This is a genomic window from Streptomyces sp. ISL-94, from assembly GCF_018614075.1.
Lineage (GTDB): Bacteria > Actinomycetota > Actinomycetes > Streptomycetales > Streptomycetaceae > Streptomyces.
In genome coordinates, this window is sequence record NZ_JAGGOZ010000064.1 from 56930 (window position 1) to 112484 (window position 55555).

The 55555-nt window shown below is 71.7% G+C and carries 49 protein-coding genes, 2 tRNA genes, 1 pseudogene and 1 riboswitch (2 of these 53 cut by a window edge); of the genes and pseudogenes, 26 read left to right on the forward strand and 26 right to left on the reverse strand.

What is annotated here, in order from left to right; translation table 11 throughout:
* The 7 genes and pseudogenes from J7E94_RS20405 to J7E94_RS20435 form a co-directional block, all read right to left on the reverse strand.
* Positions 1-519 carry the 5' portion of an LPXTG cell wall anchor domain-containing protein gene (locus J7E94_RS20405; RefSeq protein ID WP_215017430.1) on the reverse strand. 258 nt of this gene lie to the left of the window's left edge, so the window shows 519 of its 777 coding nt (coding positions 1-519); the start codon lies at positions 517-519; its stop codon lies off the left edge, out of view.
* A 223-nt stretch (positions 520-742) separates the two neighbouring features.
* Entirely contained in the window at positions 743-1333 is a 591-nt protein-coding gene (gene pth / locus J7E94_RS20410) for an aminoacyl-tRNA hydrolase (RefSeq protein ID WP_215017433.1), read from the reverse strand.
* 106 nt (positions 1334-1439) lie between these two features.
* Positions 1440-2021, reverse strand: a complete 582-nt coding sequence (locus J7E94_RS20415) for a 50S ribosomal protein L25/general stress protein Ctc (RefSeq protein WP_215017435.1) — start codon at positions 2019-2021, stop codon at positions 1440-1442.
* Positions 2022-2199: 178 nt separating this feature from the next.
* Positions 2200-3177, reverse strand: coding sequence for a ribose-phosphate diphosphokinase (locus J7E94_RS20420; protein ID WP_215017437.1), 978 nt, complete (start codon positions 3175-3177; stop codon positions 2200-2202).
* Positions 3178-3310: 133 nt separating this feature from the next.
* Entirely contained in the window at positions 3311-4756 is a 1446-nt protein-coding gene (glmU, locus tag J7E94_RS20425; RefSeq protein WP_215017439.1) for a bifunctional UDP-N-acetylglucosamine diphosphorylase/glucosamine-1-phosphate N-acetyltransferase GlmU, read from the reverse strand.
* Positions 4757-4865: 109 nt separating this feature from the next.
* A tRNA-Gln gene (locus J7E94_RS20430) sits at positions 4866-4937 on the reverse strand.
* Positions 4938-4966: 29 nt separating this feature from the next.
* A pseudogene (locus J7E94_RS20435) lies at positions 4967-5843 on the reverse strand (hypothetical protein).
* Positions 5844-5974: 131 nt separating this feature from the next.
* Here J7E94_RS20435 and J7E94_RS20440 point away from each other — a divergent pair.
* Positions 5975-7225 (forward strand): sensor histidine kinase, encoded by a 1251-nt coding sequence (locus J7E94_RS20440; RefSeq protein WP_215017441.1) that lies wholly within the window; start codon positions 5975-5977, stop codon positions 7223-7225.
* 53 nt (positions 7226-7278) lie between these two features.
* Here J7E94_RS20440 and J7E94_RS20445 read toward each other — a convergent pair whose 3' ends face one another.
* Positions 7279-7809, reverse strand: a complete 531-nt coding sequence (locus J7E94_RS20445; protein WP_215017443.1) for an SUKH-3 domain-containing protein — start codon at positions 7807-7809, stop codon at positions 7279-7281.
* Between the two features lie 2 nt (positions 7810-7811).
* A complete protein-coding gene (locus tag J7E94_RS20450) occupies positions 7812-8405 on the reverse strand; it encodes a YwqJ-related putative deaminase (protein ID WP_215017445.1) in 594 nt (197 codons plus the stop codon).
* A gap of 228 nt (positions 8406-8633) precedes the next feature.
* Between J7E94_RS20450 and J7E94_RS20455 the strand changes: the two genes are divergently transcribed.
* The 3 genes from J7E94_RS20455 (at position 8634) to J7E94_RS20465 (ending at position 13056) form a co-directional block, all read left to right on the forward strand.
* The gene (locus tag J7E94_RS20455; protein ID WP_215017447.1) at positions 8634-9617 is read left to right on the forward strand and encodes an SMI1/KNR4 family protein; all 984 of its coding nucleotides are present in this window, start codon (positions 8634-8636) and stop codon (positions 9615-9617) included.
* Positions 9618-9624: 7 nt separating this feature from the next.
* Entirely contained in the window at positions 9625-12066 is a 2442-nt protein-coding gene (locus tag J7E94_RS20460) for an SUKH-4 family immunity protein (protein WP_215017449.1), read from the forward strand.
* A gap of 123 nt (positions 12067-12189) precedes the next feature.
* Positions 12190-13056: a DivIVA domain-containing protein gene (locus tag J7E94_RS20465; RefSeq protein ID WP_215017451.1), complete on the forward strand. Its 867-nt coding sequence runs from the start codon at positions 12190-12192 to the stop codon at positions 13054-13056.
* 390 nt (positions 13057-13446) lie between these two features.
* On the opposite strand, the gene J7E94_RS20470 is transcribed toward J7E94_RS20465, so the two are convergent.
* Entirely contained in the window at positions 13447-14304 is an 858-nt protein-coding gene (locus J7E94_RS20470) for an alpha/beta hydrolase (protein WP_308345379.1), read from the reverse strand.
* A gap of 81 nt (positions 14305-14385) precedes the next feature.
* On the opposite strand from J7E94_RS20470, the gene J7E94_RS20475 reads away from it, so the two are divergent.
* On the forward strand, positions 14386-14940 hold the full coding sequence (locus J7E94_RS20475) for an ABATE domain-containing protein (protein ID WP_215017453.1): 555 nt from the start codon (positions 14386-14388) through the stop codon (positions 14938-14940).
* A gap of 18 nt (positions 14941-14958) precedes the next feature.
* On the opposite strand, the gene J7E94_RS20480 is transcribed toward J7E94_RS20475, so the two are convergent.
* Positions 14959-15798, reverse strand: a complete 840-nt coding sequence (locus tag J7E94_RS20480; protein ID WP_251056947.1) for a hypothetical protein — start codon at positions 15796-15798, stop codon at positions 14959-14961.
* Positions 15799-15913: 115 nt separating this feature from the next.
* Positions 15914-17371, reverse strand: a complete 1458-nt coding sequence (locus tag J7E94_RS20485; RefSeq protein WP_215017528.1) for an MFS transporter — start codon at positions 17369-17371, stop codon at positions 15914-15916.
* Between the two features lie 647 nt (positions 17372-18018).
* On the opposite strand from J7E94_RS20485, the gene J7E94_RS20490 reads away from it, so the two are divergent.
* Positions 18019-18795 carry an ABC transporter ATP-binding protein gene (locus tag J7E94_RS20490; protein WP_251056948.1) on the forward strand — a complete coding sequence of 259 codons (777 nt, stop codon included), beginning with the start codon at positions 18019-18021 and terminating at the stop codon, positions 18793-18795.
* On the forward strand, positions 18792-21386 hold the full coding sequence (locus J7E94_RS20495; protein ID WP_215017457.1) for an ABC transporter permease: 2595 nt from the start codon (positions 18792-18794) through the stop codon (positions 21384-21386). The genes J7E94_RS20490 and J7E94_RS20495 overlap by 4 nt, the downstream gene beginning before the upstream one ends.
* Positions 21387-21496: 110 nt before the next feature.
* Here the strand turns inward: J7E94_RS20495 and J7E94_RS20500 are convergent, their stop codons facing one another.
* The 3 genes from J7E94_RS20500 to J7E94_RS20510 all read right to left on the reverse strand — a co-directional run bounded on the left by J7E94_RS20500 (position 21497) and on the right by J7E94_RS20510 (position 23607).
* On the reverse strand, positions 21497-22897 hold the full coding sequence (locus J7E94_RS20500) for a DUF2079 domain-containing protein (RefSeq protein ID WP_215017530.1): 1401 nt from the start codon (positions 22895-22897) through the stop codon (positions 21497-21499).
* Positions 22898-22966: 69 nt separating this feature from the next.
* A complete protein-coding gene (locus J7E94_RS20505) occupies positions 22967-23341 on the reverse strand; it encodes a type II toxin-antitoxin system VapC family toxin (RefSeq protein ID WP_215017459.1) in 375 nt (124 codons plus the stop codon).
* Entirely contained in the window at positions 23338-23607 is a 270-nt protein-coding gene (locus tag J7E94_RS20510; protein ID WP_215017461.1) for a type II toxin-antitoxin system Phd/YefM family antitoxin, read from the reverse strand. The genes J7E94_RS20505 and J7E94_RS20510 overlap by 4 nt, the downstream gene beginning before the upstream one ends.
* A gap of 200 nt (positions 23608-23807) precedes the next feature.
* On the opposite strand from J7E94_RS20510, the gene mfd reads away from it, so the two are divergent.
* Positions 23808-27392: a transcription-repair coupling factor gene (gene mfd / locus J7E94_RS20515; RefSeq protein WP_215017463.1), complete on the forward strand. Its 3585-nt coding sequence runs from the start codon at positions 23808-23810 to the stop codon at positions 27390-27392.
* A gap of 58 nt (positions 27393-27450) precedes the next feature.
* On the opposite strand, the gene J7E94_RS20520 is transcribed toward mfd, so the two are convergent.
* On the reverse strand, positions 27451-27633 hold the full coding sequence (locus tag J7E94_RS20520; RefSeq protein ID WP_215017465.1) for an antitoxin: 183 nt from the start codon (positions 27631-27633) through the stop codon (positions 27451-27453).
* A gap of 94 nt (positions 27634-27727) precedes the next feature.
* Positions 27728-28441, reverse strand: a complete 714-nt coding sequence (locus J7E94_RS20525; RefSeq protein ID WP_215017466.1) for a hypothetical protein — start codon at positions 28439-28441, stop codon at positions 27728-27730.
* Positions 28442-28713: 272 nt separating this feature from the next.
* On the opposite strand from J7E94_RS20525, the gene J7E94_RS20530 reads away from it, so the two are divergent.
* From J7E94_RS20530 to J7E94_RS20540, 3 genes are all read left to right on the forward strand, one after another.
* A complete protein-coding gene (locus tag J7E94_RS20530) occupies positions 28714-30750 on the forward strand; it encodes an N-6 DNA methylase (protein WP_215017468.1) in 2037 nt (678 codons plus the stop codon).
* Between the two features lie 111 nt (positions 30751-30861).
* A complete protein-coding gene (locus tag J7E94_RS20535) occupies positions 30862-31506 on the forward strand; it encodes a hypothetical protein (RefSeq protein ID WP_215017470.1) in 645 nt (214 codons plus the stop codon).
* Positions 31503-33026, forward strand: coding sequence for a serine/threonine-protein kinase (locus J7E94_RS20540; RefSeq protein ID WP_215017472.1), 1524 nt, complete (start codon positions 31503-31505; stop codon positions 33024-33026). Before J7E94_RS20535 ends, J7E94_RS20540 begins: the two co-directional genes overlap by 4 nt.
* A gap of 7 nt (positions 33027-33033) precedes the next feature.
* Here the strand turns inward: J7E94_RS20540 and J7E94_RS20545 are convergent, their stop codons facing one another.
* Genes J7E94_RS20545 through J7E94_RS20555 form a run of 3 tightly spaced genes read right to left on the reverse strand, consistent with a single transcriptional unit; the run spans position 33034 to position 34028 of the window.
* Positions 33034-33441, reverse strand: coding sequence for a type II toxin-antitoxin system VapC family toxin (locus tag J7E94_RS20545; RefSeq protein ID WP_215017474.1), 408 nt, complete (start codon positions 33439-33441; stop codon positions 33034-33036).
* A complete protein-coding gene (locus tag J7E94_RS20550) occupies positions 33438-33716 on the reverse strand; it encodes a type II toxin-antitoxin system Phd/YefM family antitoxin (RefSeq protein ID WP_215017476.1) in 279 nt (92 codons plus the stop codon). The genes J7E94_RS20545 and J7E94_RS20550 overlap by 4 nt, the downstream gene beginning before the upstream one ends.
* A gap of 24 nt (positions 33717-33740) precedes the next feature.
* Positions 33741-34028, reverse strand: coding sequence for a hypothetical protein (locus J7E94_RS20555; protein WP_215017478.1), 288 nt, complete (start codon positions 34026-34028; stop codon positions 33741-33743).
* 192 nt (positions 34029-34220) lie between these two features.
* Between J7E94_RS20555 and J7E94_RS20560 the strand changes: the two genes are divergently transcribed.
* Both J7E94_RS20560 and J7E94_RS20565 read left to right on the forward strand, forming a co-directional pair.
* The gene (locus tag J7E94_RS20560; protein WP_251056949.1) at positions 34221-34844 is read left to right on the forward strand and encodes a SurA N-terminal domain-containing protein; all 624 of its coding nucleotides are present in this window, start codon (positions 34221-34223) and stop codon (positions 34842-34844) included.
* Between the two features lie 28 nt (positions 34845-34872).
* A complete protein-coding gene (locus J7E94_RS20565; protein ID WP_308345389.1) occupies positions 34873-35871 on the forward strand; it encodes a nucleoside triphosphate pyrophosphohydrolase in 999 nt (332 codons plus the stop codon).
* Between the two features lie 25 nt (positions 35872-35896).
* On the opposite strand, the gene J7E94_RS20570 is transcribed toward J7E94_RS20565, so the two are convergent.
* Complete coding sequence (locus tag J7E94_RS20570; protein ID WP_308345391.1) at positions 35897-37105, reverse strand: globin domain-containing protein; 1209 nt, start codon at positions 37103-37105, stop codon at positions 35897-35899.
* A gap of 121 nt (positions 37106-37226) precedes the next feature.
* On the opposite strand from J7E94_RS20570, the gene J7E94_RS20575 reads away from it, so the two are divergent.
* The 7 genes from J7E94_RS20575 (at position 37227) to J7E94_RS20605 (ending at position 44509) form a co-directional block, all read left to right on the forward strand.
* Positions 37227-38501, forward strand: a complete 1275-nt coding sequence (locus J7E94_RS20575; RefSeq protein ID WP_215017484.1) for a cytochrome P450 — start codon at positions 37227-37229, stop codon at positions 38499-38501.
* Between the two features lie 103 nt (positions 38502-38604).
* Positions 38605-39684 (forward strand): transglycosylase family protein, encoded by a 1080-nt coding sequence (locus J7E94_RS35465; RefSeq protein ID WP_215017486.1) that lies wholly within the window; start codon positions 38605-38607, stop codon positions 39682-39684.
* A gap of 276 nt (positions 39685-39960) precedes the next feature.
* Positions 39961-40133, forward strand: a riboswitch (cyclic di-AMP (ydaO/yuaA leader).
* A gap of 3 nt (positions 40134-40136) precedes the next feature.
* Positions 40137-40856: a transglycosylase family protein gene (locus J7E94_RS20585; RefSeq protein ID WP_215017488.1), complete on the forward strand. Its 720-nt coding sequence runs from the start codon at positions 40137-40139 to the stop codon at positions 40854-40856.
* Between the two features lie 251 nt (positions 40857-41107).
* Positions 41108-42394, forward strand: coding sequence for a phosphopyruvate hydratase (gene eno / locus J7E94_RS20590; protein WP_215017490.1), 1287 nt, complete (start codon positions 41108-41110; stop codon positions 42392-42394).
* 92 nt (positions 42395-42486) lie between these two features.
* Positions 42487-42975: a septum formation initiator family protein gene (locus tag J7E94_RS20595; protein WP_215017492.1), complete on the forward strand. Its 489-nt coding sequence runs from the start codon at positions 42487-42489 to the stop codon at positions 42973-42975.
* A gap of 56 nt (positions 42976-43031) precedes the next feature.
* Positions 43032-43571: a DUF501 domain-containing protein gene (locus tag J7E94_RS20600; protein WP_215017493.1), complete on the forward strand. Its 540-nt coding sequence runs from the start codon at positions 43032-43034 to the stop codon at positions 43569-43571.
* Positions 43568-44509, forward strand: a complete 942-nt coding sequence (locus J7E94_RS20605) for a Ppx/GppA phosphatase family protein (RefSeq protein WP_215017495.1) — start codon at positions 43568-43570, stop codon at positions 44507-44509. Before J7E94_RS20600 ends, J7E94_RS20605 begins: the two co-directional genes overlap by 4 nt.
* Positions 44510-44586: 77 nt before the next feature.
* On the opposite strand, the gene J7E94_RS20610 is transcribed toward J7E94_RS20605, so the two are convergent.
* Positions 44587-45135, reverse strand: coding sequence for an ATP-binding protein (locus J7E94_RS20610; protein WP_215017497.1), 549 nt, complete (start codon positions 45133-45135; stop codon positions 44587-44589).
* Positions 45136-45374: 239 nt separating this feature from the next.
* On the opposite strand from J7E94_RS20610, the gene J7E94_RS20615 reads away from it, so the two are divergent.
* Entirely contained in the window at positions 45375-46238 is an 864-nt protein-coding gene (locus tag J7E94_RS20615) for a DUF5753 domain-containing protein (RefSeq protein ID WP_215017499.1), read from the forward strand.
* Positions 46235-46450 carry a DUF397 domain-containing protein gene (locus J7E94_RS20620; protein ID WP_215017501.1) on the forward strand — a complete coding sequence of 72 codons (216 nt, stop codon included), beginning with the start codon at positions 46235-46237 and terminating at the stop codon, positions 46448-46450. The genes J7E94_RS20615 and J7E94_RS20620 overlap by 4 nt, the downstream gene beginning before the upstream one ends.
* 62 nt (positions 46451-46512) lie before the next feature.
* On the opposite strand, the gene J7E94_RS20625 is transcribed toward J7E94_RS20620, so the two are convergent.
* The gene (locus J7E94_RS20625) at positions 46513-46866 is read right to left on the reverse strand and encodes a hypothetical protein (RefSeq protein WP_215017503.1); all 354 of its coding nucleotides are present in this window, start codon (positions 46864-46866) and stop codon (positions 46513-46515) included.
* A complete protein-coding gene (locus J7E94_RS20630; protein WP_251056950.1) occupies positions 46863-47336 on the reverse strand; it encodes a hypothetical protein in 474 nt (157 codons plus the stop codon). The genes J7E94_RS20625 and J7E94_RS20630 overlap by 4 nt, the downstream gene beginning before the upstream one ends.
* Before the next feature lie 474 nt (positions 47337-47810).
* Between J7E94_RS20630 and J7E94_RS20635 the strand changes: the two genes are divergently transcribed.
* Positions 47811-49196 (forward strand): NAD(P)/FAD-dependent oxidoreductase, encoded by a 1386-nt coding sequence (locus J7E94_RS20635; RefSeq protein ID WP_215017505.1) that lies wholly within the window; start codon positions 47811-47813, stop codon positions 49194-49196.
* Between the two features lie 145 nt (positions 49197-49341).
* On the forward strand, positions 49342-50718 hold the full coding sequence (locus tag J7E94_RS20640) for a cyclopropane-fatty-acyl-phospholipid synthase family protein (protein ID WP_215017506.1): 1377 nt from the start codon (positions 49342-49344) through the stop codon (positions 50716-50718).
* Positions 50719-50827: 109 nt separating this feature from the next.
* Here J7E94_RS20640 and J7E94_RS20645 read toward each other — a convergent pair whose 3' ends face one another.
* Both J7E94_RS20645 and J7E94_RS20650 read right to left on the reverse strand, forming a co-directional pair.
* A complete protein-coding gene (locus J7E94_RS20645; protein WP_215017508.1) occupies positions 50828-53377 on the reverse strand; it encodes an ABC transporter permease in 2550 nt (849 codons plus the stop codon).
* 69 nt (positions 53378-53446) lie between these two features.
* The gene (locus J7E94_RS20650) at positions 53447-54211 is read right to left on the reverse strand and encodes an ABC transporter ATP-binding protein (RefSeq protein WP_215017536.1); all 765 of its coding nucleotides are present in this window, start codon (positions 54209-54211) and stop codon (positions 53447-53449) included.
* A 461-nt stretch (positions 54212-54672) separates the two neighbouring features.
* On the opposite strand from J7E94_RS20650, the gene J7E94_RS20655 reads away from it, so the two are divergent.
* Positions 54673-54754, forward strand: a tRNA-Leu gene (locus tag J7E94_RS20655).
* Between the two features lie 147 nt (positions 54755-54901).
* Positions 54902-55555, forward strand: partial view of a Bax inhibitor-1/YccA family protein gene (locus J7E94_RS20660; RefSeq protein WP_215017510.1) — the 5' portion only. Its footprint extends 204 nt past the window's final position; only the first 654 of its 858 coding nucleotides appear in the window; it begins with the start codon at positions 54902-54904; its stop codon lies beyond the right edge, outside the window.

Below are 55555 nucleotides of genomic sequence, written 5' to 3' on the forward strand. Positions count from 1 at the left end.
CGAAGCGCTGGCCGTCGCCGAAGCCGACGCCGAGGCGGAGGCGGAGGTCGACTGCGACGGGGTCGGCTCCGTGGTGGCCGTGGACGGGCAGGTGTGCGACAGGTTGAACCACTCGAGCTTCTTGCCGCCGCCGGTGGTGCCCTCGACCTCGGCCACCGCCGAGACCAGCTTCGCGCCGGGCGCCGAAGCCACGTACGCGTGGTTCTCGTTCGGCGGACCGAAGGTGGTGATGACCTGCTCGCCGCCGGGCTCGAACTTCACCGTCAGCTTCACGAACGAGACCTCGTTCGGGCTGCCGGGCGCGATGAAGTGCCACCCGTCCTGCGTCGCCGGGATGGAGGCGCACGTCTCGCCGGGCTTCCCCTTGTACTGCGCCGCGAAGAGGGGGAGTTCCTTCGCCTGGTGCAGCGGAACGGTGTACGCGTCGGTGGCGAAGGCCGGAGCGGCACCGGCGAGAAGGACGAGAGAAGCTGCCGCGGGAACCACAGCGGCGGCCCAACGGGCTCGGGAAACTGGCATGGAGATACCTCTGACGCTGATGAGGGACGGTGCCGTGGGAGGTGGCGGCCCAGCATGCTGACGCGCGACCGTCAAGGTCAAGGGATACTCGGAAGTATTCGTACGGACTTGAGAACTGACATTCCGTTTGTCCCGCATAACGATCCCCGCACGACGGCGCCGTTCGCGCGCCTCCGGACACGGGGACCGCCGTACGGGCCGCGGCCGGTCAGCGGCGGCCGGGTCAGGAGTTGTACCCCGACTGGGCGCGCTCCAGGCCCTCCTGGACCAGGCACTCCACCGCGTCGGCCGCCCGGTCCACGAACCAGTCCAGCTCCTTGCGCTCCGTGGAGGAGAAGTCCTTCAGCACGAAGTCCGCGACCTGCATCCGGCCCGGCGGCCGGCCGATCCCGCAGCGGACCCGGTGGTAGTCCGGGCCCATCGACTTCGTCATCGACTTCAGACCGTTGTGGCCGTTGTCCCCGCCGCCCAGCTTCAGGCGCAGCGTCGGGTAGTCGATGTCCAGCTCGTCGTGGATCGCGACGATCCGCTCCAGCGGGACCTTGTAGAAGTCGCGCAGCGCCGTCACCGGGCCGCCCGACAGGTTCATGTACGTCATCGGCTTCGCCAGCACCACCCGGCGGTTCGCCGGCCCCGGCGGGCCCATGCGGCCCTCGACCACCTGGGCCCGGGCCTTGTGCGCCTTGAACTTGCCGCCGATCCGCCCCGCCAGCAGATCGGCCACCATGAAACCGATGTTGTGGCGGTTGCCCGCGTACTCCGGGCCCGGATTCCCGAGGCCGACGATCAGCCAGGGCGCCGCGTCGTCCGACATCAAAAGCTCCTTAGGTCCTGAGGTCCTGAACGAAGACGACCGCCGTCCCGCTCCAGTGGAGCCGGACGGCGGTCGGTCAGCAACTGCTGAGGGGAGAAGGCGAGGCTCAGGCCTCGGTGCTCTCGGCCTCGGCGGTCGGCTCCTCGGCCTGCGGGGCCACGACCTGCAGGACGGCGATGTCGCCGTCGACGGCCAGGGTGGTGCCGGCCGGGAGGACCAGGTCCTTGGCGTGGATGGTGTCGCCGGCCTGGAGGCCCGCGATCGAGACGGTGACCTCGGTCGGGATGTGGGTGGCCTCGGCCTCGACGGAGATCGTGTTCTGGAGGGTCTCCAGCATGTTGCCGCCGACGGCCAGCTCGCCCTCGGTGACGATCGCGACGTCGACGGTGACCTTCTCGCCCTTCTGGACGATCAGGAAGTCGACGTGGGAGATCGAACGCTTCAGCGGGTGCTTCTGCACGGCCTTCGGGATGACCAGCTCGGTGCCGCCGCCCGCGATGTCCAGGGAGATCAGGACGTTGGGGGTACGGAGCGCCAGCTGCAGGCCGTGGCCCTCGACGTTGACGTGCTTGGGGTCCTGGCCGTGGCCGTAGATGACGGCGGGAACCAGGGCGTCGCGACGGGCCTGGCGGGCAGAGCCCTTGCCGAAGGTGTCACGGAGCTGGGCGGAAAGCTTGACCTCGGACATGCTCACTCCTCGTGGGGTGACGGAAATGGACAACGGTCACCCGGCCGGAACGGCCTGCTACGAAGAGCGCGTCGATAACGGAGCCCCGCACACAAAAGTGCGGCCTCCCTCGCCGAGCAACTTCAGGAGTCTACCCGGCGGGAAGGCCGCACTTCAAAAGGATCTTTTGTGGCCCTTGTTACTGCTGCTCTTCGAACAGGCTGGTGACCGAGCCGTCCTCGAAGACCTCGCGCACCGCACGCGCGATCATCGGGGCGATCGACAGCACCGTGATCTTGTCGAGCTCCAGGTCGGACGGGTCCGGCAGGGTGTTCGTGAACACGAACTCGCTGACCTTGGAGTTCTTCAGGCGGTCCGCCGCCGGCCCCGACAGGATGCCGTGCGTGGCCGTCACGATGACGTCCTCCGCGCCGTGCGCGAACAGCGCGTCGGCGGCGGCGCAGATGGTGCCACCGGTGTCGATCATGTCGTCGACCAGGACGCAGACGCGGCCCTTGACCTCACCGACGACCTCGTGGACGGTCACCTGGTTGGCGACGTCCTTGTCGCGGCGCTTGTGCACGATCGCCAGCGGCGCGTCCAGACGGTCGCACCAGCGGTCGGCCACGCGCACGCGGCCGGCGTCCGGGGAGACGATCGTCAGCTTGGTGCGGTCCACCTTGGCGCCGACGTAGTCCGCGAGGACCGACAGGGCCGACAGGTGGTCCACAGGGCCGTCGAAGAAGCCCTGGATCTGGTCCGTGTGCAGGTCGACCGTGAGGATGCGGTCCGCACCCGCGGTCTTCAGCAGGTCGGCCACCAGACGGGCCGAGATCGGCTCGCGGCCCTTGTGCTTCTTGTCCTGGCGGGCGTACCCGTAGGACGGGACGATCACGGTGATGGAGCGTGCCGACGCGCGCTTCAGCGCGTCGATCATGATCAGCTGCTCCATGATCCACTTATTGATCGGAGCCGTGTGGCTCTGGATCAGGAAGCAGTCCGCGCCACGAGCCGACTCCTGGAAACGGACGTAGATCTCGCCGTTCGCGAAGTCGAAAGCCTTGGTCGGCACGAGGCCGACTCCCAACTGGTGTGCGACCTCCTCGGCCAGCTCGGGGTGGGCGCGGCCGGAGAAGAGCATCAGCTTCTTCTCGCCGGTCGTCTTGATCCCGGTCACAGCACAGTCTCCTCAGACGTGTTGAAAGCTGCTCGCCCCCATGTGCGTCCGTCCCGCACACGGTGAGCCAGCCGAATTGCGTGCACTATCACGGTACGCCGTCCCAGACGTACCCGTTTCCGGTCAGTTCACCTCAACGGCCGTCGGAGTCCACCTGGACCGCCGACTGAGCCGCCGTCGCCGACGCGCTTCCCGGACGCTTGCGGGCCACCCAGCCCTCGATATTCCGCTGCTGGCCACGGGCCACGGCCAGCGCACCGGGGGGCACGTCCTTCGTGATCACGGAGCCGGCGGCCGTGTAGGCGCCGTCCCCGATGGTGACGGGAGCCACAAACATGTTGTCCGACCCCGTCTTGCAGTGCGAGCCGACCGTGGTGTGGTGCTTGTGCTCACCGTCGTAGTTCACGAAGACGCTCGCCGCGCCGATGTTGGTGTACTCGCCGATCGTCGCGTCACCCACGTAGGACAGGTGCGGCACCTTGGTGCCCTCGCCGATCGTCGCGTTCTTCATCTCCACGTACGTGCCGGCCTTGGCCTTCGCACCGAGGTGCGTGCCGGGGCGCAGGTACGCGAACGGCCCCACGCTCGCCTCGGCGCCCACGACCGCGCCGTCCGCCACCGTGTTGTCCACCCGGGCGCCCGCGCCCACCGCGGTGTCCTTCAGCCGGGAGTTGGGCCCGACCTCGGCGCCCTCCGCGATGTGGGTGGTACCGAGGAGCTGCGTCCCCGGGTGGACCAGGGCGTCCTGCCCGAAGGTGACGGTCACGTCCACGAACGTACTGGCCGGGTCGACGACCGTCACGCCCGCGAGCATGGCCTGCTCCAGCAGACGCGCGTTCAGGAGCGCCCGGGCCTCCGCGAGCTGCACGCGGTTGTTGATCCCGAGGATCTGGCGGTGGTCGCTGCCGACCGAGGCGCCGACCCGGTGCCCGGCCTCGCGCAGGATGCCGAGGACGTCGGTGAGGTACTCCTCGCCCTGGCTGTTGTCCGTACGGACCTTGCCGAGCGCGTCGGCGAGCAGGGCGCCGTCGAAGGCGAAGACCCCGGAGTTGATCTCCCGGATGGCGCGCTGGGCGTCGGTGGCGTCCTTGTGCTCGACGATGGCGGTCACGGCGCCGCTGCCGTCCCGGATGATGCGCCCGTAGCCGGTGGAGTCCGGCACCTCGGCGGTGAGCACGGTGACGGCGTTGCCGTCGGCCTCGTGCGTCTGCGCGAGCTGCGCGAGCGTCTCCCCGGTCAGCAGCGGGGTGTCGCCGCAGACGACGATCACCGTGCCGGCCGGCCGGTCGCCGAGCTCTTCGAGGGCCATGCGGACGGCGTGGCCGGTGCCGTTCTGCTCGTACTGGACGGCCGTGCGGACGTCCCCGTCGATCTCGGCGAGGTGCGCGGTGACCTGCTCGCGGGCGTGCCCGACGACCACGACGAGGTGGGCGGGGTCCAGCTCACGGGAGGCGGCGACGACGTGACCGACGAGCGAGCGCCCGCAGATCTCGTGCAGAACCTTGGGTGTGGCCGACTTCATGCGGGTGCCTTCACCCGCTGCGAGTACGACGACGGCTGCCGGGCGGTTGGCGCTCACGGGTGTGCCCTTCGGCTTCGGGGGTGGACCCGTGAAGGATACCGGTGGGCCAAGGGGTCGAAACGAGGACGGGTCCGGACCGTGATGGTCAGGACCCGAACTTGCTTTGCTCCCCTGCCAGGACTCGAACCTGAAACAACTTATCCAAAGTAAGCCGTGTTGCCGATTACACCACAGGGGATAGCAAAGCTGGCTAAACCGGACATCCGCTTACTTGGTCAAACCAGCGGACCCCACTATGCCGCACCAAGCGCCCTCAATGCGACGGTACAGCGCGCAACTGGCGGAGACGCGGACGATCAGGCATCCCCGGTACTCCGCGCCGATGTTCTTCCGCACGGTCTTCGGGTTGTGCTTCTTGAGGGTGGTTCTCTGCAGCTGCGCTCGTTCCACCCCGACGAAGTCGGCCCAGTACTGTTCGGCGCCGTCCACATCTGCGGACTCGTGGATCATCACCCGGAACTTGAGGCGCTCGCGAGGGATCTCCATGAGTTGCAGCCATGCCAGGTAGACACGGATGACGCCCGGGTCGCTGTTGATGAAGGTGTCGGTAGGTCTTGCTCTTGGAGCCCTCTGCCCAGTAGAGGGCGACACCGGCAACGAAGAGCTCGCGGTCAGTGAGTGCGCCGATCTCCTCTCGCGCCGCCTCGATGGCTGCGTCTCGTGCTGCCTCGCGGCGTGGGCCCTCGTGGGCCCAGCGCTTGAGCGCGGCGTCCCGGCCTTGCTCTGCGGGGGACCGGTGATCGATCTTCGGGAGGTCGCGGACCCAGAGGGAGATCGAGCTCTTCGAGCAGCCCAGCTCCAGTTGGATCTGGTCGTACGTGAGGCCCTGGAGGCGGAGTTCGCGGGCTCGCGCGCGCAGGTCGTCCTTGGCTCGGGGGCGCTTCGTCCATTCCGGTGGCGGCTCGCCCTCCAGGAGGCGGTTGAGGATGTCGTTGTTGTGGACGGCCAGGCGGTCGCGGATGTCACGGCGGCTGAAGCCCTCGCGGCGGAGGGCCACCGCCTGCTCGCGGAGGGCTTCGAAGGTCGCGGTTCCGCTGCGGAGGCCGCCGGTGCCGTCGCCGGGGCGACGTTGAATTTCGGTCATGTCGCCAATGTCGTCCGGAATGTGGGATTCAGGTCTCGGTGTGCGGACCTTTCCGTCGTACGTGCGATTACCGGCGGTTCTCGGGATTTTCGTTCGACCGTGTGCTGGGGGCGCTGCGTACGCTGGGCGGCATGACCAGTACGGGGGATGTGGAAGGCCGCGCTGGGCCGCCTTTGTGGTGGGTGCGGCGGCGGGATGCCGTGGGGGATGTGGTGCTCGGCGGCGTGTCTGCCGTCGAGTGTGCGTGGGAGGGAGTGGCCTTCGCGCGGGCGGCGGGGATTCCCGTCGGGCTCGGGGTGCTGTTCGGGCTGGTGGTCGGGGCCGTGCTCGTGCTGCGGCGGCGCCGGCCGACCGCCGTGGTGCTGGTGGGGATCGCCGTGGCGCCGGCCGCGATGGGGTTCCTGCTCGGGGTGGTGGGGCTGTACTCGCTTGCCTCCTCCGAGGTGCCCCGGCGGATCACGGCCACGCTGGCTTCGATGTCGTTGGCCGCGACCCTCGTGGTGATGTACCTGCGGACCAGGGGTGACGTCGAGGCCGACCTCACGCTCGTGGTGGTGCTGTCCGGGTTCGTGGCGGTGGCGCTGACCGTGCCGCCGGTGCTGTTCGGGCTGTACATCGGGGCCCGGCGGCGGCTGATGGAGAGCCTTCAGGAGCGGGCGGATTCGCTGGAGCGGGAGTTGTCGATGCTCGCGGACCGGGCGGAGGAGCGGGCCGAGTGGGCCCGTACGGAGGAGCGGACCCGGATCGCTCGGGAGATGCACGACGTCGTGGCGCACCGGGTGTCGCTGATGGTGGTGCACGCGGCCGCGCTGGAGGCGGTGGCGGCGAAGGATCCGGCGCGGGCGGCGAAGAACGCGGCGCTGGTCGGGGACATGGGGCGGCAGGCGCTGACCGAGCTGCGGGAGATGCTGGGGGTGCTGCGGGCCGCGGAGAAGCCGGTGAGGCCGGCCGTGCCGGTGGCGGCGGTCGGGTTCGCGGAGGGATCGGACGACGGGCCCTCGCTCGATGAGCTGGAGGCGCTGGTCGGGCAGTCCCGGGCGGCCGGGATGGCCGTGGAGATGCTGGTGCAGGGCACGGGGGCCGGCTACCCGGCGGAGGTGGAGCAGACGGCGTACCGGGTGGTGCAGGAGGCGCTCACCAATTGCCACAAGCACGCTCCGGGCGCGCGGGTGACGGTACGGCTCGCGCACCGGGACGGGGAAGTGGCGATGCAGGTGGAGAACGGGCCGTGTGACGGGACGTCCGCCGAGCCGGGGCTGCCGAGCGGGGGCAACGGGCTGGTGGGCATGCGGGAGCGGGTGCTCGGACTGGGCGGGGTGTTCGTGTCCGGGCCGACGGACGCGGGCGGGTTCAAGGTGTCGGCCGTTCTGCCGGTGCGCTAGGCGCGGGTCGGGCCGGCCGGGTGTGGTGGGGCCGGGGGGCCGGTCCCGTCGGATCAGCCCGTCGTGAGGCGGGTCGGCTGGAGGCCGGTCAGGAGGAGGGTGAGGGCTTCGTCGACGCCCGCGCCGAGGTACCAGTCGCCGGTGTGGTCGATGCCGTACACGCGGCCCTCGCGGTCGATGGCGAGGTGGGATCCGCCGTCGGCCTCGACGCCGAGGGGGCAGAGCTGGGTGGACAGGGCGCGGCCCAGGTCGGCGAAGGTGCGGGCCAGGTGCAGTCCGGTGAGCGGGTCGAGCCGGATCGCGGTGGGGGCTGTCTGCCGGCCGGGGCCGGGGGCGCTGACCGTGAGACCGCCGAATTCGGCCCAGGCCTCGACGGCGGCGGGGAAGACGGTGTGCCGGTGCCCGGCGGGGGTGGTGTGGTCGCGGAGGGCGTCGGCCCAGTACTCGGCCTGCTTGATGTCCCAGCGGCCGGGCTCCCAGCCGGCGGTGCGCAGGGCGGAGTCCACGGCGACGGGGAAGCGGGTGGCCGAGGATCGGTCGTAGGAGGCGGAGGCGGCGGAAGCGGCTGAGGCTGAAGGGGTCATGGCTACTCGGCGGGGGTGAGGTCGACGGGGCGTACGCCGAAGTGGGCGAGGAGTGCGTCGCAGGATCGGCACGGGGGTGCGTAGCTGCCGTGGAGGGGGTCGCCGTCCTCGCGGATGCGGCGGGCGGTGATCTTCGCGTGTTTGAGGGAGCGGCGGGCTTCGCTCGCGGAGAGGGGCTTGCGGGAGGCGCGCCGGGAGCGGGCGCCTTCGACGGCGGCCAGGTGGCGGGAGAGGAGGATCGCCTCCGGACAGCGGCCGGTGAAACGTTCGCGCTGGCCGCTGGTGAGCGTGTCGAGGAAATCCTGCACGAGCGGGTGGAGTACGGGCGGCTGGTCGGCCTTGCCGGCGGTGCCGGTGAGGGTTTCGCCGCGTACGGAGAGGGCGGCGGCGACGGTGGGCAGGATGCCGTCGCGCCGGAAGCGCAGGACGGGGATGGCGGACCGGCCGTCGGTGCTGCTCCAGCGCAGGCGGGGGTCGCCGGCGGGGCCGCCCGGTTCGGCGGCCGAAGCCGTGGCCGAGGTGGTGGCCAAGGCGGTTGAAGCGGTGGCCGGGCCGGTGGTGTCGGCCGGTTCTGTGCGTGTTGCCGTGTTCTGCATGGTCGCGCTTTCCTCCCGTGGCCGCGGTGGTCGCCGCTGTGCGCACGCCCCCGTGCTGCGGGGACAGCCTGCCAAATGTCACCTGTCATGCGGAAGCGGGGTCGAATATTCGTATCAATTCGGATCTTCCCGGCCACCGGTCGGGTGTGCCGGTCGCGCGCGGGTGAGCCCCTTGCCCCAACACATAGGCTGTGCTGAACCAGCCAGATCCAGCAGGGGGCTACCGCCATGACGACAGGTCGGCTCGGGCAGCAGGCCGCGCCACCCAACGCCGCTTACTCGGGGCAGGTCGTGCATTTCCCGGACCCGGTCCGGGCCGCTCGGCATCCCCACGGTGTGCGGATGGACGGCAACGGGCATCCGGACTTCTCCGCGTACGCGCGCGCGGCGGTGGAGATCGCGGATCCGCCGGAGGGCTTCGGCGTCGACGAGCTGCGCCTGACGGACTACGTGTCCGCGAACGCCGCGATGCAGGCGGCCGGGCACGAGCTGTGGGACACGGTCGGCCCGGTGGCGACCCCGCACGGCTGGACCTGGCACCACGTGTCGGGTTCGCGCCGCATGGAGCTCGTCCCGGTCGAGGTGAAGGCGCTGCTGCGGCACCACGCTGGGCTGGCGACGGCGCCGGTGGACCACGAGAAGCGCGGCACGCGGCCGTTGCAGGAGGCGCGCCCGGTGCACCTGGGCCTGCCCAAGACGGTGGTGTCGGTCTCCGAGGAGCTGGTGCAGGGCGTCGAGGAGGACCTCGGTTACCGGCTGCCGGAGGCGTACCGCTCGTTCCTGAAGGCCGCGGGCGGCTGTGCGCCGGTGGGCGCGGGACTGGACGTGGACCTCGGCCTGCTGGTGGACCAGCCGTTCTTCACGGTGCGTGAGGAGGCGGCGGTCAACGACCTGCTGTACGTCAACAAGTGTCTGCGGGACCACCTGACGAAGGACTACCTGTGCGTGGCCTTCGTGCAGGGCGGCCTGCTCGCGCTGAAGGTGAAGGGCGAGGGCATCGGGTCGGTGTGGTTCTCCCCGTACGACGATGCGCGCGACCGCGACGGTTGGTCCGTGCAGGAGCGCGTGGAGCGGCTGTTGCTGCCATGCGGCGGTGATCTCGATGCCTTTCTGGAGCGGTTGGCGGGTAATCCGCCGGAGCTGGAGTCGGTGGCCGGTCTGATGGTGGACGGCGGATTCGCGCGTTCGGTTCCGGTCCTGGTGGAGGGTTGATCGCGCCGTGGTGACGTTTGCGCAGGCGCAGGAGCGCGCCGAGGAATGGATCAACGGGGACGTGCCCGGGTACCAGCACCGGGAGGTGCGCGTACGGGAGTTCGGGCTCGGTTTCGTGGTGTGGGCGGAGGACCGGTCGGCCGGCCCCGTCTCGGGCGGCGGCCGGCAGCGGCTGGTCATCGCGCGGGACAGCGGCGAGGTGACGCTGTGGCCGGGGCTGCCGGTGGGCGAGGTGATCCGCCGGTACGAGGAGGAGTACGGGGCCGCGGCTGCGGCCGCTGCTTCGGAGGCTTCGGTTCCGCCGCCGCGGATCGACGCGGAGCAGACGTCGTTCATTCTGAGCCCGCCCGAGTGGCTGCAAGAGGCCGCGGACCGGGCGGGGATCCCGGCGGCTCCTGCCGCTGCGGCAGCCCCGGAGCCGGTGTCTTCTTCCGTGCCGCAGCCCGTGGCCGCTGCGGCCGTCGCCCCCGCTCCCGCCCAGGCGCCCGAGCCGGCCGCCGCCGCGCCGGAGCCGGTGGACGCGGTACCGCTGCGGCGCGAGGTCCCGTACGAGCCGACGGCCAACGACGGGGTGCCGGCCGGGTCCACGCCGTGGGCCGGAACCGATGTGAACCCCGGTGCGGACGACGCGTCCGTACCGCTGCCCGCGACGGTGTTCGCGCCGCCGCTCTCCGGGTCGGACCTGGAGGACGCGCCGTTGTCCGGGGTGGCGCCGGAGGCGAAGACCACGCTGATGGAGGGCGGCAGCCGGTTGCCGAAGACCGCCGTCACGCCGGCGCTGCAGCCGGACGCGGGCGACATCGCCGACGCGCCCACGAGCAAGGCCCAGATCTCCCGGCCGACGGGTTCCGGCGCGGGCCGCCCGCCCGCCCCCACGCCCGCGCCGCCGGGTCCGCCCGGTGCGCCCGGTGCGCCGGGTGCTCCGGGTGGCGGGCTTGGCCATGCCGCGACGATGCTGGCCGGTCCGGCGGTCGTGGGCGGGGCGCCCACGCCTCCCGGTCCGCCCGGTGGCGGTGCCCATCACGCCGCCACGATGCTCGCGGGTCCCGGCGTACCGCAGCCGCCCGGTCCGCCGGGCGCGCCCGGCGCTCCCGCTGCTCCCGGCGCTCCGGGTGGCGGGCTCGCGCACGCCGCGACGATGCTGGCCGGTCCGGCCGTCGTGGGCGGGGCGCCCACGCCTCCCGGCCCGCCCGGTCCTCCGGGTGCTCCGGGCGCGGGTCAGCCGCCTGCGCCTCCGGGCCCGCCCGGGGCTCCCGGTGGCGGTGCCCATCACGCCGCCACGATGCTCGCGGGTCCCGGCGTACCGCAGCCGCCCGGTCCGCCGGGGGCTCCCGGTGCTCCCGGCGCGCCCGGTGCCGGGCTCGACCACGCCGCGACCATGCTGGCCGGCCCGCCGATGGGCCGGCCGCCCGCGCCGCCAGGCCCGCCGCCGGGCGGACCGGTCGCGCAGCAGCCGCCGGCGCCCACCGGCGCGCCCACCGTCGGCCCCGGCTACCAGGCCGTGCTGCGCTACCGCGCGCCCGACGGCTCCGAGCAGCAGCTCATCCGCCGCTCGGCGCCCGGTACCCCGCACCCCGAGTGGCAGATCCTGCACGAGCTGCGCGCCATGAACGTGCCGCCGCAGCAGGTGCTGGAGCTGCACACCGAGCTGGAGTCCTGTGAGCTGCCCGGCGGTTACTGCGCGCGGATGATCCGGGAGACCTGGCCGCAGGTGCGGATCACGAGCGTGGCCCCGTACGGCAAGGACCACGCGGGCCGTCAGCAGGGTATGCGCCACCTGCTCACCCATCAGGGCGAGTTGCACCAAGTGGCGGACGGCCCGGCGCGCCCCGCGCCGGTACGGGCGCCCCTGCCGCAGGTCCCGCTCCAGCCGGCGATCCCGCTGGACGCGATCGCCTCGGAGCTGGCGGGGGCCTTCGGCCCGCAGGGCGTGTTCCGCTTCGACCAGCGGGCCGTATCCCGGCAGGGCGTACCGGAGATCGTGGCGCAGACGCTGATGTGGTCGGGACTGCCCGTCGATTTCGGGCCGTTCTTCTGGGCGCAGGCCGTGCCGGGCCAGCCGGTGCCGACGCTGGCCGAGATGGCCGCGCAGCGGCAGGTGCAGCCGGCGTCGGACGCGGGCTCGTACCTCGTCGTCGGCAGCGACTTCGGCAAGGCGCTCTGCGTGCAGTACGGGACCGCGCACATCGTCGCGGTGCCGGTGGAGGGCGGTCCGGGCGGTGCCCCGGTGCCGCCGCAGTTCGTGAACTCCAGCCTGCCGCAGTTCGTACGGTCCCTCGCGATGCTGGGTCACATGTGGCGGCTGCGCCAGCATCTGACGCCGGAGCAGGCGGGCCGCTGGACCGTCGATTTCCAGGCGAATCTGGCGGGGCTCGACAGCGCGGCGCTGGCCTCGCCGGAGAGCTGGTGGTCGGTGCTGCTGGAGCAGATGTGGGACGGACTGCTCTGATCGGATGATCGGTCCGATGGCCGGGCCGAGACCCCCGCACGGGGTCTCGGCCCGGCCATTCCGGCTTCTGGAAGCAAATGACGCATCCTTGACAGGAATCCCCGCGAGAGAGGCGCTTCCAGGATGAGTGCACCCATTGCGACTGTGCGCGGTCGTGGCTACCGCATCGAAGAGGTCGACCGGTATCTGGCCCGCCTCTCCGGCAGTCGTGACGAGGCCTGGGAGCGAGTGGCACGGCTGACCGTCCTGGCCCGGCAGATGGAGGCGGACGCGGTACGGCTGCGTGAGGCGGTGGCGGCGCTGGCCCCGCAGACGTACGAGGACCTGAGCGAGCGGGCCCGCCGGATCCTGCTGCTGGCGCAGGAGGAGGCGCAGTCCGTACGGGAGGACGCGCGGGCGGACGCGTCCGCGACGCTGGGCGCGGCGGAGGCGCACGCGGACCGGGTGGCGGAGCTGGCGCGGCAGGACGCGGAGGCGGTGCGCGAGCAGACGGAGGTCCGGGCCCGGCAGGGGCTGCTGCGGGCGCAGCAGGAGGCGGACGAGGCGCGGGCGGAGGCGCGGGAGGACGCGCAGGCCTGGCGGGCGGAGGGCGCGGCCGCGCTGGCGGAGATGCGGCGGCGGTCGGACGCGCTGCTGGCGGAGCGCGAGCAGGAGCGGACGGAGCGGTGGGAGGCGTCGGAACGGGAGCTGGCGGCGCGGGAGTCGGAGCTGGAGGCGCGCCACGCGGAGCTGGAGCGGCACGCGGAGTCCCGGCTGGCGGAGGCGCGGCGGGCCTTCGCCGAGGCGGAGGAATCGGCGCGGCACGGCCAGGAGGACGCGGATGCGGCGGCGGTGGAGCTGTTGGCGGAGGCGCGGGTGCGGGAGGAGCGGGTGGGGCGGGAGACGGAGCGGATCCTGCGGGAGCACGCGGAGGCGCAGGAGGAGATGCGGGCCCACATGGACCACGTCCGCTCCAGCCTGGCCGCCCTGACGGGCCGTACCCCGGCCTGACCCTTCCCTGGCGGGGGCTCGCCTCCACACAGCGGCCTGCCGGCCGCCCCGGGGCTCCGCCCCGGACCCCGCGCCTCAAACGCCGGCCGGGCTGAGGTTGCGCCTCAGACGCCGGCGAGGCTGAGATCGCCCTGCGGGCAATCCAGCCCATCCGGCCGGCGGCCGCACCCACCCAGTTACGGCGGGCAAAATCCAGCCCCTCCGGCGTTTGAGGAGCGGGGTAGGGGGCGGAGTCCCGGATCTTTGAGCGCGTGCCCAGCTACGGCGGGCAAAATCCTGCCCCTCCGGCGTTTGAGGAGCGGGGTACGGGGCGGAGTCCCGGATCTTTGGGCCGCACCTGCCCTGCCCCGCAGAGGCCCCGCTACGGGAGGTCGGCGAGGAAGGTGGAGATCAGGGGCGCGATCTCCGGAAGGTGGGTCTCGAGGGCGAAGTGGCCCGCGCCGGCGAAGACGTGCACGGCCGCCCCCGGAACGTCCCCGCAGGTACGCCTTCGCCCCCGCCGGCGTGAAGAAGGGATCCCCCGCCCCACACGACCAGCACCGGCACCCCCGCCCCCCGCAGCCACGCCTGCCAGGCCGGGTAGTGCCCGAAGTTCGAGGCGTAGTCGAAGGCGAGGTCGGCCTGGGCGTCGGCCCGCCCCGGCAGGCCCAGGTAGTGCACGTCGAGGGTCCAGCTGTCGGGGGAGAGGAGGCCGGTGTCGGCGACGCCGGTCTCGTACTGGAAGCGGGTGCCCTCCAGGGTGAACAGCCCCCGGACCCGTTCCTCGTTGCCCGGCACCTCCCGCCGGAGCCCGGCGAACTCGCGGGCCGCGTCCGAGAGCCCCTCCTCGTACGCGTTGCCGTTCTGCACGATCAGCCCGGTCACCCGGTCCGGCCGGCGCGTGGCGAGCCGCAGCCCGACCGGTGCGCCGAAGTCGAAGAGGTACAGGGCGAAGCGGTCGAGGCCCAGGGCGTCGGTGAAGCCCTCCACGATGTCGGCGAGCCGGTCGAAGGTGTACGTGAACCCCTCCGGCGCCTCGGTCCGGCCGAAGCCGGGGTAGTCCGGGGCGATCAGCCGGTACGGGGTGCCGCCGAGGGCGTCCATCAGGCGGGCGAACTGGTGCGAGGCGGTCGGGAAGCCGTGCAGGAGCAGGAGGACGGGGCCGTCGGCGGGGCCGCTCTCGCGGTAGGCGACGCGCACGCCGTCCACGTCGACGGTGCGGTGCCGGACGGACGGGACGGACGGGGCGGTGCGGCGAGCGGCGGTCATCACATGCCTCCTGGGTGCTTAATGGCATTAGCCTTGCTGATCTTTCCTAACGAGTCAAGCGGTTCGAGTAGCATTAGGCAGGTGACAGTGACCTTTCCGCTGACCGGGGAGCCCCTGGCTCTGGACCTCCTCAACACCCGGACCGCCGAGGGCGACCTCGTCGCCGACCCGGCGGGCCTCGGCGCGTGGCTGGCCGAGCAGGCCGGGCGGCTGACGCCGCTCGGCGAGGTGGGTGCGGCCGAGGTGGCCGCCGCAGGGGCCGTACGGGAAGCCGCGCGGCCGGCACTCGACGCCGCCCGGCGCGGCGAGCGGCCCCCGGCCGATGCGCTGCGCGCGCTGAACGGGGCGCTGGCCGCGGCCCCGTCCCACCGCGAGCTGGCCTGGACGGCGCAGACCGGCCTGACGGCGGCCGCGCACCGCGCGGCGGCCCCGCACCAGCGGCTCGCGGCCGAACTGGCCGAGGCGGTCGCGGACCTCCTGACCGACCCCCGCGTGACGTCGGTCCGCGCCTGCGAGGCGGAGGACTGCGTCCTGCTCTTCCTCCCGGCGCACCCGCGGCGCCGCTGGTGCGTGGCGGCCGCCTGCGGCAACCGGGCCCGGGTGGCCCGCTATTACGCCCGCCACAAGCGCCCGTGAGCCCTTACCGCTGTGCCGTTACCGCTGTGCCGGAACCGTCGGCGGCGGGGACTCGTAGCGGTACGGGTCGCTGCGCAGGCCCCGGGAGGTGACCACCACCGTGAACGGGGGGCGGATGGCCTCCGGAAGAGGGGCCGTCAGGGTGGTGCCCATCGCCGGGTCCGGGGTGGTGGGGAGGGGCGTGTCGTCGACCGTGAGGCGGGGGTCGGTGAAGCCGCCGCCCTCGACCGTGAGGCGGCCCTCGGAGGCGGTGACCTGGGTGATCACCGGGTTCGCCCGGATGGCCAGCTTGTTCAGGAGGTAGGCGGCCGCCGGAGCCCCCGTCAGGGTCCAGATCTCGGAGGGCAGGTGGGGGAGTCCCCCGCCCACGTCGGAGAGGAAGAACAGCGCCACGTACAGCATCGTGACCCCGCTCAGGGCGACGTACTGCAGGTCGACCAGGTCCGTCCGCCCGCTGTCGTTCGCGATCAGCTCCCGCAGCGGCCGCCGTCCCGAGGCCGACGGCTTCGGGGCCGGCTTGGCCAGGGTGCCGTTCCCCACCCGTATGCCGACGACTGTCTTCGCCCCGATCAGGGCCGCGTACGGGCCTCCGAGCAGCGGCAGGTACACCGTCGTCAGCGGGGACAGAGGGTCGTCGGAGCCCTGGAAGTAGGAGACTCCGCCGCCTGCCGTGAGCCCGTAGGCCAGGATCGTGAGCAGCAGCCAGACCAGCATCACCGTCCAGGCGAGGGCCAGCGCCGTCGAGGTGGACAGCCGGCCGTCGCGTCCGGTGACGAACCCCGGGTGGCGGCGCAGCCGCAGGCCGAGAGGCCCGGCCAGTGCGGCCAGTAACGCCAGTGCGAAGAGTGCGGAAGCCATGTCGTGTCGTCCCCCCGGAAACGGTCCTGGTGAGACACTCGCGCATGGGTGCTGGGCATGACAAGTCGGGTTTCTTTTCCGGCCGTTACTTCTGGGCCGCTCACTGCTCGACCGCTTACTGCTCGCGCTGCTCCGGCAGTACCGGGAACTTCCGCGGCGCCACCAGCAGCAGCACCAGCAGGGAGGCCACGGCCGCGCCCGTCGCGCCGAGGAAGATGTGGTCCACGGCGGCGGCCACGGCCTCGCGCAGGTAGTCGGCGGCGGCCTGCGGGAGGAGTTCGGGCTGGTCCAGGGCCTTCGATACGTCGTCCAGGTGGTCCGGGAGTCCGGGCATGGGGGCGTCCACCAGGCGGGCGGCGATGGTGGCGTTGGCGACGGCCCCGAGCAGGGCCGCTCCCACGCTCTGGCCGACCTGGCGGGAGAACAGCACCGAGGCCGTCGCCGTTCCGCGTTCGGCCCAGCCCACGGTGGACTGGACCCCGACGACCAGCGGGAGCTGGAAGAGGCCGAGGGCTCCGCCCAGCAGCAGCATGATCAGCGCGGGCTGCCAGGGCCGGGCGGGGTGGGGGAGCAGCGTGAAGGAGTACAGGATCACCGCGGCCAGGGCGATCCCGACGGCCGCGGTGTTGCGGAAGCCGATGCGCCGGTAGACGTGCTGGCTGAAGGCGGCGGTGATGGGCCAGCTCAGGGTCATCACGGACATGACCAGCCCGGCGCTGATCGGTCCGAGGCGGAGCACGGACTGGGCGTACGTCGGCATGAACACCATGGGGGCGACCATCAGCAGGCCGAGCGCGCCCATGGCGAGGTTGACGGCGGCGATGGTGCGCCGGCGCCAGACCCAGCCGGGCAGGATCGGTTCCTCGGCGCGGCGCTCCACCCGGACCACCACCGCGGCCAGCACCGCGCTCGCGCCCAGCAGTCCCAGCGAGGGCGCGGACAGCCAGGGCCAGGCGACGCCGCCCTGCACGAGCGCGAAGAGCAGCAGCCCGCCGCAGGCGAAGACGCCCAGGGCCCCCGCCCAGTCGACCGGGCCCCGGCGCCCGGGGGACCGTACGGGCTCGGTCAGGTGACGGGCGATCATCCACAGGGCCAGGGCGGCCAGCGGCAGGTTGATCAGGAAGATCCAGCGCCAGTGCGCGTACGAGGCGAGCAGCCCGCCGAGGGCCGGGCCGGCCACGGCCGAGGTGGCCCAGACGGTGGACATCCGGGCCTGGATCTTCGGCCGGTCCTTGAGGGGGTAGAGGTCGCCGGCCAGGGTCTGGACCGTGCCCTGGAGGGCGCCGCCGCCCAGGCCTTGGATGATCCGGAAGGCGATGAGGGCGGCCATGTTCCAGGCGAGCGCGCAGAGCAGCGAGCCGACGAGGAAGAGGCCGATGCCGAAGAGGAGGACGGGCTTGCGGCCGAAGGTGTCGGACAGCTTGCCGTAGACGGGGAGGGTGACGGTGACGGCGAGGAGGTAGCCGGAGAAGAGCCAGGAGAAGACGGAGAAGCCGCCGAGGTCGCCGACGATCTGGGGGACGGCGGTGGAGACGATGGTGCTGTCGAGGGCGACGAGCGCCATGCCGAGCATCAGCGAGACCACCACGGGCGCCTGCGGCCGCCCGAGCCCCGCCCCCGCCGCTTTCCCCGCCACGCCGGCTGCACCGACCGCCGCGCCGGCTGCACCGACCGCCGCACCGGCTGCACCGACCGCCGCGCCGGCTGCACCGACCGCCGCGCCGGCTGCACCGACCGCCGCCCCCGCCGCGGAAGCGTTGGCCGAAACCGGTCTCCCCGGCGGGCTCTCCGAGGGCCGCCCCGGTATGTGGTCCGGGCTTCCGGCCGTGCTCTCCCCTGAGCCCACGAAGATTCCTTCCCCCTGCACGCACTTGCGGGGAACACCTTCTCACCACGCCTGTGTCCCGCGGTATCCCCCAGAGCAGCTCCCCCGAAGGGTGGAGAACCCCTAAGGGTCACTCAGCACAACGGTCCAGGGGTCTTTCGTCCCGGCGGATGAGGCCGGAGGTCCGGCCGCGTCTTTAACTGGTTCACATGGGCCGGGGGACACAGGCGGCCCCGGGGGTGGGGTTAACCCCCGGACGGATACGGCGATGGGCACCAGCGCGCCGGGTCCCGTTCCGCAACAGACTTCCTGACGACGATCACCACCACCACCACGACGGCGACGCACGCCACCGCAGCAGCAGCAGGAGAAGGAGAAACACCGTGACAACGGCTATGACCGAAACCAGGCACGGGGGCACTGGAGGGCATGCAGCCGTCGCGGCCCGGGCACGCAAGGTCGTCAAGGCCTACGGCTCCGGGGAGACGCGTGTCGTCGCCCTCGACCAGGTGGACGTGGACATCATGCGCGGCCAGTTCACCGCGATCATGGGCCCCTCCGGCTCCGGCAAGTCCACGCTGATGCACTGCCTCGCCGGTCTCGACACGGTGACCAGCGGGCAGATCCACCTGGACGACACCGAGATCACCGGGCTGAAGGACAAGAAGCTCACGCAGCTGCGCCGCGACCGCATCGGCTTCATCTTCCAGGCCTTCAACCTGCTGCCCACTTTGAACGCCCTGGAGAACATCACGCTCCCCATGGACATCGCGGGCCGCAAGCCCGACGCGGAGTGGCTGAACCGGGTCGTGGAGACCGTCGGCCTCGCCGGCCGCCTCAAGCACCGGCCGACCGAGCTCTCCGGCGGCCAGCAGCAGCGCGTGGCGGTCGCCCGCGCCCTCGCCGCCCGCCCGCAGATCATCTTCGGCGACGAGCCCACCGGAAACCTGGACTCCCGCGCAGGCGCCGAAGTCCTCGGCTTCCTGCGCCGCTCCGTGGACGAGCTCGGCCAGACCATCGTCATGGTCACGCACGACCCGGTCGCCGCCTCCTACGCGGACCGCGTCATCTTCCTCGCCGACGGCGCGATCGTCGACGAGATGTACGGGCCCACCGCCGATCAGGTCCTCGACCGGATGAAGGACTTCGACGCGCGCGGACGGACCTCATGAGCACCGTCCTGAAGACCTCGCGGCGCAACTTCGTCGCGCACAAGGGGCGGATGGCGCTCTCCGCCATCGCCGTCCTGCTCTCGGTGGCCTTCGTCTGCGGCACGCTGGTGTTCACCGACACCATGAACGCCACCTTCGACAAGCTCTTCGCCACCACCGGCGCCGACGTCACCGTCTCGGCGAAGCCGGCCGGAACCCCCGGCGACGACGACGTGGAGAACCCGCGCACCGCCCGGCCCGCGACCATCCCCGGCGACGCCGTCCAGAAGGTCTCCGCGGTGCAGGGCGTGGAGTCGGCCCAGGGCAGCGTCATCTCGCTGTCCGTCACGGTCGTCAACGCCGAGAACAAGAACGTCGGCCCCACCTCCGGTGCCCCGACGATCGCCGCCAGCTGGAACGACAACGAGCTCAAGTCGATGGCCGTCAGCTCCGGCCACGAGCCGCGCGGCCCCACCGAGGTGCTGGTCGACGCCGACACGGCCAAGAAGCACAAGCTGAAGATCGGGGACGAGCTGCGCACCATCGCCGTCACCGGCGACTTCCGCGCCAAGATCTCCGGCATCGCCACCTTCAAGGTGACCAACCCGGGCGCCACCGTCGTCTACTTCGACACGGCCACCGCCCAGCGTGAGCTCCTCGGCGCGCCCGGCATGTTCACGAACATCAACGTCACCGCCAAGGACGGCGTCACCGACGAGCAGCTCAAGGGGAACATCGCCGCCGCCGTCGGCGCCGGCACCTACAAGCTCCAGACCGCCAAGGAATCCGCGGACCAGGGACGCAAGGACGTCGGCTCCTTCCTCGACGTCATGAAGTACGCGATGCTCGGCTTCGCGGCCATCGCCTTCCTCGTCGGCATCTTCCTGATCTTCAACACCTTCGCCATGCTGGTCACCCAGCGCACCCGCGAGATCGGCCTGATGCGCGCCATCGGCTCCGACAGCAGCCAGGTCCTGCGCTCCGTCGTCCTGGAGGCCTTCCTCCTCGGCCTCGTCGGCTCGGTCCTGGGCGTCGGCGCGGGTGTGGGTCTGGCCGTCGGGCTGATGAAGCTCATGGGCCAGATGGGCATGCACCTGTCCACCGACGACCTCACCGTCGCCTGGACCACCCCGGTCGTCGGCATCCTCCTCGGCATCGTCGTCACCGTCGTCGCCGCCTTCATCCCGGCCCGCCGGGCCGGCAAGGTCTCCCCGATGGCCGCCCTGCGCGAGTCGGGCACCCCCGGCGACAAGAAGGCGGGCGCGGTCCGCGCCGGCCTCGGCCTGACCCTCACCGCCATCGGCGGCGCGGGGCTCTACCTCGCCACGGCCGCCGACGAGGCCGGCGTCGGATCGGCCTGGCTGGGGCTGGGCGTCGTCTTCACCCTCATCGGCTTCATCGTGATCGGCCCGCTGCTCGCCGCGGGCGTGGTGCGGGTGCTCTCCGGGATCGTCCTGCGGCCCTTCGGGTCCGTCGGCCGGCTCGCCGAGCGCAACGCCCTGCGCAACCCGCGCCGCACCGGCGCCACCGCCGCCGCCCTGATGATCGGGCTCGCGCTGGTCGCCTGCCTGTCGGTGGTCGGCTCCTCGATGGTGGCCTCCGCCACCGACGAGCTCGACAAGTCGGTCGGCGCGGACTTCATCGTCAACTCCCAGACCGGGCAGCCGGTCCTGCCGCAGGCCGAGCAGGCGATGCGCGCCGTCAAGGGCCTCGACCACGTCACCGCCTACCGGGAGGTGGACGCCAAGGTCACCGCCCCCGACGGCGTCGGCGAGGAAGTGGGCCTCGGCGCCACCGATCCCACGTACGCCAAGGACATCCGCCGCAAGATGGTCGCCGGCGAGCACGCGGCGGCGTACGGAGCGCACTCGATGTCGGTGGGTTCGGAGTACGCCACCAAGCACGGGATCAAGCTCGGCGACGAGCTGACGGTCGCCTTCACCGGCGGCAGCACCGTCAAGCTGAAGGTCGCCGCGATCACCAGCGACGAGGGCAACCTCGACAAGACCATGAAGTACATCAGCACGGCGGTCGCCGAGGCGAACGTCCCGGCCGACCGGCTGCCGCGCCCCTTCATGCTGCTGGCGAGCGCGAAGGACGGGCAGGACGCGGCCGCCGCGTACACGGCGGTCAAGACGGGTCTGGCGGACTACCCGCAGTTCGTCGTCCGCAACCAGGCCGACTACAAGCAGTCCCTGAAGGACCAGGTCGGCCAGCTCCTCAACATCGTCTACGGGCTTCTGGCCCTCGCCATCATCGTCGCGGTCCTGGGCGTCGTGAACACCCTCGCCCTGTCGGTGGTGGAGCGGACCCGCGAGATCGGCCTGATGCGCGCCATCGGCCTCTCCCGCCGCCAGCTGCGCCGCATGATCCGCCTGGAGTCGGTGGTCATCGCCCTCTTCGGCGCCCTGCTCGGCCTCGGGCTGGGCATGGGCTGGGGGGCCACCGCGCAGCAGCTGCTCGCGCTCCAGGGCCTGAAGGTGCTGGAGATCCCGTGGCCGACGATCCTCGGGGTGTTCGCGGGCTCGGCCCTGGTGGGCCTGTTCGCCGCGCTGGTCCCGGCCTTCCGGGCCGGTCGGATGAACGTCCTGAACGCGATCGCGAGCGACTAGGACTGCCGCGGTCGTACGGGGAGGCGCTGGTCCGGGACCTTCGGGGGAGGTTCCGGGCCGGCGCCTTTCCACGTCCGCCGCCTCAGGCGGGCCGCCTCGGGCACGCCCTGTCAGGTGCGCCGCAGCAGGACGACGCCGTCGGCCTCGCCCACCAGGGTGAACCGCTCGCCGGGGTGCAGCCGGCCGGCGTAGACGGCCGGGTCCTCGCCGGCCCACTTGGAGCCGTTGTCGATGGCGATCCAGTCGGGGACCACGCCCTTGCTGCCGCCGATCCACAGCACACGGCAGCGGGAGGTCAACCGGGTCAGCGGGGTGGTGTCGGCCTCCACGGTGGCCCCGTCGGGGATCCGGTCGAGGAGCTGCTCGATGGCGGTCACACGGGCCGGCTTCCCGTAGGTACGGGCTTCCGCGAGCTTGGCGGTCGGCATGGCGGTCGCGCTCAGGGCGAGGGCGGCGGCGAGGACGGCGGTGGGCATCTGGAGGGCGTACGCGCGCAGCCGCGGCCGGTCGCTGCGCCGGGCGGTGCCGATGGCGTCGACGAGGGCGAGGGCGACGACGGGCATCAGCACGGCGCTGTAGTGCCAGTCGGTGGACCAGTAGTGGTCGTCGCCGGACAGGAACCGCCAGCCGAGGGTGGGGACGGCGACCAGCAGCAGCGGCGAGCGCAGGGCGAGCAGCCCGGAGGTGGGAATGAGGACCCAGCCCAGGGTGGTGAGCTTGGTGCCGATGCCGTCGAGGGGGCTGCCCGAGCCGTCGAGCTTGTCCCAGTAGCCGTAGCCCGCGGTGGCGAAGGCCGGAATGAACACGGTGAAGACGAGGACGGCGAAGACGACGGCCCCGGCGGCGACGCCGAGGGCGGTCCAGGCAGCCCGCCGGTCGGCGGTCCGGGCCCGCCAGGCGACCACCACCGCCACGGCGGCGAGCGTGAAGCCGAGGTCCTCCTTGACGAGGACCAGCGGCAGTCCCCACAGCAGGGCGGCCCGCCAGCGGCGGGCGAGCAGCGCCTCCAGGGCGAAGGCGATCACGGGTACCGCGAAGGCGATCTCGTGGAAGTCGAACTCGACGGCCCGCTGGATCCCCCAGGACAGCCCGTAGGCGACGCCGACGGCGATCCCGCGGGCATGGCCGAGGAACCGTACGGCCGCCCGGGTGACGGGGACGGCGGCGAGCGCGAACAGGGCGGACTGGACGACCAGCAGGGTGACGGGGCCGGGGAAGATCCGGTAGACGGGGGCGACGAGCGCGATGACCGGGCTGAAGTGGTCCCCGAGGATGTTGGCCCCGGGCCCCTTCAGATCCGTGACGGGCGCCTGCAGGTGCGCGTACGCGCGGATGGCCTGCTCGAAGATCCCCAGGTCCCAGGAGGCCCACTCCATCCGCCGGAACCGCCCGACGGACAGGACGAGGTAGACGAGGAACAGCCCGCCGGCCACCACCCAGGGCCCGGCCCACCGGCCCCTCCCCGTCTTCACGGCAGGTGTGCCCGCGGGCGCGGGCGCGGGGCGGGCCATGGCATCGCTCGTCACGGACTCGTGCTCCCTCGGCCAGTGGCGTCTCTCCGGCGGGGCGACGCGGCGAGCTCAGACGGTCAGTACGTCGACATCGTAGAGCGGGATGAACTTGTCGCGCGTGACGAGGGTGAGCCCTTCGGACTGGGCCTGGGCGATCAGTATCCTGTCGAAGGGGTCCCTGTGGTGGAGGGGGAGCTGACCCGCCCGGATGCCGTGCAGGGCGGTGACCGGCAGGGGCCTGAGCTGGCAGTCCCTGGCCCGTTCCGGCAGGTCCTCCGGGCCGTCCAACTTGCCGAGGGTTTGCTTGACGGCCAGTTCCCAGGGGGTGACGGCGCTGACGTAGGCGAGCCGCTCGCTGTCCAGGAGGTCCTTGACCTCCTCCGACAACTGCGGAGAGTCGATCAGCCACCACACGATGACGTGGGTGTCGGCCAGGAGCTTCACTCGGCACCCTCGCTGTGGGGCAGCAGCCCGAAGGCTTCGGCGAAGCCGGGGTCGTCGGACATGTCGTCGAAGTCCTCCCGGAAGACCACCGGCTCCCTGACGGAGCCGCGTGCGGTCCGCAGGACCTTCCCCGCGAGCGGGATCACTTTCGCCACCGGCTCGCCGGCCTTGCTGATGATCACCTCTTCGCCGGTGGCGACCGCCTCCAGGATCTTGGAGAAGTTCGTTTTCGCCTCGTGGACGTTGTACTGCCGGGCCGCTTCCATGGGCACTCCAGGGCAGAAGTGGACTAACCGCTGAACCAAGCGTAATCAGATCGGCCCAGTCGGCGCCAGCTCCGTCACCCCCACGGGGGACCCGAATCCCCCGCGCGTGAAGGCGGGGCGCGTCGTAGGGTGGGAACCCCCGGCCCGTGCGACGTGTCGGGTCCTTCGCGTTGCCCCTTCACCGGATGGAAAGCCTCCACATGAGTCTGCACGGACTGCTCGACGCCGTCACCCGGGATCCCGCCCTCGCCGAGGCGGTCACCGCGGCCGGGGACGGCACCCGCATGCATGTGGATCTGGTCGGTCCGCCCGCCGCGCGGCCCTTCGCGATCGCCGCGCTGGCCCGGCAGACCGAGCGGACCATCCTCGCGGTGACCGCCACCGGGCGCGAGGCTGAGGACCTGGCCGCGGCGCTGCGGTCGCTGCTGCCCTCGCCCGATCAGGTGGTGGACTACCCGTCCTGGGAGACGCTCCCGCACGAGCGGCTCAGCCCGCGCAGCGACACCGTCGGCCGCCGGATCGCCGTGCTGCGCCGCCTCGCGCACCCGAGCAAGGACGATCCGGCTGCCGGGCCCGTCTCCGTGGTCGTCGCCCCGATCCGCTCCGTGCTCCAGCCGCAGGTCAAGGGGCTTGGGGACCTGGTGCCCGTGGCCCTGCGGCAGGGCCAGAGCGTCGACCTGGGTGAGGTGACGCAGGCGCTGGCCGCCGCCGCGTACGCCCGCGTCGAGCTCGTCGAGAAGCGCGGGGAGTTCGCCGTGCGCGGCGGCATCCTCGACGTGTTCCCGCCCACCGAGGAACACCCGCTGCGCATCGAGTTCTGGGGCGACGAGGTCGAGGAGATCCGCTACTTCAAGGTCGCCGACCAGCGGTCGCTGGAGGTCGCCGAGCACGGCCTGTGGGCCCCGCCCTGCCGCGAGCTGCTGCTGACCGACGAGGTACGGGAGCGGGCGGCGGCCCTCGCCGAGGCGCACCCCGAGCTCGGCGAGCTGCTGAACAAGATCGCCGAGGGGATCGCCGTCGAGGGCATGGAGTCGCTGGCCCCGGTCCTGGTCGACGACATGGAGCTGCTGATCGACGTCCTGCCCGCCGGGGCGATGGCCGTCGTGTGCGACCCCGAGCGGGTACGGACCCGGGCCGCCGACCTGGTCGCGACGAGCCAGGAGTTCCTCATGGCCTCCTGGGCGGCCACCGCCGGCGGCGGCGAGGCCCCCATCGACGTCGGAGCGGCCTCGCTGCGCGGTATCGCGGACGTCCGCGAGCACGCCCGCGAGCTCGGCATGATGTGGTGGTCGGTCTCCCCCTTCGCCGCCGACGAGACGCTGACACATGCCGCTGACGCGGCGGGCCCCGGAGGGACGTTGACATCAGCCGGCGAGCCGGCGGTTCTCAAGCTGGGCATGCACGCCCCCGAGGCCTACCGCGGCGACACCGCCCGCGCGCTCGCCGACACCAAGGGCTGGATCGCCGACGGCTGGCACACCGTCTACCTCACCGAGGGCCACGGCCCGGCCGCACGTACCGTCGAGGTGCTCGGCGGCGAGGGCATCGCGGCCCGCCTGGAGGCGGAGCTGCGGGCGCTGGAGCCCGGCATCGTGCACGTGGCCTGCGGCTCGATCGACAACGGCTTCGTCGACCCGGCCCTCAAGCTGGCCGTCCTCACCGAGACCGACCTCACCGGCCAGCGCACCGCCGCCAAGGCCCTCGGCCGGATGCCGACCCGCCGGCGCAAGACGATCGACCCGCTGACCCTGGAGGCCGGCGACTACATCGTCCACGAACAGCACGGCGTCGGCCGCTACATCGAGATGGTGCAGCGCACCGTCCAGGGCGCGACCCGCGAGTACCTCCTCGTCGAGTACGCCGCCGCCAAGCGCGGCCAGCCCGGCGACCGCCTCTACATCCCCACGGACCAGCTGGAGCAGGTCACCAAGTACGTCGGCGGCGAGGCCCCGACCCTGCACCGGCTCGGCGGCGCCGACTGGACCAAGACCAAGGCGCGCGCGAAGAAGGCGGTCAAGGAGATCGCCGCCGACCTCATCAAGCTCTACAGCGCGCGCATGGCGGCCCCCGGCTACGTCTTCGGCCCGGACACCCCCTGGCAGCGCGAGCTGGAGGACGCCTTCCCGTACGCGGAGACGCCCGACCAGCTCACCACCATCGCCGAGGTCAAGGAGGACATGGAGAAGTCCGTTCCCATGGACCGCCTGGTCTGCGGCGACGTCGGCTACGGCAAGACCGAGATCGCCGTGCGGGCCGCCTTCAAGGCGGTCCAGGACGGCAAGCAGGTCGCCGTCCTCGTCCCCACCACGCTCCTCGTGCAGCAGCACTTCGGCACCTTCTCCGAGCGCTACAGCCAGTTCCCCGTAGTGGTGAAGGCGCTGTCCCGCTTCCAGAGCGACAGCGAGTCCAAGGCCACCCTGGAGGGGCTGCGCGAGGGCTCGGTGGACGTGGTGATCGGCACGCACCGGCTGTTCTCGCAGGAGACGAAGTTCAAGGACCTGGGCCTGGTCATCGTCGACGAGGAACAGCGCTTCGGCGTCGAGCACAAGGAGCAGCTGAAGAAGCTGCGCGCCAACGTGGACGTGCTGACGATGTCGGCGACCCCGATCCCGCGCACCCTGGAGATGGCGGTGACCGGCATCCGCGAGATGTCGACGATCACCACCCCGCCGGAGGAGCGCCACCCGGTCCTCACCTTCGTCGGCCCGTACGAGGAGAAGCAGATCGGCGCGGCCATCCGGCGCGAGCTGCTGCGCGAGGGCCAGTGCTTCTACATCCACAACCGGGTCGAGTCCATCGACCGGGCGGCCGCCAAGCTGCGCGAGATCGTGCCCGAGGCGCGGATCGCGACGGCGCACGGGCAGATGTCCGAACAGGCCTTGGAACAGGTCGTCGTGGACTTCTGGGAGAAGAAGTTCGACGTGCTCGTCTCGACCACGATCGTCGAGTCCGGCATCGACATCTCCAACGCCAACACCCTGATCGTGGAGCGCGGCGACAACTTCGGCCTTTCCCAGCTGCACCAGCTGCGCGGCCGCGTGGGGCGCAGCCGCGAGCGCGGGTACGCCTACTTCCTCTACCCGCCGGAGAAGCCGCTGACCGAGACCGCGCACGAGCGGCTCGCGACGATCGCCCAGCACACCGAGATGGGCGCGGGCATGTACGTGGCGATGAAGGACCTGGAGATCCGCGGCGCGGGCAATCTGCTCGGCGGCGAACAGTCCGGGCACATCGCGGGTGTCGGCTTCGACCTCTACATCCGCATGGTCGGCGAGGCGGTGGCCGACTACCGGGCCGCCGTCGAAGGCGGCGTGGAGGAGGAGCCGCCGCTGGAGGTCAAGATCGAGCTGCCGGTCGACGCGCACGTCCCGCACGACTACGCGCCCGGCGAGCGGCTGCGCCTCCAGGCCTACCGGTCCATCGCCTCCGCCAACTCCGAGGCGGACGTGAAGGCCGTACGGGAGGAGCTCACCGACCGCTACGGCAAGCTGCCCGAGCCGGTGGAGAACCTGCTGCTGGTGGCGGGGCTGCGGATGCTCGCCCGTGCGTGCGGTGTCGCGGACATCACCCTCCAGGGCCCCAACATCCGCTTCGGGCCGGTGGAGTTGCGCGAATCCCAGGAGCTGCGCCTGAAGCGGCTCTACCCGGGGGCGGTGCTCAAGCCCGCCACCTCGCAGGTGCTGATCCCGCGCCCGAAGACGGGGAAGGTCGGCGGGAAGCCGCTGGTCGGGCGGGAACTGCTGGCCTGGACCGGGGAGTTCCTCGCGACGATCCTCGGGTCGTGACGACGGCCGCGGCGGGGCCGGTGTCCACCGGTTCCCGCCGCGGCCGCCATGTGCCGGGTTACCTGTCGGGGTCGTCGTCGATCCCCATGCGCCGTTCCATCTGCTGCTGGGCCTGGTCGACCTGGTCGGTGTACTTGTCACCGGTCCGCTGGTTGGCCTGCCGCTCGGCGGCGTCGGACGCCTGCTTCGCCTGCTTGCCGTGGCCCTGCAGCATTTCCTTGGCCTTGTCGAAGATCCCCATACGAGGGCTCCCTTCCGTATCCCTTTGGGACGGTACGCGCGTTTGGCGGAGCTCGCTCGCCGAGGGGCGGCCGCGTGCGGCCGGCCCGGCCGGGTCAGCCCATCTTGTCCGCGTCGATGACGTCCTTGCCGGCCGGGGCGTCGGCCTGGACGGGCTGGTTGATGCCGGTGAAGGTGACGTCCGCCGGCTCCTTGCCGTCGATGGACGCCTTGAGCAGGTACGGCTCGCCCTTGGTGGCGACCAGCAGGGTCTCGGTGCCCTCGGTGGTCTTCGTGGTCAGGGTGAGGGCCTCCTGGCCGGCGACCGTGGTGGTCTTGCCCTTCTGCGCGCCCTTGCTGTCGTCGAACTCCTTGAGCAGCTGGTCCAGATCGCAGAGCTCGGACAGGTCCTTCATGTCCGGGTCCGAGGCCTTCGTCTTCAGCCAGTGGCCGGCCAGCTGCTTGACCGCCTCGTCCGCCTGGTCCTTGGGCAGGTCGTTCATCTGGGCGCGGTAGAAGGGCTCGTCGGCCTTTATGAAGACGGCCTGGGCGTTGCGGATCAGCTCGAAGGAGCCTTCCTTGCTGGAGATCGAGCCCTTGCAGTCGCCGCTCTTGCTGACCGCCATGTTCAGCTGGAGCGGCTTGCCCTCGTCCCAGACGCTGCCGCTGACGGTGAGGGAGGAGGCGCCGCGCAGGGCGTCCACGGACTTGTCGGCCACCTGCGAGCCGGTCAGGTCCGGGAACGGGCCGGACTGGAAGCAGCCGGTGAGCCCCAGGGCGGCGGCGCAGGCGAGGGCGGCGGTGGCGGTGAGGCGGTGAGCGGTACGCATGGGCATGACTCTCTACTGCGGGGGACGTGGAACGGGGTGAGGGTATCCGGAGGTAAGAATTCCGGATGAGGTGGGTGGCGGCCCGGCGGGGGCCGCTGGGGGACCGGCGGGATGGCGGACCGGCGGACCGGGGGGAGTCTCAGCCGGACGGCTCGCCGCCCGACGTCATTAATAGACCAGATGTCTGTGAACCGAGTCAACATGACTCACAGGATTTCTAGAGTTCACGCTGTGAAGCGATCTCTGGGGTGTGTACGGGTATGCTCCCCGGCATGTCAGAGCAGAGCGCCCCGGGCGCAGAGGTCACCGCGGCCGAGGTCGCCCGCCTGGCAGGCGTCGGCCGCGCCGCCGTGAGCAACTGGCGGCGCCGGCACGCCGACTTCCCCAAGCCCGTCGGCGGCACGGAGACCAGCCCCTCCTTCGCCCTGGCGGAGGTCGAGCACTGGCTGCGCGCCCAGGGCAAACTCGCCGAGGTGCCGCTACGCGAGCGCGTCTGGCAGCAGATCGCCGCCCACCCGGGCGGTCCTGTCACCGCACTCGTCAAGGCCGGCTGCGCGCTGCTCGTCGTACGGGACCGGCCCGCCGACTGGCTGGAGCTGACCGCCGTCTCCGACGAGCGGATGGCCGCCCTGCTGCGGCCCGTCCTCGACCAGGTGCTCGTCGCACGCCTCGGGCCCGGGCACCCGCTGGAGGCCATCCGGCCTGGCCCCACCACGATGCCGCTGCTGCGGGCCGCCGCCGAACTCGCGGCCGAACTCGGCGCCCGCAAGGCCTTCGAGTTCCTGCTGGGCCGCCACCTCGACGCCAACCCCCGCCAGTACACGCTCACCCCGGACAGCCTCGCCCGGCTCATGGCCGCCCTCGCCGGCCCCGGCGTGCGCACCGCGCTCGACCCCGCCTGCGGCACCGGCACCCTGCTGCGCGCCCTCCCCGGCGCCACCGTCCTGCACGCCCAGGACTCCTCGCCCGAACTCGCCGCCCTCACCGCGCTGCGCCTGGCCCTGAACGGCTCCGGCCTGGTACGCGCGGCCGCCGCCGACAGCCTGCGCGCCGACGCCTTCGCGCAGGACGCCGTCGACGCCGTGCTCTGCCACCCCCCGTTCAACGAACGCAACTGGGGCCACGAGGAACTGGCCTACGATCCGCGCTGGGAGTACGGCTTCCCGGCCCGCACCGAATCCGAACTCGCCTGGATCCAGCACGCCCTGGCCCGCCTCCGCGAGGGCGGCACCGCCGTCCTGCTCATGCCGCCCGCCGTCGCCGCCCGCCGCTCCGGCCGCCGCATCCGTGCCGACCTGCTGCGCCGCGGCGCCCTGCGCGCCGTCATCGCGCTCCCGGCCGGCAGCGCCCCGCCGTACGGGATCCCCCTGCACCTGTGGGTGCTGCGCAGGCCCGCCCCGCAAGCGGTTCCCCCGCAGGGGCTGCTGCTCATCGACAGTTCGGCCGGCGCGGCAGGCCCGGCCGCCGGGACCGGCCAGAGCGCCTCCGTGGCCGACGAGGTGGAGGCCGCCTGGACGGCGTACGACCGCACCGGCTCGGTGGAGGAGGTCCAGGGCGTCAGCCGTGTCGTGCCCGTCATCGAACTGCTCGACGACGACGTGGACCTCACCCCCGCCCGCCATCTGCCGCCCCCGGCCGCCGGCGGCGGGCCGGCCGCACTGGGCGCCGTACGGGAACGGCTCGACGAGACCCTCGCCCGGGCCGCCCGCTTCACCCCCCCGGCCCCCGTCCCGGCCCCCGAGGCCGCGTCGCTGCTGTCGCTGACCACCATCGGCGAACTCGCCCGCGCCGGAGCCCTGGTGCTGCACACCGGCACCGGCAGCGGCACCGGCGCGGCCCCCGTCCTCACCGAACAGGACGTCTACGCCGGAACCGGCCCCTCCGGCACCTTGGCCGCCACCGCCGACGAACCGGTGCTCACCACCCCCGGCGACGTCCTCGTCCCCGTCGTCGGCGGCGCCACCGTCGCCCGCGTCGTCGACGCGGCCACCGCCGGCGCCGTCCCGGGCCGGGGCCTGCAACTGCTGCGCCCCGACCCGGCCGCACTCGACCCGTGGTTCCTGGCCGGATTCCTGCGCGGCACCGCCAACAACCGCCGCGCCAGCAGCCACGCCTCCACCGCCACCCGGCTCGACGTACGCCGCCTCCAGGTGCCCCGGCTGCCGCCGGCCGAACAGCAGCGCTACGGTGCCCGCTTCCGCGCGCTCGCCGAGTTCGAGGACGCGCTGCGACTGGCGGGACGGCTCGGCGAACAGCTCGTACAGGGCCTGTACGACGGCCTCTCGGACGGCACGGTCACCCCGGACTGAGCGGGCGGGCGGCGACCGTACAACGGTTGCGCACATCCCCTCACCAGCGGCCGGAAAGGCTTATACGCTCTGACCCGCAACCCTTTCCGCACGGCCCCGTCAGGAGCAGCGATGCACGGCCCCGGCCTCCCGCCGCAGCACGGTCACCAGCCCAGTTCCGGGGGCGTGGTGGCACTGCGCGTGCTGTTCGCGCTGCTGCCCATCCTGAGCTGTGGCTTCCTGGCCTGGGCCACGATGCTGCGGCTCGCGCTGGTCACCCGCAAGACCGTCGACTGGGTCCTGCTCGTGGTCAGCGGCGTGCTCGGCGTCGGCTGGCTCGTACTGATCGGGCTCGACCCGACCGAGGACACCAGCGGCTGGCAGGGCAACACCGGGCTCGGCGGCTCCCTCCTCACCGCCGTCCTGACCTGCGTGTACTTTCTCGCGGCCGATATCCGCCACTACGAGCTCCGGGCGGCCGGCGGCCCGCCCGCGCCGCCCTGGTACCCGGCGCAGCCCGCCCCGTACGCCCACCCGCAGCAGACGGCGCCCGCCTACGGCTACCCGCCCGCGCAGCCGTCTGCCCAGACGCCCGTCCCCCCGCAGGTCCCGCCGCAGCCGATCCCGCCCCCGCGCCTCGGGCAGGTCCGCGCCGAACTCGACGAGCTCAGCGAGCTCCTGCGCAAGCAGCCCGGGCAGCCGCAGCAGCCCCCGCAGCCCGGCGCCGGCCCGTACCAGGACCCCAGCGACACCCCGCTCCAGGACCGTAACCCGTGACCGACCGGCTCATCGGCGACCGCTACCAGCTCGCCACCATCCTCGGCCAGGGCGGCATGGGCCAGGTCTGGACGGCGTACGACCGGCGCCTGGACCGGCGGGTCGCCGTCAAACTGCTGCGCCCCGACAAGGTCGCCGGCCCCGGCACGGTCGCCGAGGAGCTGCGCCGCCGCTTCGTGCGCGAGTGCCGGGTCACGGCGCAGGTCGACCACCCCGGCCTGGTGACCGTGCACGACGCGGGCAGCGACGGCGACGAGCTCTTCCTCGTCATGGGCTACGTCGAGGGCTCCGACCTCGCCGACCACCTCGCCGAGCACGACCCGTACCCCTGGCGCTGGGCGGTCGCGGTGGTCGCGCAGCTGTGCGCGGTGCTCTCGGCCGTGCACGCGGTGCCGATCGTGCACCGCGACCTCAAGCCGCGCAATGTGATGATCCGTCCGGACGGCACCGTGCTGGTCCTCGACCTCGGCGTCGCCTCGGTGATGGACACCGACACCACCCGCCTCACGAGCACCGGCTCGCCCATCGGCAGCCCCGCGTACATGGCGCCCGAGCAGGCCATGGGCGGTGCGGTGGGCCCGTACACCGACCTCTACGCGCTCGGCGTGCTGCTGTACGAACTGCTCAGCGGCAACGTCCCCTTCGCCGGATCCACCGCCCTCGGCGTCCTGCACCGCCACCTGTACGAGCCCCCGCTCCCGGTGCGCCAGCTGCGCCCGGAGGTCCCGCCGGAGCTGGAGGCCGTCCTGCTCCGCCTCCTCGCCAAGGACCCGCAGGACCGGCCCGCCTCCGCGCAGGAGGTGTACGAGGCCCTCGCCCCCCTGCTCCCGGCGCGCGGCAGCGCGGCTCCGGCCGGCCCGCTCGACCCGACCCGCCCCTTCCTGCGCCCCCACGCCCCCTGGCCCGACCGGGCCACGATCATCCCTCCCCGCCCGAGCACGCCGCCGACGACAACGCCCGTGCCGGCGAAGCCGGACGTCCCGGGCGCGGTGGACGAGGCCCGCAAGCTCCTGGACCAGGGGCAGCTCACCCAGGCCGTGGACATCCTGGGCGGCATCCTCCCGGCGGCGGCCGCCGAGCACGGGGAGCGCTCCCCGGTGGTCCGCTCCCTGCGCAAGCAGTACGCGGCCACGCTGATGGACGACGGCCAGTACCGCCGCGCCCTGCCGGAACTGCGCCGCCTCGCCGACGAGTTCCCGGCCGGCGACCCGCAGGCCCTGCGCTTCCGCTACGACTCGGCGCAGTGCCTGGAGCAGCTCGGCGAACCGGCCGCGGCCCTGGCGGAGTACCGCTCACTGCTGCCGCTCTTCGAGAACCACTACGCCAACCCGGACCCGGGCCTCCCCTTGGAGGTCCGCCGCCGGATAGCGCACCTGCTGCTCTCCCTCGGCGACCGCCCGGCGGCCCACGACACCCTGGCCCGCCTGCTGTTCGACGCGGAACGCCTCCACGGCCCGGCCCACCCCTTCCCGGCGGAGATCCGCCGCACCCTCCACTGGCTGGGCCAGGTCCGCGGCTGACCTCGCGTCACACGCCCGGCGAGGCGACGGCCAGCCCCATCGACTCCGCCGCCTTGAGGAGGCGCTGGTCGTACGTCACGAAGGTGAGCGGCTCGGCGCCGGGCTGGCCGGCCAGGAGCTGCGCCGTGGCGAGGTGGATGGAGTCCAACGACCGCAGCAGCGGGTCCGCGTACACGGCGGCCGTCGCCCGCACGGCGTGGTCGATCTCCAGCCGGTACAGGCGTGTCAGCGCCCCGGGTACGCCGGCCAGCGCCTGCGGGGCGGACCGGCGAAGGGCCCGTGGAACCTCGACTTCGACGAGGGAGGACGAGACCAGAGGCGTCTGCGGCCGTTCGGCCAGCCAGGCCACCAGCTCGGCGCTGTCGTGCTCCCGGCGCACCAGCTTCACGACGGCCGCGGAGTCGAGATAGATCACCAGCGCTCCTCGTCGCGCGCGGCGGCGAGTTCTGCGGCGGCATCCACCCCGGGGTCGCCCAGAACCGGCGGCAGCGGGAAGGGCCCGCCGGACAGGGGCGCGGTGGCGCGCCCCTCCGCGACCAGACGGTCGAGCAGGGACTGCGTCGGGGTGACGGGTACGAGCCGGGCGACGGCTGTTCCGCTCACGGTGACCTCCAGGGACTCGCCGCGCTGCACTCGCGCGAGCACGGCGCTGGTGTGCTGGTTGAGTTCACGTACAGGAATGCGGTCCATGCTGCCAGCGTAGAACGTTGTGTTCTACGCCGGAAGGATGCTTGCGCCCGAACGAGTGATCGGCGCCTCCCGGCGGCGGCGGCGGCCGGTGCGCCACAGGGCCGCCAGCACGGCCAGGGCCGCCCCCGCCACGCCGTGCCCGCGCGGCAGACCCCGGGCGTGACCGGGTCCTCGTACACCTTCGCGCCCAGGTCCGTACGGGAAGACGCGGGCGACGGCGGCTCCGGCGCACACGGCCACCGCCGTGAGCAGGGCGGCGAGCCCCGAGCCGAGCAGGCTCGGGCGGCGCGGCGAGCGGTGCGGTGTCGACATGGTGGGCCGACCTTGGCGGCGCCGGAGGACGTGGGGGTGGACACCGGGTGGCTGCGGCACGAACAGGCACGTGCCCCGACACTCCGGGAATCGTTGGTCGAACCGGTGGCCCGGACCACCCTGACTGCATACCATCGATCACCGCACGGCCCTTGTGCACCGACGCACAATCTCCCGGCCTTGGAGGCTCCTTTGCACCGTCGCACAGCGCTCTCCGTCTCCACCGTCCTGCTCCTGGCGGCCCCCCTGCTGTCCGCCTGCTCGGGCGGGACCCGGCCCGGCACCGCGGCCGTCGTCGGGGGTGAACGGATCACGACCGCCGCGCTCCAGGCCCAGGTGAACGACGTCCGCGCCGCGCAGAACCGTTCCGGGCAGGCCGCGGCGGAGCTCATCGCGAGCACCCCGAACCTGGAGCGGCAGAAGCTCGACGCGATGCTCCAGAGCCGGGTCATCGACAAGATGGCCAAGACCGCCGGGATCGCGGTCTCCGGGAAGGAGATCGAGGACGAGCACAAGGCGTACGTCGACGACAACAAGGGAGCCGAGCAGTTCGAGACGCTGCTCCTGCAGAAGGGCGCCATGGCCCCCGGACAGGTCGACCGCTTCCTGCGGGACCGCGTCCTGCTCACCAAGCTCACCGCCAAGTACGGCAACGGGAAGCTGGAGGAGCCGGCCCGGGCGGCCGCGAAGGCGCTGCACATCGAGGTGAACCCGCGCTACGGCGCCTGGGACGTCAAGCAGATCAAGCTCGGCGCCGGGGAGACCCCCTGGATCACCCAGCGGACCCAGGCCGGGCAGGCACCCGCCGGAGCCTGACACTCCCGCGCGGAGGTAGGTTCGGAGGGTGACCGACCACGTACCCGCCGAGCCCTTGTCCGCCGAGCCCACCGGCCGCATCGTCCTGCTGACCACCAGCCACCGGGTCGCCCCCGGGGTGCTGTCCTGGCCGGCGTGGCAGACCCTGCACGCCGCGGACCGGGTGCTGTGCGCCGACCCCGGCCACCCGCAGATCCCGTACCTGCGGGAGGCGGGCGTCGAGGTCGTCCACGAGACCCCGGACGCCCACGAGCTGGTCGAGGCCTGCGCCGGCGGCCGGACGGTCGTGGTGCTCCCGTCGGGCGAGGGCGACCAGCGGCTGACCGACGGGCTGGCGCGCCTCGCGGGCTCGGGCCGGGTCTCCATGCCCGACCTGGAGCTGCTGCCCGGCTCCTACGACCTGCCGGGCGCCCGCCTGCTCGACCTCGTCCAGGTGATGGACCGGATCCGGCGGGAGTGCCCGTGGGCCTCCCGGCAGTCCCACGAGGGCCTGGTCAAGTACGGGATCGAGGAAGCGTACGAGCTGGTCGAGGCCATCGAGGACGGGGACCGGGAGGCGCTGCGCGAGGAGCTCGGCGACGTCCTGCTCCAGGTGGTGTTCCACGCGCGGATCGCCGAGGAGGCCGATGAGCCGGAGGAGGCCTTCTCCATCGACGACGTGGCCGGGACCCTGCTGGAGAAGCTGATCCGCCGCCACCCGCACGTCTTCGGCGACGCGCAGGCCGAGACGCCGGAGGACGTCCGCGTGCACTGGCAGCGCACCAAGGCGGTCGAGAAGCAGCGGGAGTCGCTCACCGACGGGATTCCGCTGGGCCAGCCCGGCCTGGCGCTCGCGGCGAAGCTCGCGGGCCGGGTCCGTACGGGCGCGCTCGCCGTGGAGCTGCCCCGCGGCGAGGGCATCGGGTACGAGCTGCTGGAGCTGGCGGCGCGCGCCGAGGCGTCGGGGATCGACCCGGAAACGGCGCTGCGCGCGGCGGCTCGCGTCTACCGTGACGCGATCCGGGCCGCCGAGGGCGTCGGCGCGTAGCCCTCAGCAGCGGTTGAAGCTCTAGCTACGGGCGCGGTGCGCGGCCCGAGGGGTTGTGCCAGTGCGGCGACGGGCGGTTCAGGAACCACTCGCCGAAGCCGAGCGGGCGGCCGTTCGGGCCGTCGCCTTTGCCGGTGGCAGGTACGGAGTCGTGGAAGATCCGGCCGGGGTGGGCGCCGAGATCCTCCAGGAGGCAGGCGGTCTCCTGGATGAACAGCGGCGGCCCGCTGAGGTAGACGTCCTGGTCGGGCCACAGCCCCCGGTTGCACAGCGCGGTGGTGAGCCGGTCGGTGGCCTGTTCGCGGTGCTGCCCGGGGGCGGGCGTGATGTAGGTGACGCTGAGCCAGCCGAAGGCGGCGGCGTACTCGTCGATGAGCGGGCGGTCGTAGAGGTGGGCGGCGTCCCGCGCGACCACGAAGAGCCGTACGTCCTGGTCAGGGGGGTGGTGGGCCAGGTCCTCCAGCATGGCCCGGACCGGCGCCCAGCCGGTGCCCGCGGCGATGAAGCTGACCGGCCGGCCCTCGCGGCGGAAGGCCAGCTGCCCGCCGGCTGCGCCGAGCCGCAGCATGTCGCCGGGCCGGCTCTCACGGACCAGGACGGTGCTCAGGCGCCCCCGCTCGATCCGGCTGACGTGCAGGTCGAGGCTGCCGTCGGGGCGGGGGGCGTTGCCGATCGAGTACGTGCGCCAGGTCGTCGGGACCCGCGCGCTGCTCACGCTCGTGTACTGGCCGGGGAGATGGCGGAAGGGGGCGTGCGGCCGGAGGGTCAGGACGCCGATGTCCTCCCCGTACTGGAGGTGGCGGACGACCTCCGCATCCCACCACGGCGGGTCCTCGCTCGTGGCGGCGCCGGCCATCATCGTGTCGGCGATCACCTGGTACGCCTCGGTCCAGGCCTTTTCCACCAGGGGGGTCCAGGCCTCGCCGGAGGTTTCGGCGAGGGCCGCGATCAGGCTGGTGCCCACGGCGGCGTAGTGCTGGGGGCCCGCCAGGAACTTGCGGTGGTCGCGTCCGAGGTCGCGTAGATAGGGGACGAGGGTCTCGTTCTCCAGGTGGGCGATCACGTGGGTGAGCGCGGCGAAGAGCCGGTCCCGCTGACGCTCCATGTCCTCGAAGGAGGCCGGGAAGAGGTCACGGACTTCGGGGTTGTGCCAGAAGAGGTGGGAGTAGAAGAACTTGACCGCGTGCTCGGCCCGTCTCTCCACCACCGCGAAGCTGCTTTTCAAGATCCTCACATCCACAAAACCGAAAGTAGGAATGTCGGACAACGCCAGGTCAAGCGATGGCGGATCTAGGGACAGCCGCGACCAACCAGGCATATGGGATGGGGGTCGCATGCCGGGATACGGTCATCAGGTGTATGAGCAAACCCCCGCAGCCCCCGCCGACTCCCCTTCCCCCCAGGGCCCGACCCTGTTCGACTGGGAGTTCGCGACCGATCCGTACCCGGCCTACGCATGGCTGCGCGAGCACTCCCCGGTGCACCGCACCAAGCTCCCCAGCGGGGTCGAGGCCTGGCTGGTGACCCGGTACGCCGACGCCCGCCAGGCCCTCGCCGACCAGCGGCTCAGCAAGAATCCGGCGCACCACGCGGAGCCCGCGCACGCCAAGGGCAAGACGGGGATCCCGGGGGAGCGCAAGGCGGAGCTGATGACGCATCTGCTCAACATCGACCCGCCGGACCACACCCGGCTGCGGCGGCTGGTGTCCAAGGCGTTCACCCCGCGCCGGGTCGCCGAGTTCACCCCGAGGGTGCAGGCGCTCACCGACCACCTCATCGAGCAGTTCGAGGAGAGGGGGGAAGCGGATCTCATCCACGAGTTCGCCTTCCCGCTCCCCATCTACGCCATCTGCGAGATGCTCGGCGTACCGCGCGAGGATCAGGACGACTTCCGCGACTGGGCGGGCATGATGATCCGGCACGGCGGCGGTCCGCGCGGCGGAGTCGCCCGCTCGGTCAAGCAGATGCGCACGTACCTCGGGGAGCTCATCCACCGCAAAAGGGATGATCTGGGCGACGACCTGATCTCTGACCTGATCCGCGCGAGCGACCACGGGGACCACCTGACGGAGGGTGAGGCCACTGCCATGGCCTTCATCCTCCTCTTCGCCGGCTTCGAAACCACGGTCAATCTGATCGGAAATGGGCTGCATGCCCTCTTTATGAACCCGGATCAGCGCGAGCGCCTCCAGCTCTCGCTCGCCGCCGGGGAGAGCGGCCTGCTGGAGACCGGCATCGAGGAGCTGCTGCGCTACGACGGCCCCGTGGAGCTGGCCACGTGGCGGTTCGCCACCGAGCCGCTGGCCCTCGGCGGGCAGTCGATCGCGGCCGGAGAACCCGTCCTGGTCGTCCTCGCGGCCGCCGACCGGGACCCGGCCCGGTTCGCCGAGCCGGACACCCTCGACCTCGGGCGCACGGACAACCAGCACCTCGGATACGGGCACGGCATCCACTACTGCCTGGGCGCTCCGCTCGCGCGACTTGAAGGACAGGCGGCGCTTGCGACTTTGCTCACGCGTCTGCCCGATCTGGAACTCGCCGTTCCGCCGGAGGACCTGCGGTGGCGCGGCGGACTGATCATGCGTGGCCTGCGCACTCTCCCCGTGCGCTTCGCGCCCCGAAACATCTGAGCGCCGCCTGACCTGACGTCAGTTCCCTGCCGAACTTGTGACATGCGTTCGAAGGCCGCTAGGTTCTGCCGTTACCCCGCCGTTATGCGAAAGGTGCAGCCTCATGCTTCCCGGGAACGGCCGCCACAGACGCCCCCGCCAGATCCCCGCGATCGTCGTCACCGCCGGAGTCGCCGGCTCCGCGCTGGCCCTGCCGCTGTTCGCCGCCACCGGCGCGAGCGCGGCGGACACCTCCACGTGGGACAAGGTCGCCGAATGCGAGAGCGGCGGCTCGTGGAGCGCCAACTTCGGCAGCGGATCGTACGGCGGACTCCAGTTCACGCAGGAGGAGTGGCAGAGCGCCGGCGGGCTCGACTTCGCCGAGCGGGCCGACCTCGCGAGCCGGTCGCAGCAGATAGCCGTGGCCGAGCGGGTGCTGGCCTCGAAGGGGCCGCAGACGTGGTCGCTGTGCGCCGCGTCGGCCGGGCTGGACGCGCAGAGCCCCGCTGCGCAGGTGGACCCCGGTCTGCCCGGCGGCTCCCGCTCCGTCACCCCCTCGCCGTCCCGCCCCGACGACTCCGTGCCCGTCACCGGACAGGACCCCTCCACGGACTTCGGCGCTCCGACCCAGCCGGCCCCGAGCCCGTCCGAGAGCCCGTCGTTCACGCTCCCCGACGGCCCCCTCGGCCCCTCCCTCGGACTGCCCGTCATGCCGTCGCCGGACGACCCCACCCCGGCCCCCGCGCTTCCGGTGGTCCCCGCGGACCCGACCGCCCCTCCGGCGACCCCCGCCGACCCGACGGCCCCGGTGCTCCCGGGCGGCCCGACCACGGACCCGGTGGACCCCGCCGCCCCGCCGGTGGCCCCGGCCGACCCGACGGCGCCCGCGACCCCGGGTCTCACGACCGGCCCGACGGCCCCCGGCACCTCTGCCGGACCCACCGCCCCCGCGGACCCGTCCGCCGCCCCGGCCGGGGGCGGCGGCAAGCACCGCGGGGCGCCCGCCGCCGAGGCGCCCCTCACGCCTGACGCCGCGTCGGACCCCACGTACATCGTGCAGGCGGGCGACAGCCTGGCCGCCATCGCGGATGCCAAGGGGGTAAAGGGCGGCTGGAGCGCCATCTACCAGGCCAACGAGCAGGTCATCGGCCAGGATGCCAACCTGATCAAGCCCGGCCAGAACCTGGATCTAACCTCGCAATAGGGGCACTTCGGGCACCCGCTAAGGCGTGTTTGTCGGTTTTCTGTAAGTGAGACATGTGTCTCTTCAGGTCAACTGGCGTGTCATGCCTCGGGGCTTCCGCAAACCCCGTCCTCACCTGCGCAAACGTGCGTACGACGAACGCAAGTAGGGGCGGTTTCCCCCCGATGTCGCTTGTTGAACATCGGGGGGAGGCCTGTCTACCTTCTGAATCGCCCGCCACCGCGGGCTCCTTCGACCGCATCGCCGAATCCTGCCGGCGGACGGGGGGAACAGTCGTCGCGTCAAGCGCCGAAGGCAGGAGCGGGGGAACCAAGGTAGGCGCCGGGAGCGGCCGTTGAGAGACGGTCACGCCACCGGCTAGGGGTTAAGCCGTGCGCTAGGTCGCACGACCGGGCAACTCACTCGCCCGAACCCGACAGCTCACCTCGTAGGCGTCGGTGAGGAGAAACTCCATGCTGCTTTCCGGCAAGGGCAAGCACCGCCGCGGTTCCAAGGCCGTCCGCATCGTCACGCTCGCCGGTGTCGCCGGTGTGGCCGTCGCCGCCCCCCTGATGGCCGCCGGCTCCGCCGGCGCCGCCACCGTTTCCGAATGGGACCGCGTCGCGCAGTGCGAGGCCGGCGGCAACTGGGCCATCAACACGGGCAACGGCTACTACGGCGGCCTGCAGTTCTCGTCCTCCACCTGGGCCGCGTACGGCGGCAAGGCGTACGCGGCGCAGGCCAACCAGGCCTCGAAGTCGCAGCAGATAGCCATCGCCGAGAAGGTCCTCAAGGGCCAGGGCAAGGGCGCCTGGCCGTCCTGCGGCGTCGGCCTGTCCAACTCCTCGTACAACGGCGGCGCGGCCGAGACCCCCGCCAAGCCGAAGACCGAGTCGAAGAAGACCGAGCAGAAGGCCGCTCCGAAGACCGAGCAGAAGGCCGCTCCGAAGACCGAGCAGAAGGCCGCGCCCAAGGCCCCGCGCTCCGAGGCCCCGGCCGCCAGCCGCTCCGAGCGCGCCGAGGCCCCCAAGACGGGCAACGGCTCCTACGAGGTCACGTCCGGCGACACCCTGGGCACCATCGCCGAGGCCAACGGCGTCAAGGGCGGCTGGGAGAAGCTCTTCGAGCTGAACAAGGACATCGTCTCCGACGCCGACCTGATCTTCCCGGGCCAGAAGCTGAAGCTCAGCTGAACACTGCGGCCATAGCCCCGCTCCCCACCGCCCGGCGCGTGTCCCCCCACGCGCCGGGCGGCGGCGTGTGCCCCGGCAGATGACCCACGATCAGGAGCCCTATGTCCGGGAAGAGGGGTATTCGGACCCTTTTTCGTCCCAGGACCCGGGCGGTCGGCGGGCCGAGTCGCCGGATCCGGTTAGGCTCTAGTCGGCAAGGCCGTCCCACGGCCTGACGCCACCGCACACCCAGCGTCACATCCCAGAAGGAGATGCTCGTGCCGTCCATCGACGTCGTCGTAGCCCGGGAAATCCTGGACTCCCGAGGCAACCCCACGGTCGAGGTCGAGGTGGGCCTCGACGATGGCAGCACCGGCCGTGCTGCAGTTCCGTCCGGCGCCTCCACCGGTGCATTCGAGGCCATCGAGCTCCGTGACGGTGACCCCAACCGTTACTTCGGCAAGGGTGTCGAGAAGGCCGTCCTCGCCGTCATCGAGCAGATCGGGCCGGAGCTCGTCGGCTACGACGCCACCGAGCAGCGCCTGATCGACCAGGCCATGTTCGACCTGGACGCCACCGACAACAAGGGCTCGCTCGGCGCCAACGCCATCCTCGGCGTCTCCCTCGCCGTCGCGCACGCCGCGTCCGAGGCCTCCGACCTTCCGCTCTTCCGCTACCTCGGCGGTCCGAACGCGCACCTGCTGCCCGTTCCGATGATGAACATCCTCAACGGTGGGTCGCACGCCGACTCCAACGTCGACATCCAGGAGTTCATGATCGCCCCGATCGGCGCGGAGTCCTTCTCCGAGGCGCTGCGCTGGGGTGCCGAGGTCTACCACACCCTCAAGAAGGTCCTGCACACCAAGGGCCTCTCCACCGGCCTCGGTGACGAGGGCGGCTTCGCGCCGAACCTGGAGTCCAACCGCGCCGCGCTCGACCTCATCGTCGAGGCCATCAAGCAGGCCGGCTACATCCCGGGCAAGGACGTCGCGCTCGCGCTCGACGTCGCCGCGTCCGAGTTCTACAAGGACGGCAAGTACGAGTTCGAGGGCCAGTCCCGCTCGGCCGCCGAGATGACCGACTACTACGCCGAGCTCGTCGAGGCGTACCCGCTGGTCTCCATCGAGGACCCGCTGTTCGAGGACGACTGGGCCGGCTGGAAGACCATCACCGACCGCCTGGGCGCCAAGGTCCAGATCGTCGGCGACGACCTCTTCGTCACCAACCCGGAGCGCCTGGCCCGCGGCATCGAGGAGGGCTCCGCGAACGCCCTGCTCGTGAAGGTGAACCAGATCGGTTCGCTGACCGAGACCCTGGACGCCGTCGAGATGGCCCAGCGCAACGGCTTCAAGTGCATGATGTCGCACCGTTCCGGCGAGACCGAGGACGTCACCATCGCCGACCTCGCCGTCGCCGTGAACTGCGGTCAGATCAAGACCGGCGCCCCGGCCCGCTCGGACCGCGTCGCCAAGTACAACCAGCTGCTGCGCATCGAGGAGATCCTCGACGACGCCGCCGTGTACGCGGGCCGCAGCGCGTTCCCCCGCTTCAAGGGCTGAGCCTTCGCCTAGCCTCCCTGCGTCCCCGCACTCGGTCCCGTACCGTGTGCGGGGACGTAGTGCGTAGTGCGTACACAGGGGAGGCGGGATCAATGGCCGGGAACCGGGATCGGTTCTCCACCTTCTCGACCGCGACCAGGCTCAAGCAGCTCGGCGAGCGGACCGCCGCCCACGTCTACCGCTCGCAGTCGCGCCGCCAGGTCCGCCGCAGCCGGCTCACCGGCCGCGCCGCGCTCCTGGTGCTCGTCCTCTGTACGCTGGTCGTCGCCCTCGCGTATCCGATGCGCCAGTACGTCTCCCAGCGCTCGGAGATCGCGGCGCAGCAGCGGGCCGCCGCCGCAGCGCGGGACCGCCTGGAACGGCTCCGCGACGAGAAGGCCCGCTGGCAGGACAACGCCTACGCGGAGCAGCAGGCGCGCAAGCACCTGCACTTCCTGCGTCCGGGGGAGACCGGCTACATCATGACCGACCCCGGGGCGCAGGGCCCCGAGCGGCACCGGACCGGCCAGGCCGGCTCCGACCGCCCTTGGTACTCCAACGTCTGGGACGGCGTCGACAAGGCCGACCGCCCGGGCGACTGACCCGTACCGCAGCACCGCAGCACCCATCCACGAGAACGAAGAGACTTCCTCCAGGCATGCAGACGCCCCCGCCCCAGACCGACCGGACCGAGCCGACCGACGCGGACATCGAGGCGTTCGAGCAGCAGCTCGGCCGCCCGCCGCGCGGGCTGCGCGCCATCGCCCACCGCTGCCCCTGCGGTCAGCCGGACGTGGTGGAGACCGCCCCGCGGCTCCCCGACGGCACCCCCTTCCCGACGCTGTACTACCTGACGTGCCCGCGCGCGGCCTCCGCGATCGGCACGCTGGAGGCCAACGGGGTGATGAAGGACATGCAGGCACGCCTCGCCGAGGACCCCGAACTGGCCGCCGCCTACCAGGCCGCGCACGAGGACTACATCCGTCGCCGCGACGCCATCGAGGTGCTCCAGGGCTTCCCGAGCGCCGGCGGGATGCCGGACCGGGTGAAGTGCCTGCACGTGCTGGTCGGGCACTCCCTGGCCGCGGGCCCGGGCGTGAACCCGTTCGGCGACGAGGCCCTGGCGATGCTGCCCGAGTGGTGGGCCAAGGGCGCCTGCGTCACCCCGTGCGCGGAGAAGAAGGAGTCCGAGGCGTGACCCGGGTCGCCGGCATCGACTGCGGTACGAACTCCATCCGGCTGTTGGTCGCGGACTGCGACCCAGTCACCGGCGAGCTGGTCGAGCTCGACCGGCGGATGACCATCGTCCGGCTCGGCCAGGGCGTGGACAAGACCGGCCGCCTCGCCCCCGAGGCCCTGGAGCGCACCTTCGCCGCCTGCCGCGAGTACGCGGCGGTCATCAAGGAGCTCGGCGCGGAGCGGGTGCGCTTCGTGGCCACCTCCGCCTCGCGCGACGCCGAGAACCGGGACGAGTTCGTCCAGGGGGTCCTCGACATCCTGGGCGTCGAGCCCGAGGTGATCTCCGGCGACCAGGAGGCCGAGTTCTCCTTCACCGGCGCCACCAAGGAGCTCGTCGCGCACGACCACCTGGAGCGGCCGTTCCTGGTGGTGGACATCGGCGGCGGCTCGACGGAGTTCGTGGTCGGCGAGGAGCACGTGCGCGCCGCCCGCTCCGTGGACGTGGGATGCGTGCGGATGACCGAGCGCCACCTGGTCGTCGACGGGGTCGTCACCGACCCGCCCACCGAGGCGCAGGTCGCCGCCATACGGGCCGACATCGAGGCCGCGCTGGACCTGGCCGCCGAGACGGTCCCGCTGGCCGAGGCCCGCACCCTGGTGGGCCTGGCCGGTTCGGTGACCACGGTCGCCGCCATCGCGCTCGGGCTGCAGGAGTACGACTGGTCGGCGATCCACCACTCCCGGATCTCCTACGACCAGGTCCGCGAGATCAGCGGGCGGATGCTGACGGCCACGCACGCCGAGCGCGCGGCGATCCCCGTCATGCACCCGGGCCGGGTGGACGTGATCGGCGCCGGCGCGCTGGTCCTCCTGGCCGTCATGGAGCGGATCGGCGCCTCCGAAGTCGTCGTCTCGGAGCACGACATCCTGGACGGCATCGCCTGGTCCGCTGCCTGAACGGCCAGTGACTGCATGAGCAGCAGAGCGGGCCGGCCCGGAGCATCCGCTGCTCCGGGCCGGCCCGCTCGTGCACGTCAGCGCGTGCCTTCGGCGCGCTCGGTGAAAAGGTCAGCCAGTACCTCGGCCATAGTCACGGTCGGGCCGTTGTCGGCCAGGCCCGCTTCCGCCTCACGCGCGAGTGTCACCTGCCAATGCAACTCCGCCAAGACGGCTTTGCCCAGAGGGCGGTGGTCGACGGACCATGCGGTGGCGAGGGCTTCGAGGATGAACAGGCCGCGGCCTCGTTGGCGTTCTGTGGACTCGGGCTTGCGCCGAGGATGTCGGCGGCACGGGTCGTGCACCTCGACACGAGTGCGTCCGGGCGCCGCGTCGATGACGACGCGTACGGAGTCGCCGGGCTCGGTGCCGTATCTGATGGCGTTGGTCACCAGCTCCGAGACGACGAGCGCAACATCGTCCAGGTGTTCCCTGGGGGTGTCCGGAACCTTATAGGTGACGCACTCGCGTGCCCAGGTGCGGGCAGCGTGTACGGATTCAGGCGAGCTGGCGAGTACGAGCTGTGGGGGAGACCCGGCGGGCGGGCCATTTGGCGGATCTAACCTCTGCGGGGGCATGGTCGCCATGCGAATCCCTTCGGGTGCATGCCTGAGCAGCGCGAAAGTGCGTCCTAGTCGGCATGAGCAGACGAGCTTCGTCGCTCTATGATGCTCCTCCAGCACTCTGTGCTGCAATCAATTGCACCTAGTCGTGCAAAATTGCGGATGCTCTCGCAAGGGGAGGGCGCCGGCTGGTGGTAGGTGGCAGTGGATCACGGCGCACGGCAGACTGTCGGCCGAGGCAAGTGAGCGGGGAGGGAAAGCGGTTGAGTGCACCCACAGTGCGTCGGCGCAGGCTCGGCGGGAAGCTCCGCGAGCTGCGCGGGTCGCTCACGCTCGATGAAGTTGCCGAGAAGTCGGGCGGGAAGTTCGGCGCGTACAAGCTGTCACGACTGGAGACCGCCAAGGTCGCGGCCAAGAGTCAGGACATCGCAGAGCTTCTCGACCTCTATGCGGGGCTCGGCCGCGATGTCGACGACGAACTGCGGGCCGCCCTGCTGACGCTGACGAAGGAAGGCGCGCAGCGCGGATGGTGGCACTCGTACCGTGGCGTGCTGAGCCCGGTCTACGAGGATCTGATCTCGCTTGAGGCCGAGGCGACGTCCGCCAAGACGTGGCACCTTGGGGCGATCCCCGGTCTGCTCCACACGGCGGAGTATGCACGCGAGATCATCAAGGTCACGGCCATGTCCGAGGGGATCGAGGCCAAGGTCGACGCATTGGTCGAGGTACGCCTGGCTCGTCAGGCGATCCTCACCCGCGAGGAACCGCTGAAACTGTGGGCAGTCATTGCCGAGGGTGCCCTGCGGACGAAAACCGAAGACCTGGGCGTGATGCACGAGCAGCTCGGCAGATTGCTCGCGATGGGCAAGCGGCCCAACATCAACATTCAGGTGCTGGCGTCTACCGCACCACCGCACGTGGGACAGCTGGGAAGTTTCTCCATCCTCGGGTTCGACGACCACGAAGACCTTGATGTCGTCCACACCGAGGCGCTGACCGCCGCCCTGTACGTCGAGCGGCGCGAACAGGTGTCCATGTACCGGGATGCCGCGCAGCGGCTCGCGGCCGCCGCCGCATCGGTTGAGCGGTCGGCGGAAATGATCGCAGAGATAAGGAACGCCCTATGAGCCACATTGACGACGCTTCCACCCTCCCCGTGGTCTGGTGGAAGTCCTCGCGGAGCGACACCGGTGCGCAGTGCGTCGAGTGCGGCATCGTCGATGCCGGCGAGCAGGTCGTCGCCGTGCGTGACAGCAAGACCCCGACAGGTCCGGCCCTGCTCCTTTCGTACTCTGCCCTCGGCGCTCTGGTCGAAGGCATCAAGCACGGCGAGCTGTAGCGGCCCGCAGAACACAAGAACCGCCCCTCGTCCGGCTGTGTGGCCGGACGAGGGGCGGTTGTTCAGTCCGTGGCCTTGGGGTGACCGGTGCCCGCGTAGGTGATCCAGGCTGTGCGGTTTGCGTCGTCGAGGAGGTACCAGATGCGCCCTCCGCCGGTGACCTCGTACTGCCAGCGTTCCAGGGCTTGTCCCTTGAAGGTACTGCTACCGAGCTTGCCCTTGAGGCGGTGCTGGCGGTCGGGGTGGTCGCCGGCGCGGGGCGCGGCACGGATCTTCTCGAAGGCGCGGCGCAGGTTGCCCGCTGCCTGGCGCCCCAGGTGCTCCCAGCCTTCGGCCGCCTCGGTGTTGGCGAACCGGAGGTCGTACTCGCTGCCGATCGGGGGCGGCGCGGCTCGGTCTCCGCGCTTCGGGCTCACTCGCCTGCCTCGGGCATGGGGACGGGGCCGAGGTCGCCCTCGGGCTCGCGGGTGAGGATGGCGTGCAGGGCGGGGTCCGCGTAGATCTCGGCGCTGTGCCGCCACTGGGTGAGCAGGAGCGCGATCGGGCCGAGGTTGTCCAGGGCCACCGCGCCGCGTGCCGCGTCGACAAGCTCGGCGAGCAGGGTGTCGATGTCCTCGGCGGGCAGGAAGGTGCTCCACGGCAGGGCCTCGGGCAGCGCCTGGCGCAGGGCGGCGATGTTCTCCGTCCGTACCAGCCCGGCCAGCAAGCGGGAGGTGAAGTCCATGACGGTGGTGTCGCGCTTCAGCTGGTCCACACGCATCAGCGCGAGGTCCCCCGCGTCGCGTCGCCGCAGGCGTAGCGCACGGACGGCGTCCAGCCGGCGCGTGGTCGCGGCGGGATGGTGGAGCAGCTCGCTGAACGGCACGTCCTCGTAGGCCGAAGTCATGACATCCACAGTAGCTCGGATGTTGGTCAACGCATAGCTGTAGTGGGGATTTCGCCTTGTGCGCGGGGCCTTGAAGTGGCCTCGGAGGGGCCTTGAGGCGGCCTCCGGGGGCCTTTGATCCCGTGGTCTACAAAAAGTTCGTGAAGTTCTTCACAAGGGAAAGGTGTCTGTGGGGGCTCAGGAAGGGCCTTTTGGGGGCCTCCTGAGGCCTCCAGGCCTCTTTTCGAAGGCGTTCGTACGAAGAGCGGACGCAACCGGTTCCGCATCGGAGGTATGGACGAACTCCGGTGGTCCAGTCCGGTTGAGGGCCTGCGGGCCAGTTCAGGACGGGTGCACAACGACTCCCGTGACACCGTGGTTCCCGTTGCGCACCATGACCTCCGTCACGCGGGCCGCGCAGTGTAGCAGAGGGTCTCCGACTGCTTGTGAAGGGGCTCACGAGCGGCACCCCTTTGGGTGCTGGATACTCGTTCCATGAGCACCACGGAGCGTCCCAGGATCCTCGTAGTAGGAGGTGGGTACGTAGGCCTGTACGCAGCCAAGCGCATCATGAAGAAGATGCGTTACGGCGAGGCGACCGTCACGGTCGTCGACCCGCGCTCGTACATGACCTACCAGCCCTTCCTCCCTGAAGTGGCCGCAGGCAGCATCTCGCCTCGGCACGTCGTCGTCCCGCTGCGACGCGTGCTGCCCAAGGCTGAGGTCCTCACCGGCCGGGTCACCAGCATCGACCAGGACCGCAAGGTCGCCGTCGTCACGCCGCTCGTCGGCGAGGCGTACGAGCTGCCCTTCGACTACCTGGTGATCGCGCTCGGCGCCGTCTCCCGCACCTTCCCGATCCCCGGCCTCGCCGAACAGGGCATCGGTATGAAGGGCGTCGAAGAGGGCATCGGCCTGCGCAACCACGTCCTCGAGCAGCTCGACAAGGCCGAGTCCACGACGGACGAGGACGTCCGCCGCAAGGCCCTCACCTTCGTCTTCGTCGGCGGCGGCTTCGCCGGCGCCGAGACGATCGGCGAGGTCGAGGACATGGCCCGCGACGCCGCGAAGTACTACGCCACGATCAAGCGCGAGGACATGCGCTTCATCCTGGTCGACGCGGCCGACAAGATCCTTCCCGAGGTCGGGCCCAAGCTCGGCACCTGGGGCAAGGAGCACCTCGAGTCGCGCGGCATCGAGATCTACCTCAACACCTCCATGGACTCCTGTGTGGAGGGCCACGTGGTGCTGAAGAACGGCCTCGAGGTCGACTCCAACACCATCGTCTGGACCGCGGGCGTCAAGCCCAACCCGGTGCTGGCCCGCTACGGCCTGCCGCTGGGCCCCCGCGGCCACGTCGACGCCGAGCCCACCCTCCAGGTCAAGGGCACGGACTACATCTGGACCGCCGGCGACAACGCCCAGGTGCCGGACCTCGCCGCCCGCAAGGCCGGTGTGGAGAACGCCTGGTGCCCGCCGAACGCCCAGCACGCGCTGCGCCAGGCCAAGGTCCTCGGCGACAACGTCATCTCCGGCATGCGGGGCTTCCCGCAGAAGGAGTACGCCCACTCCAACAAGGGTGCGGTGGCGGGCCTCGGCCTCCACAAGGGCGTCGCGATGATCGTCATGGGCAAGATGAAGATCAAGCTCAAGGGCCGGCTCGCCTGGTACATGCACCGTGGCTACCACGGCATGGCCATGCCGACCTGGAACCGCAAGATCCGCGTCTTCGCCGACTGGACCCTCGGCATGTTCCTCAAGCGCGAGGTCGTCTCGCTCGGTGCTCTCGAGACCCCGCGCGAAGAGTTCTACGAGGCCGCCAAGCCGGCCCCGGCTCCGGCCGCCGCCGCGGCACCGGCCCAGAAGGCCAAGGCCTCCTGACCCGGCGCGAGCCGGCAGGAACCTGAGCAGGACCAGCACGTCCCCGAAGGGGCCGCCCGCCATCCGTGGTGCGGGCGGCCCCTTCGGCATGCCGCGGGCCTGGAGTGGGTAGGCCGTTGCGTCGGAGCTTTCTGGAGGTGCCTACATGACCGACGCCGCGCCGCGGTTGGCCGCACTTGCCGAGACCCTGCTGGGCGCCCCCCTGCCCGTCCGCATACGGGCCTGGGACGGCAGCGAGGCCGGCCCGCCCACCGGGCCCACCCTGGTGCTGAACCACCGGCGCGCCCTGCGCCGGATGCTGTGGAAGCCGGGGGAGCTGGGCCTGGCCCGCGCCTGGGTCGCCGGCGACCTGACCGTCGAGGGCGACCTCTTCGCGCTGCTGGACCGGGTCGCGGGGCTCTTCTGGGAACGGCCCGCCCCGGCCGAGGCCCCGCTGCCGCCCGCCAAGGTCCGGCCGACGGGACTGGCCCGGCTACTCCCTCACCTGCCCGACCGGTCCGCCGGCGATACCGGGACCGCCGCCCTGCTGCGCGATCCGCAGGCACGTGCCGCCGTACGCGACCTGATCGCGCTGGCCAGGCCGTGGCCCGCGCCCGCCCCGCCGCCCGAGGAGGCAGCCCGCCGCGGCGGACCCCAGCACAGCAAGAGCCGCGACCGGCAGGCCGTCAGCCACCACTACGACGTCGGCAACGCGTTCTACGAGCACGTCCTCGGCCCGTCCATGGTGTACTCCTGCGCCTACTGGAGCCCCGGCTCCACCCTGGAGCGGGCCCAGCGGGACAAGCTCGACCTGGTCTGCCGCAAACTCGCCCTCGCGCCCGGCGTCCGGCTCCTCGACGTCGGCTGCGGCTGGGGCTCCATGGCCCTGCACGCGGCCCGGGAGTACGGGGTCCAGGTCACCGGCATCACCCTCTCGCGCGAGCAGGCCGCCTACGCCCGCAAGCGGGTCGCGGAGGAGGGCCTGGCCGACCGGATCGAGATCCGAGTCCAGGACTACCGGGACGTCAAGGACGGCCCGTACGGCGCCATTTCCTCCATCGGCATGGCCGAACACGTCGGCGCCGAACGCTACCGCGACTACGCCCGCACCCTGCACGCCCTGCTGAGCCCCGGCGGGCGGCTGCTGAACCACCAGATCGCACGGCCCCCGGAGCCCGACGAAGAGGCCTACCGGATCGACGAGTTCATCGACGCCTACGTCTTCCCCGACGGGGAGCTGTCCCCGCTCGGCACCACCGTCGGCGAGCTGGAGCGGGCCGGCTTCGAGGTCCGCGACGTGGAGGCGCTGCGCGAGCACTACGCGCTGACCCTGCGGGCCTGGGTGGTGCGCCTGGAGGCCCGCTGGGAGGAGGCCGTACGCCTCACCTCGCCCGGGCGGGCACGCGTCTGGCTGCTGTACATGGCCGCCTCCGCGCTCGGCTTCGAGCACGGCCGGCTCGGCGTCAACCAGGTCCTCGCCGTGCGGCCGGCGCAGGGCGGAGCCTCCGGGCTGCCGCTGCGGACGCGCACCTGGGGCGCGTAACGGCCTTGCGAGGGCGACGGGAAGGGCAAGGAAGGGCAAGGAAGGGCGGCAACGGGAGGGGCCCCGGGGCAGATGCCCCGGGGCCCTTGCGCGCCGACGCCGGCCGCGCTCACTCGGTCTTGATGGCCGTCAGCATGTTGAGGCGGGCGGCGCTGCGGGCCGGCCACATGGCGGCCAGGACGCCGACCACGGCGGCCAGCAGGAGGAAGATGCCGATCCGGTCCCACGGCAGGACCAGGGCGTAGTTCGGGACCGACTTGGCGAAGGTGGTGCCGACCGCCCAGGCGAGGAAGACGCCGATGGCGATACCGAGGACCGCGCCGAACAGCGAGATCACCACGGCCTCCAGGCGGATCATGTTCTTGACCCGGCTCCGGTCGAGGCCGATCGCCCGCAGCATGCCGATCTCCTGGGTCCGCTCGAAGACGGACATCGCCAGGGTGTTGACCACCCCGAGCACCGAGATGATCAGTGCCATGCCGAGCAGGCCGTACATGATGTTCAGCATCGTGTTGATGATGCCGCCCATCTCGTTGCGCATGTCCTGCTGGGTGGCGACGGTCATCGCCGGGTTCTTGCCGAGCGCGTCGACGACGCTCTGCTGGGCGGCCTTGGAGGCACCGCCGGTGGTGTTGACGTAGACCTCGGGGATGTACTGCTCTTCGCTGTGCTCGCTGAGGATCCTGTTGTCGATGACGTACGGGGACAGCAGCCCTTCGAGGTCCTTGTAGACCGCCCCGACCTTGAGGGTGGCCTTCTGGCCGTCGTCGTACTGGACCTGGAGCGCCGAGCCGACGGAGAGGCTCTGCTTCTTCGCGGTGCTCTCGGCGACGGCGACCTCGCCCTTCGCGAGGCCGGCCAGCGAGCCGCTGACCGTCTCGATGTTCAGCAGCTCGCCGATGGCGGCCGGGTCGACCCCGGAGGCGGAGCGGAAGCTGTCGCCGATCTTCAGGTAGCCGGCTGCCTGCGGGGAGACCGCCTTGATGCCGGGGGCCTTGGCCAGGGTCTCGGCGACCGACTTGTCCAGGCTCATGCCATCGGCGGCCATGGAGACCTTGTAGTCGGCCTTGAGCTTGTCCGTGCTCATCCGGTCGACGGCCTTGCCCATCGTGATGCCGAGCACCGACAGGGTGGTGACCAGCGTCAGGCCGATGGCCAGGGAGGCCGCGGTGACCGCGGTGCGGCGGGGGTTGCGCACGGCGTTCTGGGCGGCCAGCTTGCCGGGGACGCCGAACACCTTCTGCAGGAGCGGGCGGACGGCCGCGATGACCGGCTTGGAGAGCAGCGGCAGCATCACGATCAGGCCGATGAGCATGAAGAACGCGCCGGCGCCGATGACCATGCGGCCGTCGCCGCCCATGGACACGCCGAGGAAGACGACGCCGATGCCGGCGGCACTGATGACGGAGCCGAGGATGTTCCGCAGGACCAGGGACTTGGCGGTGGCCGGCAGGTGGGCGCTGCCCATGGCGGCGACCGGGGCGATCCGGCCGGTGCGCCAGGCAGGCAGCAGGGCGGCGAGCGTGGTGACGAGGACGCCGATGACCAGGGCCGCGACGACGGTGCCCGGGGCGATCACCAGGTCGCCGGCCGGCAGCTTGGCGCCGAAGGCCTCGATCGCGGAGCGCATGCCGACCGCGAGGCCGACGCCGCTGACCAGGCCGATGGCGGCGGAGACGACGCCGACGACCAGGGCCTCGGCGAGGACCGAGCGCATGACCTGGCCGCGGTTGGCGCCGACGGCGCGCAGCAGGGCCAGCTCCTTCGTGCGCTGGGTGACCAGCATGGTGAAGGTGTTGTAGATGAGGAAGACGCCGACGAAGAGCGCGATGCCGGCGAAGGCGAGGAGCATCTGGTTCATGCTGGTCATGCCATTCTCGACCTCCTTCGCCTGCTCGGCCGCGAGGGCGGCGCCGGTCTGGGCCTTGGTGTTCTTGGCGTCCAGCAGCGGCTTGATCTCGTCGAGCAGCCGGTCGGCGGAGGTCCCGGCCTTGGCGCCGACCGACAGCTCCTCGTAGAAGCCGGGCTTGAGGTACAGCTCCTGGGCGACGGCGGTGTCGAAGAGGACCAGGCTGCCGCCCGCGTTGACGCCGCCGTCCTCGGTGGTGAAGACACCGGTGAGGGTGTACTCCTTCACCGGGCCGTTGGTGGCGACGCGGACCTTGTCGCCGACCTTGTACCCACCGGTGGCCGCGGTCGCCGTGTCGAGGGCGATCTGGTCGGCCTTGGCGGGGCCGGCGCCCTCGGTGAAGGCGTAGCGCGGGTCCTTGCCGTCCTTGACGGGGGCGTAGTTGGCGCCCTTGTTGGCCCAGCCCGAGCCGATCAGCTTGCCGTTCTCGTCACCGACGCCGGCGAAGCCGGAGACCCGGCCGGAGACGGTGTCCACGCCCGCCAGCGCCTTGACCTTGTCGAGGGTCTGCCGGCTGATGCCGGCCTCACCCTCCTTCTGGCCCTCCTCGTTGCGGGTCTGGCCGTACGAGGTCACGGAGACGGCGACGCCGTCGTAGCTCTTGGCGGACTGGCTGGAGAGGGCCTTGCTGAGGGTGTCGGTGAAGACGAGGGTGCCGGAGACGAAGGCGACGCCGAGGACGACGGCGAGCACCGTCATCAGCAGCCGGGCCTTGTGCGCGAGGACGTTGCGCAGGGCGGTACGGAACATGTGGAGGAGTCCAGAGGTCGGAACGGTCGGCAGGGGACGGGCGGGAGGGGGACGCCTCCGCTGGTCGGTTCAGCTCGTACGGCCCTTGGCGTCGAACGCCTTCATGCGGTCCAGCACGCCGTCGGCGGTGGGGCTGAGCATCTCGTCGACGATCGCGCCGTCGGCGAGGAAGATGACGCGGTCCGCGTAGGAGGCGGCGACCGGGTCGTGGGTGACCATCACGACGGTCTGGCCCAGCTCGCGCACCGAGTTGCGCAGGAAGCCGAGGACCTCGGCGCCGGAGCGGGAGTCCAGGTTTCCGGTCGGCTCGTCGCCGAAGATGATCTCGGGGCGGGAGGCGAGGGCGCGGGCCACGGCCACGCGCTGCTGCTGGCCGCCGGAGAGCTGGGTCGGGCGGTGGGAGAGGCGGTCGGAGAGGCCGACCATGCCGATCACCGCGTCCAGCCACTGCTTGTCGGGCTTGCGGCCGGCGATGTCCATGGGGAGCGTGATGTTCTCCAGGGCCGTCAGGGTCGGCAGCAGGTTGAAGGCCTGGAAGATGAAGCCGATCTTGTCCCGGCGCAGCTGGGTGAGCTGCTTGTCCTTGAGGGAGCCCAGCTCGGTCTCGCCGATCCGGACCGAGCCGGCGCTGAAGGTGTCCAGGCCGGCGACGCAGTGCATCAGGGTGGACTTGCCGGAGCCCGAGGGGCCCATGATCGCGGTGAACCGGCCCTGGGCGAAGTCCACGGAGACCTGGTTCAGCGCGACCACCTGGGTCTCGCCCTGGCCGTACACCTTGGAGAGGCCGGTGGCGCGGGCGGCCACGGCCTGGGTGGTGTGCGAGGCGTGGTTCATGGTGGTCACGGAAGCGACTCCTGTCACTACGGGGACGGCGGTCTGATGAACGGCAAGACCTGTCCATCCTCGCGGCGCGCACCCCTGCTCCGAATCAGCCGACATGCCCGTTCTCCGGCCCACTGGAGGCTGACACGGGGGCACGCGTGTCCTCCTCTGGTATGACGGGACCCCTGACCCGGGACGGAGGCGCGGCGCCCGGCGCGGGGGAGGCGAGGGGGGAGGCGCGGGGTGGCGAAGAGTGGCGCACGGGGTGGCGCAAGCCATCGAAATCCCGTCATTCCCGGGGCGTACGTGATCGTCCCCGAGAGCGCGCCCACCGTGCGTTCTGCGGCCTGACGGCCCCTCAAGCGCCAATAAAATAAGACAACATCGGAAAGACGGCCCGATTGTCGCGAGGGTGATCCGGATAGGCTCGGCGTAGCGTTCATGGCTTTTTCAAACGGGGGCCGCTACGCCCTGCCCGGATGGTGGAATGCAGACACGGCGAGCTTAAACCTCGCTGGCCTTCGGGCCGTGCCGGTTCAAGTCCGGCTCCGGGCACTCCGCAGGTCCCGCGAGGTGCCCGTGTTTGTCCTCCTGCGCTGCGCCATGCCTTCTTCTAAGATCCTCCTCCAGCAGTAGGGTGCTTTCTTTGCGAGCGCATTACTCTTGATGCAAGGCCGCGCTCGGTGGCCACGGAGGAGTGAGATGAGGAGCAGTAACCCGGTCTTCTCGCGACGGGGGTTCAGCCGCGACAACGGTGGCTACGCGGGGTTTGACGCGCAGCAGCACCAGCAGGCCGGGACCGCGACCAACCCGTACGCGACGAACCCCTACGCAACCGACCCGGCCACGGGCATGCCGCAGGCGCCGGCGCGCACCAACGCGATGACCATGGACGACGTCGTGAGCCGTACGGCCATGACGCTCGGCACGCTCATCGTCACGGCGACCCTGTCCTGGGTCCTGCTGCCGGTCGACCCGGCCAACGTGGGCAAGTCGTACGGCATCGGCATCGGCGCGGCCCTGGTCGCGTTCGTCCTGGCGATGGTCCAGTCCTTCAAGCGCAAGCCGGTCCCGGCCCTGATCCTGGGCTACGCCGCCCTCGAGGGCGTCTTCCTCGGTGTCATCAGCGCCGCGACCAGCACCTACCTGGGCCCCGGCGTGGTCATCCAGGCCGTGATGGGCACGATGTGCGTCTTCGCCGCCGTGCTCTTCGCCTACAAGATGGGCTGGATCCGCGTCAACCGGCGCTTCACCGGCTTCGTCATGGCCGCCGCCATGGGCTTCATCCTGCTCATGGTCGCGAACTCGCTGTTCGCCCTCTTCGGCGGCGGTGACGGCCTCGGCTTCCGCAGCGGC

Bases quoted from the DNA above. Each gene is read 5' to 3' on its own strand.
- pth (WP_215017433.1), bottom strand. From the start codon at position 1,333: ATGTCGGACGACGCGGCGCCCTGGCTGATCGTCGGCCTCGGGAATCCG.
- J7E94_RS20415 (WP_215017435.1), bottom strand. From the start codon at position 2,021: ATGTCCGAGGTCAAGCTTTCCGCCCAGCTCCGTGACACCTTCGGCAAG.
- J7E94_RS20440 (WP_215017441.1), top strand. From the start codon at position 5,975: ATGACCAGTACGGGGGATGTGGAAGGCCGCGCTGGGCCGCCTTTGTGG.
- J7E94_RS20445 (WP_215017443.1), bottom strand. From the start codon at position 7,809: ATGACCCCTTCAGCCTCAGCCGCTTCCGCCGCCTCCGCCTCCTACGAC.
- J7E94_RS20450 (WP_215017445.1), bottom strand. From the start codon at position 8,405: ATGCAGAACACGGCAACACGCACAGAACCGGCCGACACCACCGGCCCG.
- J7E94_RS20455 (WP_215017447.1), top strand. From the start codon at position 8,634: ATGACGACAGGTCGGCTCGGGCAGCAGGCCGCGCCACCCAACGCCGCT.
- J7E94_RS20465 (WP_215017451.1), top strand. From the start codon at position 12,190: ATGAGTGCACCCATTGCGACTGTGCGCGGTCGTGGCTACCGCATCGAA.
- J7E94_RS20470 (WP_308345379.1), bottom strand. From the start codon at position 14,304: ATGACCGCCGCTCGCCGCACCGCCCCGTCCGTCCCGTCCGTCCGGCAC.
- J7E94_RS20480 (WP_251056947.1), bottom strand. From the start codon at position 15,798: ATGGCTTCCGCACTCTTCGCACTGGCGTTACTGGCCGCACTGGCCGGG.
- J7E94_RS20485 (WP_215017528.1), bottom strand. From the start codon at position 17,371: ATGCTCGGCATGGCGCTCGTCGCCCTCGACAGCACCATCGTCTCCACC.
- J7E94_RS20490 (WP_251056948.1), top strand. From the start codon at position 18,019: ATGACCGAAACCAGGCACGGGGGCACTGGAGGGCATGCAGCCGTCGCG.
- J7E94_RS20495 (WP_215017457.1), top strand. From the start codon at position 18,792: ATGAGCACCGTCCTGAAGACCTCGCGGCGCAACTTCGTCGCGCACAAG.
- J7E94_RS20500 (WP_215017530.1), bottom strand. From the start codon at position 22,897: ATGGCCCGCCCCGCGCCCGCGCCCGCGGGCACACCTGCCGTGAAGACG.
- J7E94_RS20510 (WP_215017461.1), bottom strand. From the start codon at position 23,607: ATGGAAGCGGCCCGGCAGTACAACGTCCACGAGGCGAAAACGAACTTC.
- mfd (WP_215017463.1), top strand. From the start codon at position 23,808: ATGAGTCTGCACGGACTGCTCGACGCCGTCACCCGGGATCCCGCCCTC.
- J7E94_RS20520 (WP_215017465.1), bottom strand. From the start codon at position 27,633: ATGGGGATCTTCGACAAGGCCAAGGAAATGCTGCAGGGCCACGGCAAG.
- J7E94_RS20525 (WP_215017466.1), bottom strand. From the start codon at position 28,441: ATGCGTACCGCTCACCGCCTCACCGCCACCGCCGCCCTCGCCTGCGCC.
- J7E94_RS20530 (WP_215017468.1), top strand. From the start codon at position 28,714: ATGTCAGAGCAGAGCGCCCCGGGCGCAGAGGTCACCGCGGCCGAGGTC.
- J7E94_RS20535 (WP_215017470.1), top strand. From the start codon at position 30,862: ATGCACGGCCCCGGCCTCCCGCCGCAGCACGGTCACCAGCCCAGTTCC.
- J7E94_RS20550 (WP_215017476.1), bottom strand. From the start codon at position 33,716: ATGGACCGCATTCCTGTACGTGAACTCAACCAGCACACCAGCGCCGTG.
- J7E94_RS20555 (WP_215017478.1), bottom strand. From the start codon at position 34,028: ATGTCGACACCGCACCGCTCGCCGCGCCGCCCGAGCCTGCTCGGCTCG.
- J7E94_RS35465 (WP_215017486.1), top strand. From the start codon at position 38,605: ATGCTTCCCGGGAACGGCCGCCACAGACGCCCCCGCCAGATCCCCGCG.
- J7E94_RS20585 (WP_215017488.1), top strand. From the start codon at position 40,137: ATGCTGCTTTCCGGCAAGGGCAAGCACCGCCGCGGTTCCAAGGCCGTC.
- eno (WP_215017490.1), top strand. From the start codon at position 41,108: ATGCTCGTGCCGTCCATCGACGTCGTCGTAGCCCGGGAAATCCTGGAC.
- J7E94_RS20595 (WP_215017492.1), top strand. From the start codon at position 42,487: ATGGCCGGGAACCGGGATCGGTTCTCCACCTTCTCGACCGCGACCAGG.
- J7E94_RS20600 (WP_215017493.1), top strand. From the start codon at position 43,032: ATGCAGACGCCCCCGCCCCAGACCGACCGGACCGAGCCGACCGACGCG.
- J7E94_RS20610 (WP_215017497.1), bottom strand. From the start codon at position 45,135: ATGGCGACCATGCCCCCGCAGAGGTTAGATCCGCCAAATGGCCCGCCC.
- J7E94_RS20620 (WP_215017501.1), top strand. From the start codon at position 46,235: ATGAGCCACATTGACGACGCTTCCACCCTCCCCGTGGTCTGGTGGAAG.
- J7E94_RS20630 (WP_251056950.1), bottom strand. From the start codon at position 47,336: ATGACTTCGGCCTACGAGGACGTGCCGTTCAGCGAGCTGCTCCACCAT.
- J7E94_RS20635 (WP_215017505.1), top strand. From the start codon at position 47,811: ATGAGCACCACGGAGCGTCCCAGGATCCTCGTAGTAGGAGGTGGGTAC.
- J7E94_RS20640 (WP_215017506.1), top strand. From the start codon at position 49,342: ATGACCGACGCCGCGCCGCGGTTGGCCGCACTTGCCGAGACCCTGCTG.
- J7E94_RS20645 (WP_215017508.1), bottom strand. From the start codon at position 53,377: ATGTTCCGTACCGCCCTGCGCAACGTCCTCGCGCACAAGGCCCGGCTG.
- J7E94_RS20650 (WP_215017536.1), bottom strand. From the start codon at position 54,211: ATGAACCACGCCTCGCACACCACCCAGGCCGTGGCCGCCCGCGCCACC.